The 55,769-nt window shown below is 50.5% G+C and carries 61 protein-coding genes, 1 tRNA gene and 2 pseudogenes (2 of these 64 cut by a window edge); 22 read left to right on the forward strand and 42 right to left on the reverse strand.

All coding sequences use genetic code 11. The features are described from left to right. A protein-coding gene (locus ACLJRU_RS18555) for an aspartate aminotransferase family protein (protein ID WP_001539867.1) crosses the window boundary here: on the reverse strand, positions 1-162 show its start. Its footprint begins 1,065 nt before the window's first position; only the first 162 of its 1,227 coding nucleotides appear in the window; the start codon lies at positions 160-162; the stop codon falls past the left edge of the window. A gap of 445 nt (positions 163-607) precedes the next feature. On the opposite strand from ACLJRU_RS18555, the gene xthA reads away from it, so the two are divergent. Beyond that, the gene (xthA, locus tag ACLJRU_RS18560; protein ID WP_000673955.1) at positions 608-1,414 is read left to right on the forward strand and encodes an exodeoxyribonuclease III; all 807 of its coding nucleotides are present in this window, start codon (positions 608-610) and stop codon (positions 1,412-1,414) included. A gap of 72 nt (positions 1,415-1,486) precedes the next feature. After that, positions 1,487-1,903, forward strand: coding sequence for a pyrimidine (deoxy)nucleoside triphosphate diphosphatase (locus ACLJRU_RS18565; RefSeq protein ID WP_000592136.1), 417 nt, complete (start codon positions 1,487-1,489; stop codon positions 1,901-1,903). On the opposite strand, the gene ACLJRU_RS18570 is transcribed toward ACLJRU_RS18565, so the two are convergent. Continuing rightward, complete coding sequence (locus tag ACLJRU_RS18570) at positions 1,863-2,138, reverse strand: YnjH family protein (RefSeq protein ID WP_001254680.1); 276 nt, start codon at positions 2,136-2,138, stop codon at positions 1,863-1,865. The two genes, ACLJRU_RS18565 and ACLJRU_RS18570, sit on opposite strands and share 41 nt — an antisense overlap. A 238-nt stretch (positions 2,139-2,376) precedes the next feature. Between ACLJRU_RS18570 and gdhA the strand changes: the two genes are divergently transcribed. Continuing rightward, the gene (gdhA, locus tag ACLJRU_RS18575; protein WP_000372865.1) at positions 2,377-3,720 is read left to right on the forward strand and encodes an NADP-specific glutamate dehydrogenase; all 1,344 of its coding nucleotides are present in this window, start codon (positions 2,377-2,379) and stop codon (positions 3,718-3,720) included. Positions 3,721-3,749: 29 nt separating this feature from the next. On the opposite strand, the gene topB is transcribed toward gdhA, so the two are convergent. From topB to ACLJRU_RS18590, 3 genes are all read right to left on the reverse strand, one after another. Then, positions 3,750-5,699 (reverse strand): DNA topoisomerase III, encoded by a 1,950-nt coding sequence (gene topB / locus ACLJRU_RS18580; RefSeq protein ID WP_001235868.1) that lies wholly within the window; start codon positions 5,697-5,699, stop codon positions 3,750-3,752. A gap of 4 nt (positions 5,700-5,703) precedes the next feature. Beyond that, positions 5,704-6,747 (reverse strand): selenide, water dikinase SelD, encoded by a 1,044-nt coding sequence (selD, locus tag ACLJRU_RS18585; RefSeq protein ID WP_001294900.1) that lies wholly within the window; start codon positions 6,745-6,747, stop codon positions 5,704-5,706. A gap of 117 nt (positions 6,748-6,864) precedes the next feature. Further along, the gene (locus tag ACLJRU_RS18590; RefSeq protein ID WP_000339313.1) at positions 6,865-7,416 is read right to left on the reverse strand and encodes an NAD(P)H nitroreductase; all 552 of its coding nucleotides are present in this window, start codon (positions 7,414-7,416) and stop codon (positions 6,865-6,867) included. A 173-nt stretch (positions 7,417-7,589) separates the two neighbouring features. Between ACLJRU_RS18590 and sppA the strand changes: the two genes are divergently transcribed. From sppA to pncA, 3 genes are all read left to right on the forward strand, one after another. Beyond that, entirely contained in the window at positions 7,590-9,446 is a 1,857-nt protein-coding gene (gene sppA, locus ACLJRU_RS18595; RefSeq protein ID WP_001259883.1) for a signal peptide peptidase SppA, read from the forward strand. Between the two features lie 95 nt (positions 9,447-9,541). Continuing rightward, positions 9,542-10,558 (forward strand): asparaginase, encoded by a 1,017-nt coding sequence (gene ansA, locus ACLJRU_RS18600; RefSeq protein ID WP_001170134.1) that lies wholly within the window; start codon positions 9,542-9,544, stop codon positions 10,556-10,558. Positions 10,559-10,584: 26 nt separating this feature from the next. Beyond that, complete coding sequence (gene pncA, locus ACLJRU_RS18605; RefSeq protein WP_001539860.1) at positions 10,585-11,208, forward strand: bifunctional nicotinamidase/pyrazinamidase; 624 nt, start codon at positions 10,585-10,587, stop codon at positions 11,206-11,208. Between the two features lie 135 nt (positions 11,209-11,343). On the opposite strand, the gene ACLJRU_RS18610 is transcribed toward pncA, so the two are convergent. From ACLJRU_RS18610 to ACLJRU_RS18645, 8 genes are all read right to left on the reverse strand, one after another. Continuing rightward, positions 11,344-12,702 (reverse strand): MFS transporter, encoded by a 1,359-nt coding sequence (locus ACLJRU_RS18610; RefSeq protein WP_011264273.1) that lies wholly within the window; start codon positions 12,700-12,702, stop codon positions 11,344-11,346. A gap of 137 nt (positions 12,703-12,839) precedes the next feature. Further along, complete coding sequence (locus ACLJRU_RS18615; protein ID WP_001539857.1) at positions 12,840-13,598, reverse strand: DeoR/GlpR family DNA-binding transcription regulator; 759 nt, start codon at positions 13,596-13,598, stop codon at positions 12,840-12,842. A gap of 129 nt (positions 13,599-13,727) precedes the next feature. Beyond that, complete coding sequence (locus ACLJRU_RS18620; protein WP_000782142.1) at positions 13,728-14,711, reverse strand: aldo/keto reductase; 984 nt, start codon at positions 14,709-14,711, stop codon at positions 13,728-13,730. Positions 14,712-14,720: 9 nt separating this feature from the next. Further along, positions 14,721-15,668 carry a carbohydrate kinase family protein gene (locus tag ACLJRU_RS18625; protein WP_000343333.1) on the reverse strand — a complete coding sequence of 316 codons (948 nt, stop codon included), beginning with the start codon at positions 15,666-15,668 and terminating at the stop codon, positions 14,721-14,723. A 4-nt stretch (positions 15,669-15,672) separates the two neighbouring features. Further along, the gene (locus ACLJRU_RS18630) at positions 15,673-16,509 is read right to left on the reverse strand and encodes a ketose-bisphosphate aldolase (RefSeq protein WP_000878867.1); all 837 of its coding nucleotides are present in this window, start codon (positions 16,507-16,509) and stop codon (positions 15,673-15,675) included. Positions 16,510-16,530: 21 nt separating this feature from the next. Continuing rightward, positions 16,531-17,574, reverse strand: coding sequence for an NAD(P)-dependent alcohol dehydrogenase (locus ACLJRU_RS18635; RefSeq protein ID WP_001539852.1), 1,044 nt, complete (start codon positions 17,572-17,574; stop codon positions 16,531-16,533). A gap of 10 nt (positions 17,575-17,584) precedes the next feature. Then, complete coding sequence (locus tag ACLJRU_RS18640; protein WP_011264272.1) at positions 17,585-18,964, reverse strand: MFS transporter; 1,380 nt, start codon at positions 18,962-18,964, stop codon at positions 17,585-17,587. A gap of 26 nt (positions 18,965-18,990) precedes the next feature. Continuing rightward, on the reverse strand, positions 18,991-20,067 hold the full coding sequence (locus ACLJRU_RS18645; protein WP_000645183.1) for a zinc-binding dehydrogenase: 1,077 nt from the start codon (positions 20,065-20,067) through the stop codon (positions 18,991-18,993). A 295-nt stretch (positions 20,068-20,362) separates the two neighbouring features. On the opposite strand from ACLJRU_RS18645, the pseudogene ACLJRU_RS18650 reads away from it, so the two are divergent. Continuing rightward, positions 20,363-20,784: pseudogene (locus ACLJRU_RS18650) on the forward strand (glycosyl hydrolase family 18 protein); the annotation flags it as partial. Between the two features lie 175 nt (positions 20,785-20,959). Here the strand turns inward: ACLJRU_RS18650 and ACLJRU_RS18655 are convergent. Continuing rightward, complete coding sequence (locus tag ACLJRU_RS18655; protein WP_001046859.1) at positions 20,960-21,238, reverse strand: YeaC family protein; 279 nt, start codon at positions 21,236-21,238, stop codon at positions 20,960-20,962. A 41-nt stretch (positions 21,239-21,279) separates the two neighbouring features. Next, positions 21,280-21,693 carry a peptide-methionine (R)-S-oxide reductase MsrB gene (gene msrB / locus ACLJRU_RS18660; RefSeq protein WP_001519539.1) on the reverse strand — a complete coding sequence of 138 codons (414 nt, stop codon included), beginning with the start codon at positions 21,691-21,693 and terminating at the stop codon, positions 21,280-21,282. A 341-nt stretch (positions 21,694-22,034) separates the two neighbouring features. Here msrB and gapA point away from each other — a divergent pair, with 341 nt between their 5' ends. Together gapA and ACLJRU_RS18670 are read left to right on the forward strand one after the other, a co-directional pair. After that, positions 22,035-23,030 (forward strand): glyceraldehyde-3-phosphate dehydrogenase, encoded by a 996-nt coding sequence (gapA, locus tag ACLJRU_RS18665; RefSeq protein WP_000153509.1) that lies wholly within the window; start codon positions 22,035-22,037, stop codon positions 23,028-23,030. Between the two features lie 332 nt (positions 23,031-23,362). Further along, positions 23,363-24,247 carry a D-hexose-6-phosphate mutarotase gene (locus tag ACLJRU_RS18670; RefSeq protein ID WP_000608662.1) on the forward strand — a complete coding sequence of 295 codons (885 nt, stop codon included), beginning with the start codon at positions 23,363-23,365 and terminating at the stop codon, positions 24,245-24,247. A gap of 98 nt (positions 24,248-24,345) precedes the next feature. Here ACLJRU_RS18670 and ACLJRU_RS18675 read toward each other — a convergent pair whose 3' ends face one another. From ACLJRU_RS18675 to ACLJRU_RS18685, 3 genes are all read right to left on the reverse strand, one after another. Continuing rightward, complete coding sequence (locus tag ACLJRU_RS18675) at positions 24,346-25,203, reverse strand: aldo/keto reductase (RefSeq protein ID WP_000843740.1); 858 nt, start codon at positions 25,201-25,203, stop codon at positions 24,346-24,348. A 96-nt stretch (positions 25,204-25,299) separates the two neighbouring features. Then, positions 25,300-26,496: an anaerobic sulfatase maturase gene (locus ACLJRU_RS18680; protein ID WP_023234899.1), complete on the reverse strand. Its 1,197-nt coding sequence runs from the start codon at positions 26,494-26,496 to the stop codon at positions 25,300-25,302. Positions 26,497-26,785: 289 nt separating this feature from the next. Then, positions 26,786-27,532, reverse strand: a complete 747-nt coding sequence (locus ACLJRU_RS18685) for a MipA/OmpV family protein (protein ID WP_001539843.1) — start codon at positions 27,530-27,532, stop codon at positions 26,786-26,788. A gap of 426 nt (positions 27,533-27,958) precedes the next feature. Here ACLJRU_RS18685 and yeaG point away from each other — a divergent pair, with 426 nt between their 5' ends. Continuing rightward, positions 27,959-29,893 (forward strand): protein kinase YeaG, encoded by a 1,935-nt coding sequence (gene yeaG, locus ACLJRU_RS18690; protein WP_001518010.1) that lies wholly within the window; start codon positions 27,959-27,961, stop codon positions 29,891-29,893. A gap of 122 nt (positions 29,894-30,015) precedes the next feature. Then, a complete protein-coding gene (locus tag ACLJRU_RS18695) occupies positions 30,016-31,302 on the forward strand; it encodes a YeaH/YhbH family protein (RefSeq protein WP_000219714.1) in 1,287 nt (428 codons plus the stop codon). 149 nt (positions 31,303-31,451) lie between these two features. Here ACLJRU_RS18695 and ACLJRU_RS18700 read toward each other — a convergent pair whose 3' ends face one another. Then, positions 31,452-31,649, reverse strand: coding sequence for a hypothetical protein (locus ACLJRU_RS18700; RefSeq protein ID WP_024131293.1), 198 nt, complete (start codon positions 31,647-31,649; stop codon positions 31,452-31,454). A gap of 293 nt (positions 31,650-31,942) precedes the next feature. Between ACLJRU_RS18700 and dgcJ the strand changes: the two genes are divergently transcribed. Both dgcJ and ACLJRU_RS18710 read left to right on the forward strand, forming a co-directional pair. Beyond that, positions 31,943-33,436: a diguanylate cyclase DgcJ gene (gene dgcJ / locus ACLJRU_RS18705; protein ID WP_023234898.1), complete on the forward strand. Its 1,494-nt coding sequence runs from the start codon at positions 31,943-31,945 to the stop codon at positions 33,434-33,436. Positions 33,437-33,485: 49 nt separating this feature from the next. Further along, a complete protein-coding gene (locus tag ACLJRU_RS18710) occupies positions 33,486-34,004 on the forward strand; it encodes a YbaK/prolyl-tRNA synthetase associated domain-containing protein (RefSeq protein WP_162010690.1) in 519 nt (172 codons plus the stop codon). On the opposite strand, the gene yoaI is transcribed toward ACLJRU_RS18710, so the two are convergent. After that, positions 34,001-34,102, reverse strand: coding sequence for a small membrane protein YoaI (gene yoaI, locus ACLJRU_RS18715; RefSeq protein WP_000272238.1), 102 nt, complete (start codon positions 34,100-34,102; stop codon positions 34,001-34,003). The genes ACLJRU_RS18710 and yoaI overlap by 4 nt on opposite strands. Before the next feature lie 205 nt (positions 34,103-34,307). Here yoaI and ACLJRU_RS18720 point away from each other — a divergent pair, with 205 nt between their 5' ends. Beyond that, entirely contained in the window at positions 34,308-34,754 is a 447-nt protein-coding gene (locus tag ACLJRU_RS18720; RefSeq protein ID WP_000460698.1) for a DUF441 domain-containing protein, read from the forward strand. Here ACLJRU_RS18720 and ACLJRU_RS18725 read toward each other — a convergent pair. Beyond that, a complete protein-coding gene (locus ACLJRU_RS18725; RefSeq protein WP_001539835.1) occupies positions 34,734-35,528 on the reverse strand; it encodes an AraC family transcriptional regulator in 795 nt (264 codons plus the stop codon). The genes ACLJRU_RS18720 and ACLJRU_RS18725 overlap by 21 nt on opposite strands. 100 nt (positions 35,529-35,628) lie before the next feature. On the opposite strand from ACLJRU_RS18725, the gene ACLJRU_RS18730 reads away from it, so the two are divergent. Together ACLJRU_RS18730 and ACLJRU_RS18735 are read left to right on the forward strand one after the other, a co-directional pair. After that, positions 35,629-36,813 (forward strand): CynX/NimT family MFS transporter, encoded by a 1,185-nt coding sequence (locus tag ACLJRU_RS18730; protein ID WP_023234897.1) that lies wholly within the window; start codon positions 35,629-35,631, stop codon positions 36,811-36,813. A 118-nt stretch (positions 36,814-36,931) separates the two neighbouring features. Beyond that, positions 36,932-37,279 carry a DUF488 domain-containing protein gene (locus ACLJRU_RS18735; RefSeq protein WP_001222527.1) on the forward strand — a complete coding sequence of 116 codons (348 nt, stop codon included), beginning with the start codon at positions 36,932-36,934 and terminating at the stop codon, positions 37,277-37,279. Here the strand turns inward: ACLJRU_RS18735 and ACLJRU_RS18740 are convergent. After that, positions 37,265-37,576 (reverse strand): hypothetical protein, encoded by a 312-nt coding sequence (locus tag ACLJRU_RS18740; RefSeq protein ID WP_000487126.1) that lies wholly within the window; start codon positions 37,574-37,576, stop codon positions 37,265-37,267. The genes ACLJRU_RS18735 and ACLJRU_RS18740 overlap by 15 nt on opposite strands. A 68-nt stretch (positions 37,577-37,644) precedes the next feature. Continuing rightward, entirely contained in the window at positions 37,645-37,896 is a 252-nt protein-coding gene (locus tag ACLJRU_RS18745) for a DUF333 domain-containing protein (RefSeq protein ID WP_000673492.1), read from the reverse strand. A 195-nt stretch (positions 37,897-38,091) separates the two neighbouring features. On the opposite strand from ACLJRU_RS18745, the gene ACLJRU_RS18750 reads away from it, so the two are divergent. After that, complete coding sequence (locus ACLJRU_RS18750) at positions 38,092-38,190, forward strand: YoaK family small membrane protein (RefSeq protein ID WP_001589065.1); 99 nt, start codon at positions 38,092-38,094, stop codon at positions 38,188-38,190. Between the two features lie 138 nt (positions 38,191-38,328). On the opposite strand, the gene ACLJRU_RS18755 is transcribed toward ACLJRU_RS18750, so the two are convergent. The 6 genes from ACLJRU_RS18755 to ACLJRU_RS18780 all read right to left on the reverse strand — a co-directional run bounded on the left by ACLJRU_RS18755 (position 38,329) and on the right by ACLJRU_RS18780 (position 41,862). Further along, on the reverse strand, positions 38,329-38,577 hold the full coding sequence (locus tag ACLJRU_RS18755) for a GlsB/YeaQ/YmgE family stress response membrane protein (protein ID WP_023234896.1): 249 nt from the start codon (positions 38,575-38,577) through the stop codon (positions 38,329-38,331). A gap of 313 nt (positions 38,578-38,890) precedes the next feature. Further along, positions 38,891-39,532, reverse strand: coding sequence for a hypothetical protein (locus ACLJRU_RS18760; protein ID WP_001539829.1), 642 nt, complete (start codon positions 39,530-39,532; stop codon positions 38,891-38,893). Between the two features lie 229 nt (positions 39,533-39,761). After that, positions 39,762-39,944 carry a DUF1869 domain-containing protein gene (locus ACLJRU_RS18765; RefSeq protein ID WP_000513733.1) on the reverse strand — a complete coding sequence of 61 codons (183 nt, stop codon included), beginning with the start codon at positions 39,942-39,944 and terminating at the stop codon, positions 39,762-39,764. Positions 39,945-39,946: 2 nt separating this feature from the next. Further along, positions 39,947-40,309 carry a DUF1971 domain-containing protein YeaR gene (gene yeaR / locus ACLJRU_RS18770; RefSeq protein ID WP_001248993.1) on the reverse strand — a complete coding sequence of 121 codons (363 nt, stop codon included), beginning with the start codon at positions 40,307-40,309 and terminating at the stop codon, positions 39,947-39,949. A gap of 172 nt (positions 40,310-40,481) precedes the next feature. Then, the gene (gene leuE / locus ACLJRU_RS18775) at positions 40,482-41,120 is read right to left on the reverse strand and encodes a leucine efflux protein LeuE (protein WP_000457190.1); all 639 of its coding nucleotides are present in this window, start codon (positions 41,118-41,120) and stop codon (positions 40,482-40,484) included. A 196-nt stretch (positions 41,121-41,316) separates the two neighbouring features. Beyond that, positions 41,317-41,862 carry a chorismate mutase gene (locus tag ACLJRU_RS18780; RefSeq protein ID WP_000617984.1) on the reverse strand — a complete coding sequence of 182 codons (546 nt, stop codon included), beginning with the start codon at positions 41,860-41,862 and terminating at the stop codon, positions 41,317-41,319. 82 nt (positions 41,863-41,944) lie between these two features. On the opposite strand from ACLJRU_RS18780, the pseudogene ACLJRU_RS18785 reads away from it, so the two are divergent. Beyond that, positions 41,945-42,099 (forward strand): annotated as a pseudogene (locus tag ACLJRU_RS18785) (hypothetical protein). A gap of 78 nt (positions 42,100-42,177) precedes the next feature. Further along, complete coding sequence (locus ACLJRU_RS18790) at positions 42,178-42,426, forward strand: biofilm/acid-resistance regulator YmgB/AriR (protein WP_000208086.1); 249 nt, start codon at positions 42,178-42,180, stop codon at positions 42,424-42,426. A gap of 254 nt (positions 42,427-42,680) precedes the next feature. On the opposite strand, the gene ACLJRU_RS18795 is transcribed toward ACLJRU_RS18790, so the two are convergent. From ACLJRU_RS18795 to ACLJRU_RS18820, 6 genes are all read right to left on the reverse strand, one after another. Beyond that, positions 42,681-43,529 (reverse strand): MerR family transcriptional regulator, encoded by an 849-nt coding sequence (locus tag ACLJRU_RS18795; protein ID WP_000190267.1) that lies wholly within the window; start codon positions 43,527-43,529, stop codon positions 42,681-42,683. Positions 43,530-43,597: 68 nt separating this feature from the next. After that, positions 43,598-44,191 (reverse strand): helix-turn-helix domain-containing protein, encoded by a 594-nt coding sequence (locus ACLJRU_RS18800; protein WP_023236556.1) that lies wholly within the window; start codon positions 44,189-44,191, stop codon positions 43,598-43,600. A 144-nt stretch (positions 44,192-44,335) separates the two neighbouring features. Continuing rightward, a complete protein-coding gene (gene aadA, locus ACLJRU_RS18805; protein ID WP_011264269.1) occupies positions 44,336-45,124 on the reverse strand; it encodes a cryptic aminoglycoside nucleotidyltransferase ANT(3'')/ANT(9) in 789 nt (262 codons plus the stop codon). 108 nt (positions 45,125-45,232) lie between these two features. Continuing rightward, complete coding sequence (gene zinT, locus ACLJRU_RS18810; protein ID WP_023234894.1) at positions 45,233-45,880, reverse strand: metal-binding protein ZinT; 648 nt, start codon at positions 45,878-45,880, stop codon at positions 45,233-45,235. A gap of 111 nt (positions 45,881-45,991) precedes the next feature. Beyond that, positions 45,992-46,068: transfer RNA gene (locus tag ACLJRU_RS18815), tRNA-Arg, on the reverse strand. A gap of 8 nt (positions 46,069-46,076) precedes the next feature. Beyond that, positions 46,077-46,403: a four-helix bundle copper-binding protein gene (locus ACLJRU_RS18820; protein ID WP_187790666.1), complete on the reverse strand. Its 327-nt coding sequence runs from the start codon at positions 46,401-46,403 to the stop codon at positions 46,077-46,079. Between the two features lie 193 nt (positions 46,404-46,596). Here ACLJRU_RS18820 and ACLJRU_RS18825 point away from each other — a divergent pair, with 193 nt between their 5' ends. Beyond that, entirely contained in the window at positions 46,597-47,730 is a 1,134-nt protein-coding gene (locus tag ACLJRU_RS18825) for a mechanosensitive ion channel family protein (protein WP_000456065.1), read from the forward strand. 81 nt (positions 47,731-47,811) lie between these two features. Here the strand turns inward: ACLJRU_RS18825 and ACLJRU_RS18830 are convergent, their stop codons facing one another. From ACLJRU_RS18830 to ACLJRU_RS18850, 5 genes are read right to left on the reverse strand one after another with little or no spacing between them, the layout of a single operon-like run. Then, complete coding sequence (locus ACLJRU_RS18830) at positions 47,812-48,402, reverse strand: ATP-binding cassette domain-containing protein (RefSeq protein WP_000947462.1); 591 nt, start codon at positions 48,400-48,402, stop codon at positions 47,812-47,814. Then, a complete protein-coding gene (locus tag ACLJRU_RS18835; protein ID WP_000950205.1) occupies positions 48,396-49,193 on the reverse strand; it encodes an ATP-binding cassette domain-containing protein in 798 nt (265 codons plus the stop codon). Before ACLJRU_RS18835 ends, ACLJRU_RS18830 begins: the two co-directional genes overlap by 7 nt. Further along, on the reverse strand, positions 49,187-49,999 hold the full coding sequence (locus ACLJRU_RS18840; RefSeq protein ID WP_001539824.1) for an ABC transporter permease: 813 nt from the start codon (positions 49,997-49,999) through the stop codon (positions 49,187-49,189). The genes ACLJRU_RS18835 and ACLJRU_RS18840 overlap by 7 nt, the downstream gene beginning before the upstream one ends. After that, complete coding sequence (locus tag ACLJRU_RS18845) at positions 49,989-50,963, reverse strand: ABC transporter permease (protein WP_001748353.1); 975 nt, start codon at positions 50,961-50,963, stop codon at positions 49,989-49,991. The genes ACLJRU_RS18840 and ACLJRU_RS18845 overlap by 11 nt, the downstream gene beginning before the upstream one ends. After that, positions 50,963-52,597 carry an ABC transporter substrate-binding protein gene (locus ACLJRU_RS18850; RefSeq protein ID WP_023234893.1) on the reverse strand — a complete coding sequence of 545 codons (1,635 nt, stop codon included), beginning with the start codon at positions 52,595-52,597 and terminating at the stop codon, positions 50,963-50,965. Before ACLJRU_RS18850 ends, ACLJRU_RS18845 begins: the two co-directional genes overlap by 1 nt. A 681-nt stretch (positions 52,598-53,278) precedes the next feature. Between ACLJRU_RS18850 and ACLJRU_RS18855 the strand changes: the two genes are divergently transcribed. Together ACLJRU_RS18855 and ACLJRU_RS18860 are read left to right on the forward strand one after the other, a co-directional pair. Further along, complete coding sequence (locus ACLJRU_RS18855; RefSeq protein ID WP_000182479.1) at positions 53,279-53,593, forward strand: TRL-like family protein; 315 nt, start codon at positions 53,279-53,281, stop codon at positions 53,591-53,593. A 148-nt stretch (positions 53,594-53,741) separates the two neighbouring features. Beyond that, complete coding sequence (locus tag ACLJRU_RS18860; RefSeq protein ID WP_038393981.1) at positions 53,742-54,269, forward strand: cytochrome b; 528 nt, start codon at positions 53,742-53,744, stop codon at positions 54,267-54,269. Positions 54,270-54,353: 84 nt separating this feature from the next. Here ACLJRU_RS18860 and ACLJRU_RS18865 read toward each other — a convergent pair whose 3' ends face one another. Next, entirely contained in the window at positions 54,354-55,397 is a 1,044-nt protein-coding gene (locus ACLJRU_RS18865; protein ID WP_000780157.1) for a sialidase family protein, read from the reverse strand. 338 nt (positions 55,398-55,735) lie between these two features. Beyond that, positions 55,736-55,769 carry the 3' portion of an Hsp20 family protein gene (locus ACLJRU_RS18870; RefSeq protein ID WP_023234892.1) on the reverse strand. It continues 434 nt past the right edge of the window, so only the last 34 of its 468 coding nucleotides appear in the window; its start codon lies off the right edge, out of view — the gene reads right to left on this strand; the stop codon is at positions 55,736-55,738.

Raw genomic sequence — 55,769 nt, forward strand, 5'->3', positions numbered from 1 at the left:
TCCCAAGGCGTTGACCGCGATCCCGCCAGCAAAATCAATGTACTCTTTCCCCTGCTGCTCCCACAGGCGTGAGCCTTCTCCGCGTACAGGAATAAAAGGCGCGGGAACATATACCGGCACCATCCATTCATCAAAATTTTCGCGCGTAACTGACAGAGACATAGCGACCTCTTTTGGTAAAAATAAAGTTATTTATATGTTAATTAATCTGAGTGTTTGCGCTGTAAATGTAGATTGCAGCATTCGTGCCAGCCAGCGTTAACATTGCATAAACAGAAGTGATAAACGGTAAATCAATGGGTTACAGCGTAGCGATATTCACTTTTACTGCATGAAAAGTGAATATTTCCGCATAATCGGTGGCTAAAAAGAGGAAAAAGCGAAATATTATTCAGTTGCCAAATATAATTCTGGTATTGTGATCTTATACGAAATTTACTGGAAATTACCGCCCCGTTCTGGCGCATCTGCACGCAAACCGTGCCATTTTCGCGCTATAGAAAACACCATATGCTTCCATTGGCCGAATCTGACGATGAGTGGCAGTCACCCGATAAAATTTCTGCTACCATCCCAACACGATTCACCTTGCAAAGTGGCAGTGACTATGAAATTTGTCTCTTTTAATATCAACGGCCTGCGCGCCCGTCCCCATCAACTTGAAGCGATTGTCGAAAAACACCAGCCCGATGTGATCGGTCTACAGGAGACAAAAGTCCACGACGAAATGTTCCCGCTCGAAGAGGTCGCGAAGCTGGGCTATAACGTTTTCTATCATGGACAAAAGGGCCATTACGGCGTCGCGCTGCTAACAAAAGCCACGCCCATTTCCGTCAGACGCGGTTTCCCGGATGATGGCGAAGAGGCGCAACGCCGCATTATCATGGCGGAAATCCCCTCGCCGCTGGGTAATATTACCGTCATTAACGGCTATTTCCCGCAGGGGGAAAGCCGGGATCATCCGTTGAAGTTCCCCGCGAAAGCGCAGTTCTATCAGAACTTGCAAAACTATCTTGAAACGGAACTCAAGTGCAATAATCCGGTATTAATTATGGGCGACATGAATATCAGCCCGACCGATCTGGATATTGGCATCGGCGAAGAGAACCGCAAACGCTGGCTGCGTACCGGTAAATGCTCCTTCCTGCCGGAGGAGCGTGAATGGATGTCGCGGTTACTGAAGTGGGGATTAGTGGACACGTTCCGTCAGGCGAATCCGCAAACGATGGATAAATTTTCGTGGTTTGATTACCGCTCAAAAGGTTTCGTGGATAATCGCGGGCTGCGTATCGACCTCTTGCTGGCAAGCGCTCCGCTGGCGGAACGTTGCGCAGAAACCGGTATAGACTACGACATTCGCAGTATGGAAAAACCCTCCGACCATGCGCCGGTCTGGGCGACGTTTCGTGTTTGATTCCGCTTTCTGATTAACCGTAAGGCCGGGATAGCGCGACGCTTCCCGGCAGGAATAACGACCTTAACGACAATGATAAAAAAACTCGATGTTGTTGCCGCCATCATTGAACGCGACGGCAAAATTCTGCTGGCCCAGCGCCCAGCTCATGCGGATCAAGCCGGTTTATGGGAGTTTGCCGGCGGTAAAGTCGAACCCGGCGAAACCCAGCCGCAGGCGCTTATCCGCGAGCTACGCGAAGAGTTAGGGATTGACGCCACGCCCGGCGTCTATATCGCCAGCCATCAACGCGACGTGTCTGGCCGACGAATTCATTTGCACGCCTGGCATGTGCCTGCGTTTAACGGTCTGATACGTGCGCTGGAACATCAGGCATTAGCCTGGTGTACGCCGGAAGAGGCGCTGGAGTACCCCCTCGCCCCGGCGGATATTCCGCTATTGCAGGCGTTTATGGCTTTACGCGACGCCAGACTAACGGATTCGTGCTGATGGTTTTTTCGTCACGCTGGCACTGGAGCAAGACGCCTTCCACTTTTATTACCGCGCCTTCGGAGTAATTCTGATCCTGGTAAACGCAGCACTGAATGCAGGGCTGGGACGACTGACCGCGCATGCTGAAAACTTCCGGCGGGACATTCACCTGAATATCAGGACGACTGTTCTGGTTTGCCAGCCCGACCATTGGCATTATCGCCATCACGGCGACCACGAGGCTTCGGCGCATAGGATTTCCTTATTTTTCTAAGTATATTCTCAGTATAACGGTAAGCCGCCGTGAAAACTTTAATCCTCTTTTGTCATCGCTTTTAGTTATGACCCTCGCCCCGTTATGAATTTACTTAGCAGCGTCATTTTTTTCTTGCTTACCGTCACATTGCTGATGGTATAGTCGAAAACTGCAAATACATATTCTGATAAAACGCAAATACAACCACATTAATATATAAGAGGTTTTTATATCTATGGATCAGACATGTTCTCTGGAATCGTTCCTCAACCATGTACAAAAGCGCGACCCGCATCAAACCGAGTTCGCGCAAGCCGTCCGTGAAGTCATGACCACCCTGTGGCCGTTTCTTGAACAAAACCCCCGTTACCGCCACATGTCTTTACTGGAACGTTTGGTTGAACCAGAGCGCGTAATCCAGTTTCGCGTAGTGTGGCTGGACGACAAAAACCAGGTGCAGGTAAATCGCGCCTGGCGCGTGCAGTTCAACTCTGCTATCGGCCCCTATAAAGGCGGTATGCGCTTCCATCCTTCGGTAAACCTTTCCATCCTTAAGTTCCTCGGCTTTGAGCAAACCTTTAAAAATGCCCTCACCACGTTGCCGATGGGCGGCGGTAAAGGCGGCAGCGATTTCGATCCGAAAGGAAAAAGCGAAGGCGAAGTGATGCGTTTCTGCCAGGCGCTAATGACTGAACTGTATCGCCATTTAGGGCCGGATACCGACGTGCCTGCCGGGGATATCGGCGTGGGCGGGCGCGAAGTGGGCTTTATGGCGGGAATGATGCGCAAGCTTTCCAATAACAGCGCCTGCGTCTTCACCGGCAAAGGACTTTCCTTCGGCGGCAGCCTGATTCGTCCGGAGGCGACGGGCTATGGCCTGGTCTACTTCACCGAAGCGATGCTTAAACGTCATGGTCTCGGTTTTGAAGGGATGCGCGTCGCCGTGTCCGGCTCCGGCAACGTAGCGCAATACGCCATTGAGAAAGCGATGGCCTTTGGCGCGCGCGTGGTTACCGCGTCGGATTCGAGCGGGACGGTGGTCGATGAAAGTGGCTTCACGCCAGAGAAGCTGGCGCGTCTGTGTGAAATTAAAGCCAGCCGTGACGGTCGCGTCGCTGACTACGCCCGTGAGTTTGGCTTAACCTATCTGGAAGGCCAGCAGCCCTGGAGCGTACCGGTGGATATCGCCCTGCCATGCGCGACGCAGAACGAACTGGACGTTGACGCCGCGCGCGTACTGATTGCCAATGGCGTAAAAGCCGTGGCGGAAGGGGCAAATATGCCAACCACGATTGAAGCGACCGATCTCTTCCTTGAGGCGGGCGTACTGTTTGCGCCGGGTAAAGCCGCCAACGCGGGCGGCGTGGCGACATCGGGGCTGGAAATGGCGCAGAACGCCGCGCGGTTGAGCTGGAAAGCCGAGAAAGTGGACGCCCGTCTGCATCACATTATGCTGGACATCCACCACGCCTGTGTCGAGTACGGCGGCGACAATAAGCATACCAACTACGTTCAGGGCGCCAACATCGCCGGTTTCGTGAAAGTCGCCGACGCCATGCTGGCGCAGGGCGTCATTTAATCCCGTCGTCAGGCCAGATAGCTTTACGCTTATTCGGTCTGACGGCCTGTCTCCTTAGCAGGCGGGCTTTTTTTGCCCGCTCGCTTACGCGGCGCGCTCTTTTTCTTGTCTCCACCGCCTGGCGCGACTATCCCTCTGAAGCGCTTCACCGGCGTGCGCTTAGCCTGCTCGATCAGCTGATATAACGTGCCGACCAGCGGTTGCATGAAATCCTGGTAACGGCACTGCTTTTCGCTGATTTGCGTCAAAACAGATTCCCAGTGCGCGGTCATATCTGGACGGGCCGCCATTTCCGGCAGCGAATGTATTAACGCTTTGCCAGCATCGGTAGAATGAATGTAGCGCCCTTTTTTGGTCAGAAAGCTACGTTTGAACAGCAGCTCGATAATCCCGGCGCGCGTGGCTTCCGTCCCCAGCCCATCGGTCGCGCGCAGGATCTTTTTCAGATCTTTATCCTGCACGAAGCGGGCAATTCCGGTCATCGCGGAAAGCAATGTCGCATCAGTGAAATGACGCGGCGGCTGGGTTTGGCGCTCGACCACTTCCCCCTTTTCACACAGCAACTCATCACCTTTGGCGACAACCGGCAGCGGCGTACCGTCGTTTTCCTCGTCGCGCTCTTTACTGCCCAGTAACGTCCGCCAACCGGCCTCCGCCAGAAAACGCGCTTTGGCGACAAATTTCCCTTTGGCGATTTCCAGTTCAATAACGCATTTACGAAACACCGCGTCCGGGCAGAACTGCATCAGATACTGACGCGCAATCAGGGTGTACACTTTCGCTTCGTTTTCCGTCAGATGGACAGAAGAACTGCGCGCCGTCGGGATAATCGCGTGGTGCGCATCCACTTTTTTGTCATCCCAGCAGCGATTGCGCGTATCAGGATTAACCACAGGCTGCGGCAGTAAATCCGGGGCGTGGACGCTAATCGCGTTCATGACCGCCTGCCGTCCGGCAAAGTGTTCTTCCGGCAGATAACGGCAGTCGGAACGCGGATAGGTAATCAGTTTGTGGGTTTCATATAGCTTCTGACAAATATCAAGCACGTTTTGCGCGCTCAGGCCAAAGCGTTTAGCGGCTTCAATCTGTAGCGTCGAGAGCGAAAACGGCAGCGGCGCGGATTCTGATTCCCGTTTATCATTATAACTGGTTACCAGCGCGGGCTGACCGTTGATTCGGTTCACCACATGCTCCGCCAGCGGACGATGCAGCAAGCGCCCTTCTTCATCCTGATAAGGTTCGCACGCCTCGCTCGGCTGCCAGATAGCGGTAAAACGCTCGTCGGCAGGCGTAACGATGTGCGCCTTCACTTCAAAGAAGTCTTTGGCGACGAAGTTCTCAATCTCTTCGTCTCGCCGCACCACCAGCCCCAGTACCGGCGTCTGTACGCGTCCCACGGATAACACGCCCTGATAGCCAGCATTACGGCCCAGGATCGTGTAAGCGCGGGTCATATTAATGCCATACAGCCAGTCCGCTCGCGCTCGCGCCAGCGCGGAGACGCACAGCGGCACGAAGTCGCTGTTCGCTCGCAGCCTGTCGATAGCACGCTCGACCGCCTGCGGGTTAAGGTCGTTTATCAGACAACGCCGCACCTGTTGGCGCTTTTCGGCAGGAAGCTGGAGATAATCCAGCACTTCATCAACCAGAAGCTGCCCTTCGCGATCCGGGTCGCCAGCGTGAATAATTTCACCGGCTTGATGCAAAAAGCGCTTAATCACATTGAGCTGTTTGGTGACGGAAGGACGAGGCTGAAGCTGCCATTTTTCCGGCACGATAGGCAGGTCAGCCAGATTCCAGCGCGCATAACGGCTGTCATACGCATCCGGCTGCGCCTGTTCCAGCAAATGACCAATACACCAGGTGACGACCTGCCCGTTTCCGCACTCAATAAAACCATCGCCTTTACGGTGCGGTTTTGGCAGCACATCCGCAATGGCGCGCCCCAGACTCGGTTTTTCGGCAATAAACAACCGCATCAGGTTAACGAATCTCAACCATAGCGCGACCGCCGCGGGCCTCGACCAGTTCGCCAATCGCGGTCAGATCGATACCAAATTCCGCCGCGGTGGCTTTAACATCGTCTTCGGCGTCCGGCGTTACCGCCAACAGCAGACCGCCTGACGTTTGCGGATCGCACAGCAGGCTACGAACTTCACGCGACATGTCGCCCATCAGATGACCATAGCTGGCGAAGTTGCGCTCTGTGCCGCCCGGTACGGCGCCCAGAGCAATATACTCTTCCACGCCCGGCAGTTTAGGGATGTCCTGATAGCAAAGCAGCGCCTGCACGCCTGCGCCCTGGCACATCTCGCTCAGGTGCCCCAGCAGGCCAAAACCGGTAACGTCAGTCATAGCTTTTACGCCGTCGATATTGGCAAACGCCGCGCCAGCAACGTTCATCCGACACATGACTTCCGTCGCCAGCCCCTGATGTTCAGGTTTAAGCAGCGATTTTTTCTCGGCGGTGGTCAACACGCCAATCCCCAACGGTTTGGTCAGAAAGAGTTTGCATCCCGCCTGCGCGGTACTGTTTTTCTTCACCCGTTCGGTCGGCACTACGCCTGTGACCGCGAGACCAAAGATCGGCTCCGGGGCGTCAATAGAGTGTCCGCCCGCCAGCGCGATACCGGCCTGACGGCAGGCAAAGCGCCCCCCCTCGGTCACTTCACGCGCAATATCGGGCGACAGGGTATTAATCGGCCAGCCAAGGATCGCGATCGCCATAATCGGTTTGCCGCCCATCGCAAAAATATCGCTGATAGCGTTTGTTGCCGCAATGCGGCCAAAATCGAACGGGTTGTCGACTATCGGCATAAAGAAGTCGGTGGTGCTGATGATACTGGTGCCATTACCCAGATCGTAAACCGCCGCATCATCGCGGGTTTCATTACCCACCAGCAGATTCGGGTCGACGAACTTCGCCTGCTCGCTATGCAGGATAGTCTCCAGCACTTTAGGGGAAATTTTACAACCGCAACCAGCGCCGTGGCTGTATTGCGTTAAACGAATGGCTTGCTCGCTCATGGACATCTCCTGTCATTGCATTCGCGCTATGGTAGCGCTCATTCCCTGATGTGGTAAGTATCACTGTCTGAATTACCGCGCCTTTGCTCAGAATCCAGACAGTTTTATCCCTCAGCGTCAGAAATAACGCACAAACGGCGTGGGGTCGGGGGTACTGATCGTCGTTGACGCTTTGAGCTGCGGCGTGCCGAGATAGAGAAAACCAACAATTTTATCCTGCGGGCGGCACTCAAAGGCTTCCCGCACGATAGCGCTCTCCGTTAATGCGCCGCTACGCCAGATACCATTAAACCCTTGCGCAATCGCCGCCATTTGCATCGCCATCACCGCGCATCCGGCAGACATCTCCTGCTCCCACACTGGAACCTTATGGTTTTCTTCGCATTTCGCCACCACGGTAATGATCAGCGGTGCGCGAAACGGCGCATTACGCGCTTTTTCGATCGCTTTCTCATCGCCCCCGGCAGCGACAGCGCCTTGTTCAAGCACGGCGCTGAAGCGGTCGCGCCCCTCTCCTTCAATCACAAAAAAACGCCACGGCTGTAGAGATTTATGATCGGGAACACGCATTCCCGCCCGCAGAATGTTCTGTAATTGCTCTCCGACAGGCGCCGGTTCTGCGAGACGAGAGGCGCTACGACGGTTGACCAGCAGTTCTAGTGCATCCATTTGATTAACTCCAGCAATGATATTTATTCACAAAATTAACACGGGAGCGGATTTTGTTACAGCGCAGGCAGTGATTCCTGCTGACAACTGCCTGATGGGTCATTACGATAGCCACATCTTAATGCTTTATCCTCACCAAGGTACAAGCGTTGTTACTCAGATAGGGAGAATACATGCGAACCCTGTGGCGATTTATTGCCGGATTTTTTAAATGGACGTGGCGAGTGTTGAACCTCGTCCGTGAAATGGTACTCAACCTGTTCTTTATTTTTTTGGTTCTGGTGGGCGTTGGGATCTGGATGCAGATCGGTAACGGCAGCAACAGTGAGCAAACGGCGCGCGGCGCTTTGCTGCTGGATATTTCCGGCGTCATTGTGGATAAACCGTCCACCAATCACCGTCTGGGCGCGCTGGGTCGCCAGTTATTTGGCGCCAGCTCCGACCGTCTGCAGGAAAACTCCCTGTTTGACATCGTCAACGCTATTCGTCAGGCGAAAGATGACCGTAACATCACGGGTATCGTTCTGGATCTGAAAAACTTCACCGGCGCCGATCAACCGTCAATGCGCTATATCGGTAAAGCGCTGCGCGAATTCCGCGACAGCGGCAAACCGGTTTTCGCCGTGGGTGAAAACTACAGCCAGGGTCAGTATTACCTCGCCAGTTTCGCCAATAAAATTTGGCTTTCCCCACAGGGCCAGGTAGATCTTCACGGCTTCGCTACGAATGGCCTGTACTACAAAACGCTGCTGGATAAACTGAAAGTCTCTACCCACGTTTTCCGGGTCGGCACCTATAAATCCGCCGTCGAGCCGTTTATCCGCGACGATATGTCGCCCGCCGCCCGCGAGGCCGACAGCCGCTGGATAGGCGAACTGTGGCAAAACTACCTGCATACCGTTTCCGCCAATCGCCAGATTTCGCCGCAACAACTCTTCCCCGGCGCGCAGGCTATTATCGACGGGTTAACCAGCGTGGGCGGCGACACCGCCAAATATGCGTTCGACCATAAACTGGTGGACGCCCTCGCCTCCAGCGCAGATGTTGAAAAAGCGCTGACGAAGCAGTTTGGCTGGAGCAAAACCGAAAATAACTATCGCGCGATCAGCTATTACGATTATTCGCTGAAAACGCCTGCGGATACCGGCGGTACTATTGCGGTTATTTTCGCCAATGGCGCGATTATGGATGGCGAAGAAACGCCAGGGAATGTCGGCGGCGACACTACGGCATCGCAGATCCGCGACGCACGCCTTGATCCTAAAGTGAAAGCGATTGTGCTGCGCGTCAATAGCCCAGGCGGTAGCGTCAACGCCTCCGAAGTTATCCGCGCCGAACTGGCGGCAGCAAGAGCGGCTGGCAAACCGGTGGTGGTCTCAATGGGCGGTATGGCGGCCTCCGGCGGTTACTGGATCTCTACGCCGGCAAACTATATCGTGGCCAGCCCCAGCACGCTGACGGGTTCAATTGGCATCTTCGGCGTCATCAATACGGTAGAAAACAGCCTGTCGTCGATTGGCGTACACAGCGACGGCGTTTCCACCTCGCCGCTGGCGGATATTTCGATGACCAAAGCGCTGTCACCGGAAGTGCAGCAGATGATGCAACTCAGTATTGAGTACGGCTACAAACGCTTTATCACACTGGTGGCAGACGCGCGTAAGCGTACGCCGGAGCAGATTGATAAAATCGCGCAAGGCCATGTCTGGACCGGAGAAGACGCGAAAGCCAATGGTCTGGTGGACAGTCTCGGCGACTTTGACGACGCCGTCGCCAAAGCGGCGGAGCTGGCGAAACTGAAACAGTGGCATCTTGATTACTATCAGGACGAACCGACGGTCCTTGATATGGTCATGGACAGTATGACCGGATCAGTACGCGCCATGCTGCCGGAGGCCATTCAGGCGATGCTCCCAGCGCCGCTCGTTTCCGCCGCCAACACGGTGAAGGCCGAGGGGGATAAACTGGCGGCATTTAACGATCCCCAAAACCGTTATGCGTTCTGTTTGACTTGCGCGAACGTTCGCTAATGCTTCATCAATAGGCATACCGGATGGCGGCGTCTGCTCATAGCCGCCATCCGATAATCATTAATACGTCCTTCGCGACACGACTGAACATTATCATGCAAAAGAAATCAATTTACGTTGCCTATACCGGCGGTACTATCGGTATGCAGCGCTCAGATAAAGGGTATATCCCGGTGTCCGGGCACCTTCAGCGCCAGCTGGCGCTGATGCCGGAATTCCACCGCCCGGAGATGCCGGATTTTACCATCCATGAATATGCCCCGCTGATGGATTCATCAGATATGACGCCGGAAGACTGGCAGCATATCGCTGCAGATATCAAAGCGCACTACGATGAGTATGACGGTTTTGTTATTCTGCACGGCACCGACACGATGGCGTTTACCGCATCGGCGCTCTCTTTCATGCTGGAAAATCTGGGCAAACCGGTCATTGTGACAGGGTCACAAATTCCGCTGGCTGAGCTGCGCTCCGACGGGCAAATTAATTTGCTGAATGCGCTTTATGTCGCCGCCAACTACCCTATTAATGAAGTAACGCTGTTTTTTAATAATCGTCTGTTCCGCGGCAATCGCACGACCAAAGCCCATGCGGATGGTTTTGACGCTTTTGCCTCTCCTAATCTGCCGCCCTTGCTGGAAGCAGGAATTCACATTCGCCGTTTAAATACGCCTCCCGCGCCCTACGGTTCTGGTGAATTAATCGTTCACCCTATTACGCCGCAGCCGATAGGCGTAGTGACGATTTATCCGGGGATTTCCGCCGAGGTAGTACGTAACTTTCTGCGTCAGCCGGTAAAAGCGCTGATTCTGCGCTCTTATGGCGTAGGCAACGCGCCGCAAAATAAAGCGTTTTTACAGGAGCTGAAAGAGGCCAGTTCGCGCGGCATCGTGGTGGTTAACCTGACGCAATGCATGTCAGGGCGAGTCAATATGGGCGGGTACGCTACCGGTAATGCGCTGGCGCACGCTGGCGTGATTGGCGGTGCCGATATGACCGTCGAAGCTACCTTAACCAAACTGCATTATTTGTTAAGCCAGGGTCTGGACACTCAGGCGATTCGTAGCGCGATGGCGCAAAACTTGCGTGGTGAATTGACGCCGGATGATTAAAAAATCCCGACGACAAGGAGAAGATAATGACAAACCGGGCCTTATTACTGGTCGACTTGCAAAATGACTTTTGCGCCGGCGGCGCGCTGGCTGTAGCGGAAGGCGACAGCACCATCGACATCGCCAACGCTCTTATTGACTGGTGCCAGCCCCGGCAGATTCCGGTGCTGGCCAGCCAGGACTGGCATCCCGCGCAGCATGGCAGCTTCGCCAGCCAGCATCAGGCGGAACCCTATAGTCAGGGAGAGCTGGACGGGCTGCCGCAAACGCTCTGGCCGGATCACTGCGTTCAACATACCGACGTCGCGGCGTTACATCCCCTGCTTAACCAACATGCGATTGACGCCTGCATCTATAAGGGTGAGAACCCGCTGATTGATAGCTACAGCGCGTTTTTTGACAACGAACATCGGCAGAAAACTACTCTTGATACCTGGCTTCGCGAGCATGACGTTACCGAGCTTATCGTGATGGGGTTGGCGACCGATTACTGCGTAAAATTTACGGTGCTGGATGCGCTAGAGTTGGGCTATGCCGTTAACGTTATCACCGATGGCTGTCGCGGCGTGAATATTCACCCGCAGGATAGCGCACACGCGTTTATGGAAATGGCGGCGGCAGGCGCGACGCTGTATACGCTGGCAGACTGAGAAGAGACGCAGGGCCAGGCTGTCGCCAGGTAGCGGAGCAGGTATCGTATCCGGTCAATACATCACGCAACGGTGAGACCATTGCATAGATCTTTGGGCCGGATACGTCACGTCAGCATCGCTACCAGGCAAAGCTCAACGCAGGCTGGAGAGCGCTTCTAACGAAACTCTTCTCGTTTCAATGCCAAAACAAAATAATATCAGCGCGCACGCCGCCAGCAGCATACCCAGCACAACAAAAACGGTGACAGATCCATACCGGGTCAGTAAAACCGCCACGCCGTAGGGGGTAAAGACAGCGACGATCCGCCCTACCGCATTCACAAAACCCGATCCACGTAGTCTAAGGTGCGTAGGCCATAATTCGGGAACGTAAACCGCCGAGGCGAAGCAGACGTACATATACAGAAAGGAAATCATTACTAGTCCATAAAGCAGAATGGCCCATTCCTCAGTCTGTATTGAGTAAAAATATCCTACTACCGCAATAACGATAAGCAACAGCGAACCAAATAACCGTCTGGGGAAATGGTCAATAATGAGCGCGGCGATAAATATGCCCACCGGCGCGCCAATCATAATGATGGCGGTCATGAAAATAGATTTTGTAACATCAATTCCTGAATTAACAAAAATTGTCGGGATCCATACCGTAATGGTATAAAGCGAAATGTTCATCGCAATCAATACAGTGATCGCCACTAACGTGCGCCGCAGCATTTGTCCTTTGAATAAGAGCCAGAATGTACCGTTTTCAAAGCGCGATTCCATGGATTTATTGCTTTCCTGATGCGTCGGCAAAATAATACTTTTTTCTTTTTCTATTTGCGATTCAATCATGAGAAGCTGTTGTTCAGCCTCGCGTTGCCGCCCTTTACCTGCTAACCACCTGGGCGATTCGATAAAGTACTTCCCCGAGAGAGACCACGCCAGCAGCATCCCTATCCCGCCAAGAAGAAACATCATCCGCCAGCTTAAAAACGCAATGACCACTACACCAATTCCCGCAGACAGCATCGGTGACCAGTTTCCTACAAAAGAGAGACGCGCGGACCATTTTCCTCGTACAACGGGAGGGATAAACTCGGTAAAAGAAGCATATCCAACCATAATCAATGCCCCCATGCCTGTCCCCATCAGACAACGAAAGAAAATCAGCCAGTACATATTGGGAACAAATGCGGCAGCCGTTGCGGAGATGCCCACAAGCAACAAATTAATGCGAAACGCTTTTCGACGCCCCAGGTAATCCCCAATAAAACCGCCGGTAAGCGAACCAATAAAGTAGCCAAGCATCAGTGCCGATGTGAACGCGGCATTAAGATAATTATTCGACCAGCCATTGTTTATCAATTTGGCCAGAACCACATTTCCTGAGTAACTCAAAAACCCCGTTAATAGCAGGCCAAAACTAATTATTCCAAAAATACGAAAATGAAACCGGGATAACGGTAAGCGGTCTAGTCTGGCGCCGATATGATCATTGTCTTCCATCTGGATGGCCTCTAACGCAGCAAAATAATAAATTATTGTCTCGCGGCAAAGGGGTATTTGCCGCACTTGCTATCATCTGCCGTTTTTTTTTTGGCATAGTCCAGGCGAAAACAATCCAGTCAAGGATAATCTATCGATTAATAGACAAGCTGGATATTATTTTTATCGCAAAATGCGATCCATTCATCACCTGGCATTTTATTCGTTATCAGGTAATGGATATGACTAAAATCGACCAACCGCACGAACGCTTTGCGATTAAATTTTGAGTGGTCCACCAATAACGCCACCTCTGTGGCCTGGCGAATCATCGTTTTTTTGATTTCAGCTTCCGCCTCGTTAGAATCAAGCGCCCCGCTCGCCATATCCAGCCCTTTACAACTCATTACCATAATATCAACATGATAACGGCTGATTATTTCTTTAGTGATACGCCCCTGCAGCGATAGCGTATTTTTATTTAACTCACCGCCCGTAGAAACAAGATTAATGTCCGATTGCGCCAGTTCATGGAAAGCTTCCGCTGAGTTAGTTAACAAAGTAAGATCGTTTCGGTCTTTCAGGAGTTTTAGCAATTCCATTACCGTACTGCTGGAGTCGGCGGCCATCGTTGTTTTGTTTTTAATAAACGGAAGCGTATTACGGGCTATAATTTGCTTCTCTTCATAGAACGATTTTGCACGCTTATAAAAATGGATATTGTCAGCCAGCACCGCCGAATTTAATACCGCACCGCCATAAGTTCGAGTCAAAAAGCCTTCATCTTCGAGTTTTTCCAGATCGCGTCGAATTGTCTCTTCGGTTACCTGAAAAATTGAACTCAAGTTAGAGACTGTTACTTTTTTATCATTAGCGACCATTTGTTTGATCGCCTGAATCCTGTCTTTCGCCGCCACGATTACACCTCTGTTTTCGACGTCATGATAAACGTTGAGTATCTCACAGACTATGTTTACTTTCAAAATAAGCCGTTTGAATAACAGATTTTATCTGCATTTCGCCAAAAAAGAGGTGTAATGTATTGCTTATGGATTGTCCAGCGCTTCCGCCATTTGTCTCATCAATAACGCATCGTCATCCGTTAAGGTGATGGACAGCGCAGCGATATTCTCTCGTACCTGCTCCGGCGACGTGGCACCGCTCAGTATCGAAATCAATTCGCTTTGTCGCAATATCCACGCCAGCGCCAGCGTCGGGACGGCGCAATGGTATTTGTCGCACAATGGCTGCCACTGCTCCAGCATATCAATAACCCGCAACATATTCTCACGCTGGAACCAGAGTTTATTCGCTCGCGCCCCGCCGGGAACATAGTCACGGGTAATGGTGCCGGTTAACAATCCCTGCTCCAGTGGCGAATAAACCTGTACCACGATGCCGTGCTCGCGGCATAGAGGCAGCAGCTCCGTTTCCAGCGCCCGGTCAAGAATGCTGTATTTCGCCTGTATGATGTCCAGCTCGCCATGTTTAAGGTATTCGCGGATATGGCTGACATCTACATTCGCCGCCCCGATAGAACGGATTTTCCCCTCTGCTTTCAGCTCATTGAGCACGCCAACGGTTTCCGCAATCGGCGTAAAAAACGGCGGTACTGACTGCCAGTGGGTCATATAGATATCGATATAATCAATCCCTAGTCGCTGGAGACTGGCATCAACTTCTTTACGAATAGAGTCCGGAGAAAGATTTTTATAAAGCTGGCGATCGCCGACTTTATTGAACAGACTCCCTTCCCGCTCCCAGACGATCCCGCATTTGGTCTCTACCACCATCTCGTTACGCGGTAATTTTTTCAGCGCCTGACCGACAATCACTTCGCTATTGCCAAAGTTGTAGCCCGGCGCCGTATCAATCAGGTTAATACCGCAACGGTGCGCCTCAACGATAGTATCGATGCAGACCTGCATATCGAGGTTGCCATTCCATGCCGGACCGCCGCCGATAGCCCAGGTGCCGAGTCCCATACGGGAAAGCGCTATATCTGTATTACCTAAAGGTATCATTTTCATCTGCCGCTATTACCCTTCGTATTCATTCAGGAGTTGTTCCACTAGCATTCTGTTTTTCACGCCCGTTGTGGCGCCCACGTTGAGTACCGATATCGCGGCCGTCGCATTGGCGAACCGTGCGCATTCACGCAGCGTTTTTCCCTCCAGCAGCGCGGCGATAAATCCCGATGCAAAATTATCGCCGGCGCCAATAGTGTCGATGGCGGTAATGCCTGACACCGCAGGCACTTCCATTTTTATATCGGCGCTTTTGATAAAGCAGCCTTTCTTGCCAGTTTTAATCACCACCGTTTTTACGCCACATTGCAAAAAACAATCGGCAATATCATCCAGCGTCTCTTTCCCGGTCAGCTTTTTGGCTTCATCAATATTAGGAAACAGATAATCGACAAAACTTAGCGCTTCGCGAATATCGTCCAGAGTTTCATTCAGCCGCGGTTTGATCATGTCAGCGCAGATAACCAGTTGATGCGCTTTCGCCTGCGTAAAAATAGCCGTTAATGCTTTGCCATCCAGCAGCGGGCTGTTAAAGATACTTGCTAGTGATAACAGCCTGACCTGAGAAAAACGGTCAAAATCGACATCGTTAATATTTAGCTTCCACAGACTGCCGTTACGGTTAGTGACAAAGGTGCGCTCACCATCATCAGTCACCAGCCCAACATTAATTGAGGTATCAATATCAGCATCCTGCTTCAGGCTCTGAATATCGATATTCTCCTTCCGACAGTGGTCGAGAATAAAATATCCTGCCGCATCGTCGCCAACGCGACTCATTAGCGCAGTGCGATGCCCGAGACGCGAAATAATCGTGGCTTCATTAATCGCATCTCCCCCTGTGGTCATGGCAATTCGTTCTAATGGATACGAATCGACATCAAAGATATTTTTACTAACCGGTTGCAAAGGAATGTCGACAATGGCCGCCCCTATGCAAAGAACTTCGATTTCGTCCATATCATCATTCCGCTTTACCATCTGAACCAAACAGTTTGATTTTTTCCAGCGCACGGGCTTTTACCGCTTTGCGTACTTCGCGTTCCAGATGCAGGAACGGCTGATCCTGATTCTCTTTTACCGCTACCATCGCGGCCTGACACAGTTCGGTGTGGATATTGATTTTCGAGATGCCCAGCGAAATGGCTTTTTTGATATCCGCGTCGCTAATACCGGAAGCGCCGTGTAACACTAGCGGTACGGAAACGGCCTGGCGCACGCGCTCCACGACCTCAAAATTCAGTTTTGGTTCAGAGGTGTACACGCCATGCTGGTTGCCGATGGCGACCGCCAGCGAGTCACAACCGGTGCGCGCTACAAATTCCGCCGCCTGATCCGGGTCGGTATAGTGATACCCCGCCAACGCCTCTTCATACACCGTTTCGTTCCCTACGTGCCCTAACTCCGCCTCTACCGGAATACCCAGCGGATGAAAGAAATCAACGGCTTCTTTGGTCAGGCGAATATTTTCTTCAAAATCAAAGGATGAAGCGTCACGCATCAGCGAGTTCATGCCGTGCGCCCAGGCATTATGGATAATGTCCATGCTACGTCCATGATCCCAGTGGGTAATTACCGGCACAGAGGCTTTTTTAGCCATGGAAACCATCATATGAGAGAAGTCTTCAAATGAAGTATTGCCCACAAATCCGGTACCAAAGGAGATAATAACCGGCGAATTTGCCTCTTCCGCCGCATCAATCACTCCCATCAACATTTCCGCATTCCACACGTTAAAGTGCGCAATCGCGTAATGTTTATTTTGTGCATCATTTTCCCAATATTTTATATCTGCCAACATCGCTGTTTCTCCCGTTTTTTATTAATCGCAAACTTTAATAACGCCTTTAATAATGTCGCGTTTGTTATTCACCGACTCTTCAAATGCACGTTGTACGTCTTTGTAATCGTAAATATGCGTCACCATTGATTTCACATCGAAACGCCCGGAGGAGATGGCATCAATAGTCACCGGATAGCGGTTGGCATAGCGGAATACCGTCTGGATGGAGACTTCACGGTTAATTTTGAGGAAATTAATCGCTGAATCTCCCGCGACAGTGCCGACAATCATGATCTTCCCGCCGCGCATGACCAGATACGGCGCTTGCTGAGTTGTGACGGCGGAACCGGCGGTTTCAAACACAATATCGGCGCCCATATCGTCGGTGAACTGCTGGCAGCGCGCGACAGTATCTTCTTTCGCCCCATTGATAACGGTTGTCGCTCCCAGTCGTTCAGCCATTGCCAGCCGTTTTTCCAGCACATCCACTACCGCGATATTGGTCGCCCCCAGACACTTACACGCTTGCAGGGTCATTAAACCAATGCAGCCCGCGCCGAGAATGACGATTTTCTTACCCGGTTTAACATCCGCCAGCATTGCCGCGTGCATTCCAACAGCAGCAGGTTCCACCAGCGCACCTTCCATAGTGTCCATATTGTCCGGAAGCTTGTACGTAAAACTTTCCGGATGGCACAGATAGTGCGTTAAGGCCCCGCGATAATTCGGCTGCGTCTCCATAAAATCAACATCCGGACAAATATTGTATTTTCCTTCCAGACAATAGCGGCAGTGGCCGCACGGCACGCCCGGCTCGATATTAACCCGATCGACTGGCTTAAATTTGCTTACCCGATTGCCGACCGCAATGACCGTTCCGGCACACTCATGCCCCAGGCCAATTTCCTGATTTGGATCCTTCGGCGGAATGAATGGCCCGGATTCAAAACCGTGAACATCTGAACCGCAAATACCGACATATTCCACTTTGATCAGCACTTCGTTATCTTTTGGCACCGGAATATCCGCTGCGATAATTTTCATGGTGCCCGGCGTTTTTAATATCGCTTTTGAATTTTTCATTTTTATTCCTTTATTTACTCGTGACCTTATCAATGCCCAGACTTTTGACCGAAACACCCTTGGTCTCGATTCCGATAGTCGCTATTGCGACGGCGACGATAATCGAGACAGCGCCCAGCAGGACGAAAACGCCCGTCACGCCATAACCGTTGAGTAATACCGCCACCGCATAGGGGGCAGCGATACCGCTGATTCTGCCGACAGCGTTCGCCAGGCCGGAACCGCGAAGTTTCGCTTCTGTTGGCCAGATCTCCGGCACATAGACCGCCGAGGCATAACAGACATACATATAGACAAAGGTAATCAGGAAAAAGCCAATTAAGGTGATGAGCAACATGCTGGTTTGCAGCGAATAAATATATCCCAGCACGGCAATCAGAATTAATAAACCGACACCCATGGTTTTGCGCGGAATTTTATCCATTACCAGCATAGCGATAAATATGCCAAACGGTGCGCCGAACATACTCATGGTATTTAAAACGATCGAATCTTTGAGGTTGATGCCCTGTGTCATAAAGATGGTGGGCAGCCAGTTAATTAACGTGTATTGCACAACGTTCATGGCAATCAGCACGCAGGAACCCAAAATAACGCGTTTCAGTAATACGCCAGTGAGCAACGCTGAATACGGTACGGAACGCGGCGGCTTGCCACTGCTTTCAATAACAACCGGCGGCAGCGGTTTTCCTGTCTGACGTTCGATGCCTGCTTCAATGGCCTGCATAACCTTTTCGGCTTCCTGATAACGCCCGCGCGATTCCAGCCAGCGGGGAGATTCAGGGAAGTATCGCCAGGCAAGCGCGGTAGCAATCAGCGACAGCACAGCCGGGCTCAGTAACTGCACGCGCCAGTTCCATTCCGCGCTAATTAGCGGCGTCAGCCCCATTGCAATCAGGGAACACAATGGATATGACCAGTTGCCAATAAACGAAACACGACTCGACCAGGTGCCGCGATTTCTGCCGGGCATGTACTCGGTAAATCCGGCGAACAGCGTGACCAGTAGTGCCCCTAATCCCACGCCCATCACAAAACGACAGGCAATCAGGAACATCATATTCGGTGAAAATGCGCCCACGACCATCGAGGCAATGTGAATCGCTTCATAAAGAATAAAGGCGTTCCTGCGTCCGGTTTTATCGCCGATAATGCCGCCCACCAGCGCGCCGAGAAACATCCCCGCCGTGGTAATGGCGGAGAAGGTGGCTGTCGTGGAATTATCGGTCCAGCCTAACTCCTTGAGCTGGGCAAGAATTAATCCGCCGACGGCATTACTCCAGCAAACAAGCAGACCAAAGGCGACGACGGCAAACATTGATGAATGCCAGCGGCAATCCGGCAGGCGATCCAGCCGGGCGCCGCAGTGCGGTTTTGTTATCTGTTCCATGCGATAACGTTCCTTTAGCAGAAGGGTTATTCATCAAAGTCGTAGGTCATGATCACTTTAATGGCTGTCTTATCGACCATTGCGTCAAAGCCTTCGCGCCACTGAGAAAGACCGATACGATGGGTGATCATTGGTTTTACTTTGATAGCGCCGCTGGCAAGCAGGCGAATCGCATTGCGCCAGGATGTGGAGTCATAGGCCATATGCCCAATGATGCTTTTGTTCCAGGAAGTAATGTCGTTAATGGAGAAATCGAGCGGCTTAAATCCCATACCGACGCGAACCACTTCACCATTTGGCCGCAGCATGTCGATGGCCTGTTTAAGCGCAATGTTGGCACCGGAGCATTCGATCACCAGACCGAGGTTGTCTTTGCCGCAAATCTCCTGGCAGCGTGCGACGACATCTTCCGTGGAGCCGTTAACAAACGCCGTCGCGCCGAGTTCTTTGGCCACAGGGAAACGGACAGGAACATCCTCATCCAGGCCAACCACCACGATATTTACCGCCCCCATAATGCGGGCCATTTGGACCGAAAACAGACCTAACGGACCGGTGCCGATGACTACCACGTCCTGGCCGGGTAAAAATTTGGATTGCTGGGCGATAGATTTATAGGCGTTGCAGATAGGGTCCAGTACTGCGGCTTCCTCGTAATCCACGCCTTCCGGGATCTCCCACAGGGCATGGCGATGGATTTTCAGGATTTCTCCCGGAACCAGGCAGTATTTGGAAAATCCACCGCCCCAGGTGTTGTTATCCAGACCCAGATTCACTTTTTCTGTACAACACAGAAAATCGCCTTGTTCACAGGCAGGGCAAACGCCGCAAACGTGTCCGCTGTTGTCAGAAACCACGCGCTGGCCGACTTTCCAGTCTTTCACTTTTTCGCCCACCCGCGCGATACGTCCGGCGAATTCATGACCGCGAACGGAGTTAAATTCGTCGGACCCGCTGTCAACGTTATAGTGCTTCATATCCGCGCCGCAGATCGCCGCCGCTTTGATTTCGATAATCACGTCTTCCGGACCGCATACCGGCTCCGGGACATCAATCATTTTGTAGCCGCCAAAGGCCTTGCCAAATCTCGCCAGTGCTTTCATTGCATCTTCCTTTGTGTTTGGTGTGCATCAATGCTCATCATACTTAACCATAAAATCTTTAAGGTCAACGATAAATCTTTAAAACACAGATAATGATCTGTATTTACCAACCAAGATCACAAACTCAACGAAACAAACGGCGATAAAACCAAAAAGATGGAAGCCGTATCGCGAAAGACGGCGTGAACGCCTGCGCAGGTTTCCATGGATGAAGACGCTAATCTGCTGCGGTTATTTTTTCGTCACTCCATTCTGTGGCGTGTTTCTGTTTTAGATGTCGAAGAGGATCGTTAAAGAAGCCCGCGCGGTGTTTATTAAACCGGCGCAGAAGATTGTCGACAAATATGGTCTCGATGGGATCGATCTTGACTGGGAATATTCGTTTAACGTCGCATTTAAAAGCGCTTCGTCAGCTAATAGGCCCCAAAAACGGGTCACCCTCGCCGTCGGCGCGAATGCGGAAAGTCCGAAAAGCTGGCTGGACGTGAAAGCTATAGCCCCGTAGCTCGACTTTATCAATTTGATGACTTACGACATGGCCTACGGCACGCAGTATTTCAACGCCAATCCGTATGACTCAAACGCCTGGCCTGCTGCTGTCAGTGAAGTCTGACGGGGGAAAGCGCTGTTTGCCCTCCCTTATGAAAATCCGCGCTCGGTGGCGATCAACGCGAACCAGATTAAAAAGCGCGGGCTGGCTGGCGCAAGTTCTGGGAATAGGCCGCCGATGACAATAATCAGTTAGCGAAACAGTTGGCGGACTCGATGTACATTAAGCGTTAATGGGTAAAAATATGGCGGGCCTGTGCCTGGCAGCAATGAGCAGGCCCGGTAAGCACAACGCATTGGCAATGAAACCGCCGGATGGCGGCTACCTCTTATCCGGCTGTCGTTACTGCATTTTCAATGTCGCAATCGGCTTTGACGTAATACCGAAATCCGCTTTGAGCTGCTGCTTGCTTTTCATCACCATCTGACCGTGAGTATCGATCGTCATATGTTGCGCTTCGGTATTGTGCCGCGCCTGCCATAGCATCACCAGTTGCAGGCTGTTTTCTTTCTGTTCCGGCGTCAACGCCACGCCATCCGGCCACTTACCCAGCTCAACGGCGGTGGATAAACGTTGATACGCTTCCGGCGTCATGCTGTTAATGATCTCATCAAGATTCATGATGTGTCCGCTCCTGTGGAATAATTTGCTGAATCGTTTTTTCAGCCTTTCAGTTGATCGCCGTTTTTCTCGTCAGAAAAGGCCAGCGAGGCCGAGTTAACGCAATAGCGCTCACCGGTTGGCTGCGGCCCGTCCGGGAAAACGTGTCCGAGATGCGCATCGCAGTTACCGCAACGAATTTCGACACGCTGCATTCCATGAGAAAAATCGTCTATGTAACGAATCGCCTCTTCGCTGACAGGCTGGTAAAAGCTAGGCCAGCCGCAGCCTGAATCGTATTTGGTGTGGGAGTGAAAAAGCGGCGTATCACAGACCAGGCAGTGATAAACCCCATCGCGTTTATTATGTAGCAGGCGTCCGGTAAATGGCGGTTCTGTGCCACGATCCTGCGTCACGTAGAATTGCATTTCGGACAATTTTTTCTTGAGTTCTTCTGCTGAAGGTTGGTTAGCCATTTGCTCACATCTCACTTTAAACGTGCTCACATTGCCTGACCGATTCTAACAAAACATTAACACCTCAGTACCAACTTTTGTTCTAAACTTGATCATTGCGAAATGGCGGCTCACGAATCGTGACTGATGTCACATTATTATCTCGGTTGCCCTTTAAAATTCGGGACGGCGCCCCCATGTGGTTACAAGCCGAAAGGAAGAGTGAGGCGAATCAGCCGCGCAAAGGTTGTGCAGAGGATTGATTTGTCGCAATGATTGACACGATTCCGCTTGACGCTGCGTAAGGTTTTTGTAATTTTACAGGCAACCTTTTATTCACTAACAAATAGCTGGTGGAATATATGACTATCAAAGTAGGTATCAACGGTTTTGGCCGTATCGGTCGCATTGTTTTCCGTGCTGCTCAGAAACGTTCTGACATCGAGATCGTTGCAATCAACGACCTGTTAGACGCAGAGTACATGGCATACATGCTGAAATATGACTCCACTCACGGCCGTTTCGGCGGTACTGTTGAAGTGAAAGACGGTCATCTGATCGTTAACGGTAAAAAAATCCGTGTTACCGCTGAACGCGATCCGGCTAACCTGAAATGGGACGAAGTTGGTGTTGACGTAGTGGCTGAAGCTACCGGTATCTTCCTGACTGACGAAACCGCGCGTAAACACATCACCGCTGGCGCGAAAAAAGTGGTTCTGACGGGTCCGTCTAAAGACAACACCCCAATGTTTGTTAAAGGCGCTAACTTTGACAAATACGAAGGCCAGGACATCGTTTCCAACGCTTCCTGCACCACCAACTGCCTGGCGCCGCTGGCTAAAGTTATCAACGACAACTTCGGCATCATCGAAGGTCTGATGACTACTGTTCACGCGACTACCGCAACCCAGAAAACCGTTGACGGCCCGTCTCACAAAGACTGGCGCGGCGGCCGCGGCGCATCTCAGAACATCATCCCGTCCTCTACTGGCGCTGCTAAAGCGGTAGGTAAAGTACTGCCGGAACTGAATGGCAAACTGACTGGTATGGCGTTCCGCGTTCCTACTCCGAACGTATCCGTTGTTGACCTGACCGTTCGTCTGGAAAAAGCGGCTACCTACGAGCAGATCAAAGCTGCTGTTAAAGCTGCTGCCGAAGGCGAAATGAAAGGCGTGCTGGGTTACACCGAAGACGACGTTGTATCTACCGATTTCAACGGCGAAGTATGCACTTCCGTGTTCGATGCTAAAGCAGGCATCGCGCTGAACGACAACTTCGTGAAACTGGTCTCCTGGTACGATAACGAAACCGGTTACTCCAACAAAGTACTGGACCTGATTGCTCACATCTCCAAATAAGTTGAGATGACACAGTCATTGGTAAGAGCGACTCAGGTCGCTTTTTTTTGCTTAAAGATATACCCGTCATACTTCAAGTTGCAGGTGCGTTGGCTATGCTTTCTCACCCGAATCACTGACGGAAGTCGAACTTATCGGGATGAATCAGGGATGTCCATGTCCCTGGCCGGAGATTACCTACGGTTGTTCAAATTCGTTCCCGATGAATTTGTCGTTCACTTGCCGCGTTACTCGGCCTGCGGCCTCGCCTCTACGGGCCAGCGCAAGCACTGGTCAAGGCACAAGCGCCTTGTCATGCAACTCGAATTATTTAGGGTTAAGAGGATTGCGTAATGATTAATAAAATTTTTGCCCTCCCGGTTATCGAACAGCTTACCCCTGTCCTTTCCCGTCGTCAGCTTGATGACCTGGATCTGATCGTCGTTGACCATCCGCAGGTTAAAGCCTCTTTTGCATTACAGGGCGCGCACCTTCTCTCCTGGAAACCCGTTGGCGAGGAAGAGGTATTGTGGCTCAGTAATAATACGCCTTTCAAAACCGGCGTGGCGCTACGCGGCGGTGTACCGATCTGCTGGCCCTGGTTTGGACCTGCGGCTCAACAGGGTCTGCCGTCACACGGCTTTGCGCGTAATCTACCGTGGGCGCTAAAAGCGCATAATGAAGATGATAATGGCGTAATGCTGACATTTGAGCTGCAAAGCAGTGAGGCCACCCGGAAATACTGGCCGCACGATTTCACGCTGCTGGCACGTTTTAAAGTGGGCAAAACCTGTGAAATTGAACTGGAAGCGCATGGCGAGTTTGCAACCACATCCGCGCTCCACAGCTATTTTAATGTTGGCGACATCGCCAACGTTAAGGTCAGCGGACTCGGCGATCGGTTTATTGATAAAGTTAACGACGCTAAAGAAGGTGTCCTGACCGACGGTATACAAACCTTTCCGGACCGTACCGATCGCGTTTACCTCAATCCTGAAGCATGTAGCGTGATCCACGATGCGACATTAAACCGCACGATTGATGTGGTCCACCACCATCACCTTAACGTCGTAGGCTGGAACCCTGGCCCGGCGTTGTCCGTCAGCATGGGCGACATGCCGGATGACGGCTATAAAACGTTTGTCTGCGTTGAAACGGTTTACGCTACTGCGCCGCAACAAGCCACAGAAGAAAAACCCTCTCGTCTGGCGCAGACTATCTGCGTCGCTAAACGCTAAAAGTGAATGGATAACGGCGTTGCTATAGGATCTGAAAGGCGTCAGCCGCCATCAGGCATGACCTGCCGGATGGCGGCGCTTACACATTTTATCCGGCGTCACACCATATCCAACGCGGTTTTCCCTTTTGGCGCAGGCCAGGCGTTGTCCAGTAAGGCAAGTTCGTTTGCTGACAAGGTAATCTCAAGCGCCGCCGCATTTTGCTTCACGTGTTCTGTACTTCCGGCTTTCGGGATCGCCATCACGCCCGGATGCGCAATCACCCACGTCAGTAAGATTTGCGCCGCCGTAGCGTTATGCGCTTGCGCAATTTCATTCACCACCGGATGATTCAGTAAACCGCTACGTAATCGGCCAGCCTGCGCCAGCGGGCTGTAGGCCATCACTGGCATTCGCTGTTGTTGACACCACGGCAATAAATCATACTCAATACCGCGTGACGCCAGATGATAAAGCACCTGATTTGTCGCGCATTGCTGTCCCCCGGGGATGCGCCACAGAGCCTGCATATCGTCATAATCAAGATTAGAGACTCCCCAACGGCGAATTTTCCCCTGCGCGATTAGCCGCTCCATACCTTCAACGGTCTCTTCGAATGAAAAGCTTCCGGCCCAGTGCAATAGATAGAGATCGAGATAATCTGTTTTCAGACGACGCAGGCTTTTCTCACAGGCGGCAACTATCTTCTGGCCGCCAGCGTTCCACGGGTACACTTTTGACACCAGAAATGCCTCATCGCGTCGCCCTGCCAGCGCCTCGCCCACGACCTTTTCCGCCCCGCCGTCGGCATACATTTCCGCCGTATCAATAAGGCGTAACCCCAAATCCAGCCCCGCGCGCAGCGCCGAAACCTCGCGCTGACGTTGATCCGCGCGCTCGCCCATATACCATGTTCCCTGTCCGATGGCAGGAAGCTTCACCTGCCCGCAAAACGTTACGTTTTTCACTGATTTCATTTCCTTTTCAATGTCACTCGACGGTAAAACAATACAGGACTCTTAGACCCTACGGTAATGTCCGGCATCATACCGCGCAAGGGGGCGATTTTCTTGTCACTGACGAACGTCATCCGCAATCATGTCGACGATGCGAGTAATATGCGCGGCGGGTCGCTGATTCAGTAATAATTGACGCATCACATTCATATAGGGCGTCACATGGTGAAAGAACTCCAGATATCCTTTACAGAGATAATTTTGCCGTTCGCCGCCGTCCATACAAATTCGATGTTTCGGACAACCGCCGTGACAGGCAAAGCACCACGTACAGTTCTGGCAGCGTGAGGAAAGGTTTGCTTTAGCCGCGCCAAACTGCTGCTGAAAAGGAGAGGCCGCCATTTCTTCTAAAGAGTGTTGCTGCAGATTGCCCAGTTTATAGGCGGGAAAAACAAAATGGTCGCAGCTAAACACGTCGCCATTCTGCTCCACCAGCAAACTTTGCCCGCAGGTCGACTGCATCGTACAAAGCGTGGCGGGCTCCCCCATCCAGACGCCAAGTAAGTTATCAAAAAGCTGTACGAATATGCGTCCGACATCGTGACGTATCCATTGATCAAAAACATCGCACATAAAGGCCCCCCACCCTTCAGGCGTGACGGAAAAGGGCATCAGCGAAGGCGAATCCTCATTGTCAGATAACGTCAAAGAACGCTGCGCTTTTTGTGCGAGCGGCTCAACAATGGGAATAAATTGCAGGTGTTTACTTTCCAGTTCCTGCGTCAAAAAATGATAAATAGCGTTGCCATGACGGCATGACGCATCATTCACGACAGTGAGCGTGTTGAACTCGACATCATTTGCCTGCAGAAGGCGGATAGCATTAACGACTCGGGAAAAAGACGCCCGACCTGACGGCGTTTTCCGGTAATTATCATGAACGACTTGCGGCCCATCAATCGATATACCAATCAGGAACTGATGCTGCGCAAAGAATGCCGCCCACTCTTCATTGATTAATACGCCATTGGTTTGCAGACTGTTGTAGATAGTTTTGCCGCTGGCATAGCGTTGCTGCAAGCGCACCACTTTGTGGTAAAAAGAAAGACCGCATAGCGTCGGCTCTCCCCCCTGCCAGCAAAACGAGACCTCTGAGGATGGCGTATCATCAATTACCCGGCGGATATACGTCTCCAGCACATCGTCAGACATGACGCGCTGGCCCCGGGGTTTATCAAGATAGAAACAGTACTTGCAGGATAAGTTACACAGACTGCCGCTGGGCTTGGCTACGGTATTGAATACTATGCTCATTCGTCTTACTCGCTGTGAAGAATGGGTATAGCATAAGCGGGACGTGACAGGGCGATATCAGCCAGCATTGCAACAATTATTACGCTAATTGTTAGCGCGGTTGTAATCACCTGGATTTTTCATATAAAAGGCTAGTTTTTTAAATTGATGTAACAAAGTATAAATCACGTAAGGCTGCGCCATCCCCGGTCAACAGCGCATTTATGCAAGCCGCCATGTTCGCGTTTCAGTTAGCACAAAGCCTGCATAACGCAGGCTTTGTCATGGTTTTTCCGGCAAATTCAATCAATCAGAATCTATAGGTCACGCCAGTAGAAAGGATACCGGTCCAGGATTTATCCACCATCGGGCTGTCGGTAATTTCATCCGACAGGCGGGTGTAGCGCGCAGTACCATATACGCTCCAGTTACCGGCGAAATTATAGTTAGCGCTAAATTCAAGATACGGGTTCCAGCTATCGTTCGGGTTATAGCCGCGCAGGCCGCTACGCGAAGATTCTTTACGTGATACGCCGTAATAGTAATCGTTCTGGTTCTCGCTATTCCATTCAACCCCGATACCTGGCGTTAAGGTCAGCCCGCCATTGGTATACCGATACAGCCAGGCCAGATCCCAGACAATACCGTTACTGTTATCCAACGTATCCCCTGCCAGTGAGGTACGCAGGAATCCATACTGGGTGTGATGCGCGTAAGAAACGCCCGCCATCATAGTACTTTTACGCCTGTCCAGACGACGCAACTGATGGTCATCGCTGTCGCCCGGTTTGAAGTACATCGGGGACCAGTATGCCATGATTGACAACTTATCGGCATTGTCATTCCACAAGTAATACCCGCCTCCCAGACCACGGAACCAGAAGTTTTCGCTTTCATAAGCGATGACCGGTATCGGATAAACATCGCTATCGTAATCTTTATAAGGGTGTTCAACCACACCAACGCCTGCGCCCAACGTCAGGTTGCTTTCAGCGTGCGCGACGCTGGCGGATGTTGCAATAAACACGCCAAGAGCCAGAAGTTTAAGTTTGGTCACAATCCATAATTCCTTATTCAAATGTTCTGCGGCAAAAGTGTAACCGCCAATACCTGTAAGCCCAACTATTTTACACAATGTAACCGTTTAATATCACCACCACCGATTATTTTCAGATGATCGGCTGATGATCGTTATGTGACCGGGAACGCTTTTTCTGATATCCACCAGCCTTTTCTACCTGATGAGTTATTGATATGTCATCGAAATCCACTGACGCGTACAGGCAAGTTTTGCAAATGCCATCTACGCTTAATGTTAAGAAGGTGTATCACCGGACACGTTGATCTTCTGACCAATAAAATGGCATGAGAGTTGCTTTTTTTTCCTTAGCAGAGACGGCGTTCAGTCTACCTCTTCCGGGAGCCTCTACTATTCATATGAACGGCTCTTAACATGTGCGAAAAAACGAAAGGATGGCATATCATGAATATATTCGATCACTATCGCCAGCGTTACGAAGCTGCCAAGGACGAAGAGTTCACACTGCAGGATTTTCTTACCATTTGTCGGCAAGATCGCAGTGCTTATGCCAACGCGGCAGAGCGGCTATTAATGGCTATCGGCGAGCCTAATATGGTCGACACTGCCCAGGAACCCCGACTTTCCCGACTCTTCTCCAACCGGGTTATTGCTCGCTATCCTGCGTTTGAAGAGTTTTACGGCATGGAAGACGCGATTGAACAGATTGTCTCTTATCTGAAACATGCGGCGCAAGGGCTGGAAGAGAAGAAGCAAATTCTCTATTTGCTGGGACCTGTGGGGGGTGGCAAATCATCGCTCGCTGAACGGCTGAAATCGCTAATGCAGCGCGTGCCAATTTATGTTTTAAGCGCCAACGGCGAGCGTAGTCCGGTCAACGATCATCCGTTATGCCTGTTTAATCCGCAGGAAGACGCGCAGATTCTGGAAAAAGAGTACGGTATTCCGCGCCGCTATCTAGGGACGATTATGTCCCCGTGGGCGGCCAAACGCCTGCATGAATTTGGCGGCGATATTACTAAATTCCGCGTGGTGAAAGTCTGGCCCTCCATTCTGGAGCAGATTGCCATCGCCAAAACGGAACCCGGCGATGAAAACAACCAGGATATTTCGGCGCTGGTCGGCAAGGTGGATATTCGTAAACTCGAACATCACGCCCAGAACGATCCGGATGCGTATGGTTACTCTGGCGCGCTGTGCCGCGCTAACCAGGGGATCATGGAGTTCGTCGAGATGTTTAAAGCGCCTATTAAGGTGCTGCACCCCTTGCTGACCGCAACTCAGGAAGGTAACTACAATGGCACGGAAGGTATTTCCGCCCTGCCCTTTAATGGCATCATACTTGCCCACTCAAACGAATCTGAATGGGTGACTTTCCGTAACAATAAAAATAACGAAGCGTTCCTCGACCGTGTCTATATTGTGAAGGTGCCTTATTGCCTGCGAATCTCCGAAGAGATCAAAATCTACGAGAAACTACTTAATCATAGCGAGCTGGCTCATGCGCCCTGCGCGCCGGGCACGTTGGAAACGCTTTCGCGCTTCTCGATTCTTTCCCGCCTGAAAGAGCCGGAAAATTCCAGTATTTACTCGAAAATGCGCGTTTATGACGGTGAAAGCCTGAAAGATACCGACCCCAAAGCTAAATCGTACCAGGAGTATCGCGACTATGCGGGTGTGGACGAAGGGATGAACGGTCTCTCCACCCGATTCGCCTTTAAGATCCTCTCCCGCGTATTCAACTTCGACCATGCGGAAGTGGCGGCAAACCCGGTACATCTGTTCTACGTTCTGGAACAACAAATCGAGCGCGAGCAGTTCCCGCAGGAGCAAGCTGAGCGTTATCTGGAGTTCCTGAAAGGCTACCTGATCCCGAAATACGCCGAATTTATCGGCAAGGAGATCCAGACGGCCTATCTCGAATCTTATTCTGAGTACGGGCAGAACATTTTTGATCGTTACGTGACTTATGCGGATTTCTGGATTCAGGATCAGGAGTATCGCGACCCGGATACCGGTCAACTGTTCGATCGCGAGTCGCTGAACGCCGAACTGGAAAAAATTGAAAAACCAGCGGGTATCAGTAACCCGAAAGATTTCCGTAATGAGATAGTAAACTTTGTCCTGCGCGCCAGAGCCAACAATAGCGGCCGTAATCCAAACTGGACCAGTTACGAGAAGCTGCGCACGGTGATTGAGAAAAAAATGTTCTCTAATACTGAAGAGCTGTTGCCGGTCATTTCTTTTAACGCCAAAACGTCGACTGACGAGCAGAAAAAGCATGACGACTTTGTCGATCGGATGATGGAAAAAGGGTATACCCGTAAGCAGGTTCGTTTGCTGTGCGAGTGGTACCTGCGCGTGCGTAAATCGTCGTGATGTTAATGCCCGGTGGCGCTTGCGCTTACCGGGCCTACAAAGTAATGTTCTGTAGACTGGCTAAGCATTAGCGCTATCCGGCACTGACAGAACAGGCGCTCAGTTGGCAGTACGGGGGGCATATGACCTGGTTCATAGACCGACGTCTTAACGGCAAAAATAAAAGCACGGTGAATCGCCAGCGCTTTTTGCGCCGTTATAAAGCACAAATTAAGCAGTCGATTTCCGAAGCGATTAATAAACGCTCTGTGACCGATGTCGACAGCGGAGAGTCCGTCTCTATTCCAACCGATGATATTAGCGAACCGATGTTTCATCAGGGGCGCGGCGGTCTGCGCCATCGCGTCCATCCGGGTAACGATCACTTTATCCAGAATGATCGCATTGAGCGTCCGCAAGGCGGTGGCGGCGGCGGTTCCGGCAGCGGTCAAGGTCAGGCCAGCCAGGACGGCGAAGGCCAGGATGAGTTTGTTTTTCAGATTTCAAAAGATGAGTATCTGGATCTGCTTTTTGAAGATTTAGCGCTGCCTAATCTGAAAAAAAACCAGCATCGCCAGCTTAACGAGTATAAAACTCACCGCGCCGGTTTCACCTCAAACGGCGTGCCGGCCAATATCAGCGTGGTACGTTCGCTACAAAACTCTCTGGCGCGCCGTACAGCAATGACGGCAGGAAAACGCCGCGAACTGCACGCGCTGGAAACGGAACTGGAGACCATCAGCCACAGCGAACCAGCGCAACTGCTTGAAGAGGAGCGGTTACGTCGGGAGATTGCCGAACTACGGGCTAAAATCGAGCGAGTGCCGTTTATCGACACCTTTGATTTACGCTATAAAAATTATGAAAAACGGCCTGAGCCCTCCAGCCAGGCGGTGATGTTCTGTCTGATGGACGTCTCGGGTTCGATGGACCAGGCAACCAAAGATATGGCCAAGCGTTTTTACATTCTGCTCTATCTGTTTTTGAGCCGAACGTATAAGAACGTCGAAGTGGTTTATATCCGCCACCATACCCAGGCGAAGGAAGTGGACGAACATGAGTTCTTTTATTCGCAAGAGACCGGCGGGACGATTGTCTCCAGTGCGCTTAAACTCATGGATGAAGTGGTTAAAGAGCGCTACGACCCCGGTCAGTGGAACATCTATGCGGCGCAAGCGTCAGACGGTGATAACTGGGCCGACGACTCACCGCTGTGCCATGAGATTCTGGCGAAAAAGCTGCTGCCGGTAGTGCGCTATTACAGCTATATCGAGATTACCCGCCGCGCCCACCAGACCTTATGGCGCGAGTATGAACATCTGCAGGCGACGTTCGATAACTTCGCCATGCAGCATATTCGCGATCAGGAGGATATTTATCCGGTATTCCGCGAATTGTTTCAGAAACAGAGCGCCAATCAAAGTGCATAAACCTAAATCAGCCCGTAATGCGTCACGGGCTGATTTATCACTAACAAGGCGATTATACATATTGCCATTACAATAGCCGTAAACCTGTATATCTCCTGACTGGATTAACCTTACATGCGCCGACTTATCACTGGAATAGTATGGATTTATTAATGCCAGCAATACTCACCAGGAGGTGGCGGTAATTGCAGAGAATCAGGGGATTGTAGTTTGCAAAAAAGCCATGGACCCGAAAAATCAAAATCCCACGGACTATCACTACCCGACGCTGCCATAGCAGACGACGTGAACCCCGCAGCCAGCAATGCAAAAAGAAAAATTGTTGCCATTTCTTTAAATCGTTTCATAGTGCCTCCGAACGGAAGTACATTATTATCCTTACCACTTCACACTCCTTTCGCGTAATAATAAAGGCTATTTTATTTTCGTTAGTGTTAAATCGATGCTGTTAATTAACAATTTACTTTTTGCGACAATAGTCACGACTGAAAATATCAACATCATATATTATTGAATTTATTAAATCGAGAATGATTTTTATTCCATAACATCAACACGTTTTATTTTTAAACAGTCTATTAGAGGAATTCTCATCGCTATGGTAAACTAACGCATCCGACTTTCAGGGCTGTAGTTCATCATGAATTTGCATCATAAAGCGCTCAGGCACTTTATCTCGGCAAGCGTCATCGTTTTGACATCGTCCTTCCTGATTTACGAACTTATTGCCAGCGACAGGGCAATGAATGCCTATATGCATTATATCATGGAGAGAGCCGATTCGTCGTTTTTGTACGATAAGTACCAGAATCAGAGCATCGCCGCACATTTGATGCGAACTTTTGAAGCGCCGGGAGACCCCGTCACCGCAGAAAAACGCCGCGCGTTTTGCGACGCCTTTGAGGCTATTAACGGTACGCACGGTGTCAACCTGACCCGGCATAATTATCCGGCGCTACATGGTACCCTGCAAACCGCCGCTACACAGTGTACCGATAATCTTGATGACGCCCTTTTACTGCCTGCATTTGATCAGGCGGTAAGCATCAACCGTTCGCAGGACGACCACAGTCACGGGCTGGGCACACTGGAGCTTAAATTCCGTTATTACGTTGATTTAAATAAACATTATGTCTATTTCTATGATTTAATCAACTCACGGCGCTTCGCCATGCATCGTTGGACTTTTTTACAAAAAGGTACAATGGGTATTAACAGAAAAGATATAGATAAACTTTTTACCGGCCGTACGGTTATTTCAAGTATTTACATGGATGATATTACCCAGGAAAACGTCATGAGCTTTTTAACGCCAGTCTATCTGGCGGGAACGTTAAAAGGTATCGTGATGGTGGATGTTAACCAGGATAATTTAAAAAATATTTTTTATACCCAGGACCGTCCGCTGGTTTGGCGTTATCTTAACGTAACACTAAAGGATATGGACTCCGGAAAAGAAATTATTATTAATCAAAGCAAAAATAATCTGTTTCAATATGTGAATTATAGCCATGATATCCCTGGTGGGCTGAGCGTTTCGTTGTCCCTTGATTTAACCTATTTCCTTGTCTCGTCCTGGAAAGCGCTGGCCTTTTACTTACTGGCAACGGCGCTCCTGCTTAATATGGTACGGATGCACTTTCGGCTTTATCGCAACGTCACACGCGAAAATATTAGCGATGCCATGACCGGGCTTTACAACCGTAAAATATTAACACCGGTGCTGGAACAGCGACTGCAACGCCTGGTCAATACCGGGACGCCGGTGACATTTGTCGCTATTGATTGCGACAGGTTAAAACTGATCAACGATACCCAGGGGCACCAGGAAGGCGACCGAATTATTACCCTGTTGGCGAAAGCGATTAAAACATCGATTCGTAAAAGCGATTACGCCATTCGCCTCGGCGGCGATGAGTTCTGTATTATTCTTGTTGATTACGCGGCGGATTTGGCTATCCATCTGCCGGAGCGTATTATTCGTAACCTGCAAATTATCGCACCGGATAAGACAGTCCATTTTTCCGCCGGGATTTATAATATGCAGCCCAATGATACGATTAATGATGCCTACCAGGCTTCCGATGCGCAGCTCTATCTGAACAAACAACAAAAACAACATCGTTCATCATAGTGCTTCGCAGTAAATGTTCATATTGCACCAGGAGTAAGAAATGGCCGAAATGACTGAAGTCGCGAAGGGTGCCGCTACACACCAACGTTTAGTGGCTTTATTAACCCAGGAGAACGCGCGCTATCGTGTGGTGAGCCATGAAGCGGTAGGAAAATGCGAAGCGGTATCTGAAATACGCGGTACTGCGCTGGGCCAGGGCGCAAAAGCGCTGGTCTGTAAAGTCAAAGGCAACGGCGTCAACCAGCACGTTCTTGCTATTCTGGCGGCCGATCAGCAAGCCGACCTCTCTCAGCTTGCTTCACATCTGGGCGGCTTACGCGCTTCCCTTGCCAGCCCGGCGGAAATCGATATGCTGACCGGCTGCGTTTTTGGCGCGATCCCGCCTTTCAGTTTTCACCCTAATCTGAAACTGGTCGCCGATCCGCTCCTGTTTGAGCGTTTCGATGAAATTGCCTTTAATGCCGGTCTGCTGGAAAAGTCAGTCATTATGAATACACAGGACTATCTGCGCATCGCCCGACCAGAACTGGCAGTCTTCCGCCGCTTTCAGTCATCGCCAACGGCTTAGTCCCCTTCAAGGAGCAATACAGACACAACAATAATGATAAAAATGGCGAAAAACGACGCCGTAATCATCAGCGCTTCAAGAAACGGTGGATCGTACATAATTGTATCCTCAGGAAGACAACAATGACGGTTCACCTGTTAGCAATACGCGGCGTTGATGACAATTTAATGATAACGCCGTTTTTCACGTAGAGATTGTCTTTCAGGCAGTTGCCTGAAATCCGCATCAATCGTTAAAAAGGCCTGTGCGCTTTCCCGTTTGGGCGTAAAGTAGTCAGGCTTACTTTTTGGCAAGGAAACCATAATGTTTGATGTCACTCTGCTGATCCTGCTCGGACTGGCAGCTCTGGGATTTATCAGCCACAACACCACTGTCGCCGTCTCAATTCTGGTGCTGATTATTGTCCGCGTAACCCCGTTGAATACCTTTTTTCCCTGGATTGAAAAACAGGGACTCACCGTCGGGATTATCATTCTGACCATCGGCGTAATGGCTCCCATCGCCAGCGGAACCCTACCGCCCTCCACATTGATCCACTCTTTTGTGAACTGGAAATCGCTGGTCGCGATTGCCGTCGGCGTTTTCGTCTCCTGGCTGGGCGGTCGCGGCATTACGCTGATGGGAAACCAACCGCAGCTCGTCGCCGGGCTGCTGGTCGGTACGGTACTTGGCGTCGCGCTGTTTCGCGGCGTGCCGGTCGGCCCACTGATTGCGGCGGGGCTGGTCTCTTTAATTGTGGGGAAGCAGTAATTCGCCCGTCAGATACTGGCCTGGCGTCTGCCCCAGGCCTTTTTTAAACATGGTAATGAATGCCGTGGTGGAATCATAACCCAGCATTTGCGCCGTCTGTTGTACATTACGTCCCGCGATCAGCGCTTGTAGCGCCAGGATTAATTGCAACTGATGACGCCAGCGACGAAAGCTTAGTCCCGTCTCTTTGACGACCAGCCGGGCAAGGTTACGCTCGCTCATCGCGAATACGCTGGCCCACTGCCCTAATGTATTCCATCGCGCGGGCTCCTGCGCCATTGTCTCAACCATTTGGCGGATTTTCGGATGCCCCGATATCGGTAATTGCAATTGTTCCTGCGGCTGCTGCGGCAGTTCATCAAACAACACCTGAATAAGGCGCTGCGTCGGCATTTGCGCTCTTTCGGAATCGGTTCTGCGCGCCAGCGACAAAATCAACTCCCGGCATAACGGCGAAATTTTCAGCGTGCAGCAACGCTCCGGCATGACGACCGCTGCAGGTTCAATAAATAAAAAGCACAGTTCCGCCTCTGCGGTCACATGATTACTGTGCGGCAGCGAGCCGGGGAGCCAGACGGCATACTGGGGCGGAACCATCCACATCGCATTCTCCACCTCGCAGGTAATCGCGCCGTGCAGAGCGAGAATCAACTGTCCCTTGCGATGCTGATGGCTAGGGCTAAACAGTTCATCATCCCTGGCGCGAATACAAAAGGCCACAGCGGCATCGTGGTGAAGGTCGGGATCGTAACCGTCCAGTCTCAGGCCAATCATTATATTGTCCGATTTTAGCGATAAATTGTCATTTTAGCTTGATTCATCCAAACAGTAAAAACTGTTAAGGTATCGCCTCGCCTGACGAGATGAGAAAACGATGACGACAGCCCTTTCACCACGCGGCAAACAGGGCGCTTTACTGATTGCCGGTATTTTGATGATAGCCACTACGCTGCGCGTAACATTTACCGGCGCTGCGCCGTTGCTGGAGACAATCCGTTCGGATTACGGTCTTTCCACCGCCCAGACGGGCCTGCTAACAACCTTGCCGCTTCTGGCGTTTGCACTGGTTTCGCCGCTGGCGGCCGGTATTGCCCGCCGGTTTGGGATGGAACGCAGTCTGTTTGCCGCAATGCTGCTGATTTGCGCGGGTATTGCTCTCCGCTCCCTGCCCTCCGCTGCATTGTTGTTTGCCGGAACTGCCATTATTGGGTGCGGGATAGCGCTGGGTAATGTGCTGCTACCAGGATTGATTAAGCACGATTTTTCACAACATGTCGCCAGGCTGACGGGCGCGTATTCATTGACGATGGGCGCCGCCGCCGCGTTGGGGTCCGCGCTGGTGGTTCCGCTGGCGTTGCACGGTTTTGGCTGGCGCGGCGCGCTGTTAATGCTAATGCTGTTTCCGCTGTTGGCGTTTCTTATCTGGTTGCCGCAGTGGCGCACTACCCGCTCAGCTAACCTGAGTAGCTCCCGGGCATTACATGAACGCGGTATCTGGCGTTCGCCTTTAGCCTGGCAAGTTACGTTGTTTCTGGGACTTAACTCACTGATTTATTATGTGATTATCGGCTGGTTACCAACAATACTCATCAGCCACGGTTACAGCGAAGCACAGGCAGGATCGCTACATGGCCTGCTGCAACTGGCGACCGCGGCGCCTGGGTTAGCCATTCCGCTTATTTTGCATCGCTTTAACGATCAACTCTGGATTGCCGCGCTGGTCTCACTCTTGTGCGCGGTGGGCGCGGCGGGGCTTTGGTTTGTGCCGGGCCAGGCTGTCATCTGGACGCTACTGTTCGGCTTCGGTTCAGGCGCGACGATGATCCTCGGCCTGACGTTTATCGGCCTGCGCGCCAGTTCGGCGCATCAGGCGGCGGCGCTTTCCGGCATGGCGCGGTCGGTCGGGTATTTACTGGCGGCATGTGGGCCGCCCGTCATGGGAAAACTTCATGATGCCAGCGGTAGCTGGTATCTGCCGCTATCGGGCGTAACGGTTCTGGCTATCATCATGGCGATTTTCGGCCTCTACGCCGGACGCGATCGAGAGATAGCGTCATAAATAAACCTGATACCCACTTGAATGCCTGATGGCGCTTCGTTTATCAGGCCTGATCCATTAAAATCATTACCGCTATCCGACAAAAGTACCGTAAGCGACACCAACACAGGAGGGAAAAATGCGAATCCAGTGTAAGCGCGTCTATTTCCCGGCGGAAAAAGACGATGGTTATCGGGTATTGGTTGACAGGCTATGGCCGCGCGGCATTAAAAAAGCAGCGCTGGTCTATGATGAATGGAATAAGGCCATTACGCCCTCCACCGAATTGCGCAAAGCCTTTCATAGCGAACTGATTGATTTTAACCACTTCGCGCAGCAATACCGGGCAGAACTTGCGCAACAGCATCAAGAAGGCAAACGGCTGGCGGATATTGCCCGACACCAACCGCTAACGTTGCTATACGCCGCTAAAGATACTCGCCAGAACCATGCCATTGTGCTGGCAGAGTGGCTACGAGAGCTGTGATTGTCGTGCCGCCGCCTGGCCTGGTTGTCTGTCCGGGGACAACGGCATCAAATGTTCTGCCCGCACCCAGGCAAAACCGTGCTGACCATCGGCGGAGGCTACATCGCCCGTGACCAGCCACAGCGCCCGAGGCGCTTCTTTCGGCAGTAAGGTGACGTGTCCATTTACCGGGTTAATGAATTCATCTCCGGGTTGACACAGGCAAAATAGCTCAACCGATTTACCAATATTCTGCCGTCCGGCGGGTGTTTTAGCGCCAATAACTATTGCCAACGCGCCCGGCTTTAACTGAAACATATTTTCTTGCGCCGCATGAAACTCATTATCAGATTGTTCTTAATCATATCCCGTCGGACCGCAGGTTGTCACTTTTTCGTATCAGGGTGCTCTCTGCGCCATAATGTCCACTCATCAATGATTTCGCCATTGGGCAATTTGCAATCGGAACGCACGCCTTGTGGGGTCTGCACCGGCATCAGCGTACCGCCCTGTTGCTCACAGTAGACGGCTGCCGGATTAGGCATCCCAATACGCGGCGGCCTGGGGGCGTTGGGTTGCGACGATGAACAAGCGCTCAGCAGCAATACGCCTGGCAACGCAATCCACGTAAATTTCATAACGACTCCTTAAAGCGATATTTTGTCCAGGATAACCTGGCGGGTACGCTATTTCCATACTTTCTGTCAGCGCTTTAGTGGGTGTTTATCCCGGGTTAAGTCAGTAATAACCACGCCCTGTCACAAAGCAACCGACCTTTTGTCGCTGAGAAAACCCTGCTATTCTGGCGCCCCCTGAACAGTGAAGGTAATAGCATGAGAGTGGGTATCCTCTTCCCTGTCGTCATTTTCATTACGGCAATATTATTTTTGGCATGGTTTTTTATTGGCGGTTACGCCGCGCCGGGAGCATAACCATGAGGAAAACAACGATGGTGTTGATGGGCATCGCGCTAACTGCGGTGGCGGGTACCGAACTGGGCTGGTGGTAAATTCATTTTGAATAATAAAGGCTACCTGTCGTAGCCTTTATTATCTCTGAAAGTTCTGCGTTTAGCTTTTGATTTTTCTGTAGATTAACAGCACGACAATCGCGCCGATCACCGCGACTGCAAAGCTGCCGAAGTTGAAACCATCCACTTTGCCAAAGCCAAAGAACGTACTGATCCATCCTCCGACTACCGCACCAACGATCCCCAGAATGATCGTCATAAAGAATCCGCCGCCATCTTTACCTGGCATGATCCACTTAGCCAAAATACCCACAATAAGTCCAAAAATAATCCCTGAAAGAATGCCCATTTTTTCCTCACTTATGTCTTAACGTTAGCGGTTTATTTGCCGTTAAAAAGAATAGCACATCGTCAGGAAAGTGAAGTTTGTGATATCCATCACCTTTTAGCGCCGTGGATAAAAGCGCATAAATATCAGGGTTGCAATCATTAATGATAACGATTATCTTTATCAACACCGAGTAGTTGAGTTTATAACCCACCTGTTCGGTACGACATTGCTCACATTGCTTCCAGTATTATTTGCCCGCCTCACCGAGTGCGGGCTTTTTTTGCTAACCGCTATCTATACCATGTCGAATTCATGGTCTTTTTCAGCCGCGCTATTTTGCGTGATACGGGGTCATCTCCAGCGCCGTACATTCATCCTGCTTGTCCTGCTGCATAAACACCACGGTCACCATAAACAAACCGATCATAAATGGCACTTCATAAAGCTCTTCAATCAAATCTGTGTAACGAGCGTTATGCAGGAATATCGACGACAACCACCGATGATGCTCGACAGTGTCGGAAATCAGATATGAACATGCCGTCACGGTAAACAGCCACAATGGCAGAGGAGCGTCCCATAGGCGACGAACAATCTCCTTACGTAGCCCGGCAGAAAACAGGACTGGCAAGACTAACGCAGCAATTAATATCACTGAAATCGTTCTGAATAGAATACGCGGCTCGTCAGGGAAATAGTCACGCCCCCAACTGGTGCTTCTACCCAATAGCACCACCCACCAGACAACAGCCCATAGACAAAACTGCTTTGCCCCTTCGGGACGGGAAAGTGGCCGTATATACCAGGCGGTAAATAGCGCCCCAAACAGTAACCATAACGCTTGTCCGTTTTCAATCCATCGGACCACCACGCCGTTAAGCAAAGGCAATTGCCAGTCCGCCGTAAACGGGATGACCACAGCGGCAAGCGCAAGAGTAAGTGCTGACGAAGTTAATCGGGTATCGAGTTTCATGATTATAAGACTCTTCTGGTTTTTAATACCCAATCATAAGTTTTATGAATACGCTCTCATTAGCAAACAATGCGATATTCTTAATGTTTTCTTAATGTTTCTTTTCACCCCATGTCTGATGTAAATAAACAGCGCTTTTCAATACGCAAAAACCGCATCACGCTGGCGACGCGCGATGCGGCTTCTGATTTAAAAAATCACTTTATATCAAATAGATACTACAATATCCTTACCAACCGCAAACGTCGTGTTCGTTTTCGGTATCGTAGGAACGCACGGTATTGACCAAATCCTTCACAACTTCTGCTGCAACTTCAGGTACCAGCAACGTCATCGGTGCTTCCGTTTCATAGTCCACAGAGACGCCGTTGCTATTATTCGTGACCGTGACGGTATAAGTAGCTTTTCCCATTATTATTCTCTCCCGGCATGAATGACTTTTCGTGAGGTCGCCCCTTCCATCAGTACTTCCGGCGCGACAAAAAAGTCGATGTTAAAATAGGTATCATCCGTCATGACCTCAATATTGTGCCACTTTTCCGGAGGAAACACGCCAAACTCGCCGGCATTGATCACCATGATCTCTTCCGGCTCAGAGCAATGTTCATCAGCGTATCCGAGATATTTGACCGCCCCCTGCATCACCGAGAGGCGAGGATAAACGCCGGGTCGCGTTCCCTTATCAAGGTGGCGTTCGAAAATTCCGGCAGGCGCCGTCTCTTTGTTCCAGAAGGGCGTGGAACGTGTATGGATATGATTTTGTGGAATTTGCCGCATTTGCTTCCCTCTTCCCGCAGGTTACTAAGCGATAATCTCATCGCTGTCGTAAAAAGGTTACGCTCCAAAAACAGCATTTTAAATACCATTTATTGGTTACTATTTTGCTATTTTCCACGCAATAAAACCGAAAGGAGAGCAATGACCCGCCGTTGACGACGGGTCCAGGTGGTTAAGACTGGAGCGTTGCCAGCCGGGCGGCAAATCCGACGAAAAGAAGGCCAATCAAAGAATTGCCCACTTTTGCCAGTTTCTTTTTGGTACCAATATAGTGGGTTACAAAAGCGCCAGAAAGAATTAAAAAGCTCAGATAGCAAAAACTGACGATTTCAAGGGTGGTGGCCAAAATAAAAAATGACACGCCAGTATGCGGCGCAGTAACGTCAATAAATTGCACAAAAAAGGAAACATAAAAAAGTATGGCTTTAGGATTCGTCAGGCTAAGAATTAAAGCACGCTTAAAAATAGCGCCAAAAGGAACTACCGTTTCCGTCGCCGCACGCCCTTTTGAGGTCAGCGTGGCGTAAAGGATTTTTGCGCCAAGGTAGAGCAGATAAAACGCGCCGAGATAGCGAACAATGTTAAACAGAACCGGCGTTGTTTTGATCAGCGTCGCCACGCCCGCATACGCCAGAAACATTAATATCGCATCGCCGATAAACACGCCGCATGCGGCAAGATATCCTCCTTTAACCCCGCGTCCCACGCTGTTTTTAAGCACAAAAAGCGTATTCGGCCCCGGCACCAGAACGATAAAAATCGCCCCAACCAGGTACGTCCAATAATTCAGAACACCATACTCCGCGAACACATTAACCTCTTCCTGAAAACATTTACGCTTAGCTGCGAAACAGTATGCTAACGAATGCACCGGAAGATGGGAAGCGAAACCACGTCTCTCCAGCCGCTATTCCGCCACGCTTATATCCACATCACCCAAAAACGTTCTTGTATCGCGCCCCCCGCAGGCAATCACCAGGTAGTGGCCCACGTTTCCTCATGGGGAATTAACGCGCGCGTCGCACCAAAGACAGAGATGCCAACACATCACTGATATCGCTCTCATTCAGATTCGGCGCATTAAAGTGCGTTCTCAGCCACACCATATCCTCATGGCTGAAAGCGCCGACCATCAGACGCTGGCTGATAATGATCAACATTTGATTATCAAGTTGTCGAATACGTTGCCGGGTGACCGACAAGGTTTGTATCGGAAAGGAGGGTTCTGGGCCGGTTCGCCACTGCGCTAAATAGCGGTACTGTATCGCTTTACTGGCATCCATTAGCGAACGAATAAAAGGGGTTATCGAATGCGGGTCCAGACCGTTATTTTTCGCTTCTTCTTCAGCCTCGGCAAAAACATTTTGTTCACGCGTGAAATCCTCTATCGGCAGATGGTGCTTCATTTTATAAGCAGCCACATCTTTCATTAATAACATGCGTTCATTGAGCGCGGTTAAGAGTGCGCCAAGCGATACCGACGTTACCGAATCGGCAAAAGTGGTGCTGCACATCAATAAAGAACAAAGAAAAATGGCGATATGACGAATCATTAATCAACCTCCTTTTACGGAGGCCTGACAGTAATTTACCTTTATTAAGATAACATTAAGTAATTATTACAGATTGGTATTAATGCTTATTCGTTTAAACTGGAGTGATAAAAAGAACAGGCCGTTGATTCTGCGGAATCTTCACCTTCACTTAAAGTGTATAAAATATACAACAAATCACAGAAATGTGATGCGCATCACGTTTATATGATTTTTTATTACAGTTTTATGATATAGGTCTAACTTTAATAGGTCACTAATTTCTCTCCCCCGCTCAGGGAGATCGGCTTCAATTTACATCGAATATGGTGAAATATGACTACCATTACACTAGTCAACGAACAAAATAGTACTGGCAATCCTTTTTCTGCACATATGTTATGTGAACAGCGAGCTATTCAGGAAATTACTTACGAACTATTGCAATCGCAGCAGCATGTCTCAAATAAGGATATCATCGCCAAACTTATTGAAAAACTGGAAACAGAAAAAGACGTAGTGCAGCTTGATATTTACCGTAATGCCTTAGAAGCCGTTTTGTTTCAGACACCTGACGACATCTAATATATACCCAAAATAATTCGAGTTGCTTAAAGGCGGCAAGGGAGTGAGTCCCCAGGAGCATAGATAACTATGTGACTGGGGTGAACGACAAATCTGCCGGGAGCAGATTTGAACGTCGCTTGCGACGGCCCGTCAGGGCGAGGCCCATGGATGGGCCGAGTAATCCGTAGCCAACACATAAGCAACTTGAAGTATGAAGGGTATAAACAAGGGAGGGGGTTACTCCTCCCCTGTTCGTTAATAATGCAGATGCCTCAACGTGCGGTGCCTGATTTTTCGTAGCCGTTTGCATGGATTTGCGGTGCAACATGCTGCATGCTTTCCGGCATCTCATGCTGCCGATATACGGCTGGCAGTAATGTTAAGCATGAGCCATTTTTCACATGAAGACTAAATTTACCCGATTCTTTTAAAGCCTGAATAAGATTTTCCTGCGCGGGAGTTAATGTCTCATCATGCCACAGAACAATATGCTCGAAAGACGTTGATAAAAGATCGGGCATCGGCGCCTGCCAGGGGATGACTTCAACTCGCATACCTTCACTACAATATTTAATCGTTTCCAGCCATAGCTCAATGGGGTCGTTCAGCGAAAACGCAGCAATAAGCATTGTGCCTGCTGGCGCCTTTCGTACGCTACTTAGCTGGAACGTGGCGTATTCAATAATCGCAGTATTCAGTAATGCCTTTTCAAATCGGCGTGCATCATCATCGCCTGCGGACAACCACAGCCGTAAAGGACGCAGTATTGACTCAATGACGATACACGGCGGAATTTCCCGACCATAACGCCAGAGTAATTTTCGCAATTTGGCGGGTTCGAATTTTCTACACTGCGCTAAAATCTCTTCCTGGTAGAATAACCATCCCGAGCGGCAATGCGTTTCTTCACCATAGAGGGCAGGTTTAATCTCTTTTAATGAAAAGCCTTTGCTTAACGCGTCGATAATATGCTGTATTCTGATAGCATCTTCTATGCAATAAAAACGATTGCCAGCTTCATCTTTGGTAGGTTGAAGCAGGCCATAGCGTTCCCAGGACCTGATATTTGCTGTTGTGACACCACACTGCGCCGCCATTGCGCTAATACTAAAAGTAGCCATGCCTGTCTGGCCTCATGATGATGTAAGAAAGCATAGTGAACCTAAACGCCATCAGAAGCAAATCATTATTAAGCAATGACCTTACTATTTACACGGAAAATTACATTATCAACATTATTTATTGTAAGCCAGTGCATAAAAGCTTTAGAGACGGACAGTATTTGATAATCCAGAACTGTTCTACAACCTAATTTAGTCAGAACATGGTAGCGTACTGAGTAAATAGTTTTTAAATGTACATTTAGCTCACAGCTTATTTGTCGGATATCCATTCCTTTAACAAGCATCGCCAAAACATTTCTTTCATTCGCCGTTAATCTGACTTTCTCTGACCTGGGAAAAAATTGACCAGCAGCGGCCAAAATCAGTAACTCACGCCACTCAGCAATAGAGGCATCGACCTTTATTCGATATATAGCATGATGTTCATCAATAAAGTTATATTCATTATGGGTAACAATTCCAATGAGTACCGTTTTAAATGTGGAAGTAATATACTGCTGTACGGTGTAGTAATCGTCGATATCAAAAATAATATAATTTACGTTGCCAGCTATTATTGCGACGTCCTTAAATAAGGACTCCAGACCATAATTAAGAAACAGGTTTTCGCTCAATAGTCTTGTATCTGTCTTTAAAACAGATGATGCGGAACCAGTCATATCCACCTCAACAAAACGAGAGCCATGTGGGAATATCCATTCGATGGCCCGCATAAGATCATCTGCTTACTTCAGCGATGAGAACCTATTAAGTAGTAGTTGAGGAACGCCGTTTGCGCAACCTGACAGACGTCCTGGGGCATCTTATGTGAACTGCGTGGGGATGTGCGCTTTCGCAAAATCCACAAAGCGTACGACCGCAGGCAGCAAAATATGCCAGTCCTGTTGCTCCAGACCTAAATATTCACGCTGCGCCGCACGCAACGTAGCAGCATACTCTTCTGGCAACTGAGGTAACAGCCAGTCAGCCGCCGCATCCTTAGAGGTAAATCTCCCGGTAGAAAGGGTATACCAGATACGCGCCAGGGTTAAAACGATATGATACTCATCTCCCTGCACATCTGCCGTGGATTGCCAAAGGTCGAGGGGATAACGCAAGGCCTTCAGCAACTGCGCCACAGGGGCTGGCGTGAACAGCCGTTCCGCGCGTTCGCCCTTTAGCGGTATACTGGTTTCCAGAATTTGGGTTATCAGTAACACAATGTCCCAGTCCTGCTGCGCTGGTTCATAAATCCCCTGACAAATGTCCTCTCTTAGCCACTCGCCAAATTGCATTTCCCTGGAAGGTGGAAAACACCAGGGAACCAGCTGCGAATAAAGCACGACAGTGACCTCCAGAGCGCGTTTTTCTGCCGACGCCCCCGGCGGCGATGAAAGCGCCAGCAATTCCTGCATCAGCGTTGCGCGTTGGGCCTCCGTCAGCGGCTGGCATATTGTCACCAGCAGATCAATGTCGCTGTTTGGCTTCAGACCGCCCGCGACAGCGGAACCATATAAATGAATAGCACGCAACGTATCGCCTGTGACACGAGTAATCAGGCGACACGCCGCTTCCGTTTGGCATTGAATCGAGGGCGGTATGGACAGCGTCATCGTTGCTCCGGGGGCGCAGGTATTTTTTATATTGATTGCCAGAAATATGGCATAACGGCAGAAAAAAAGCCCGCTATTCATAGCGAGCTTTTAACATTGCAATCAGACTTAATGATGTAGCATTTCGTCAACGACCTCATTCGCCTTTAACTGATAAGGATAATAGGTAGGCCAGTTTTCCATCTCTTGCAACAATGCCTGCTGCGAGGTATTTCCCATAAAGATATGGAAGTGCGCCGATTTGCGCGGGGCAATGATATGATCGCTAAACTGAACATATTTAGGCGCTTTGCTATTCGCATCTTTACATTCGAACAGGTAGCGCACCCCTTTTTTACCCGATGCGTAAGTCAGAATTTTATAGCCGGCATAATTGTATTTACAGAATGCAACGTTATTGTCGCGATGGAATTCTATAACGCCATTTTCAATGCCGATCGTCTCAACATTCGTCGCGTATCCTTTGCGATAATACGCTTTAATATCCTCAAACGTTTTCTCCGGGTCTTTCTTCGCCTTTTGCCTGAAGACAGGGTCCAGCTCGCCGCTGACCAGATAAGGATAGACGGATTGCCACATACCATCCCAGTCGGTGAGCGCGCGATCGCGTACATTAGCGTCATCAAACACGCCCGCTGCCGCTTTTTGCTCAACCTCCGTCATCGGCGCGCCATGAGCATGATGACCATGCGCGAAGGCAGGACTATTTACCAACAGCATTCCCAGAAGCATTGTCAGTTTTTTTAAATGAATCACCAAAACGTTACCCTCATCTTTCTTAGAAAGATGATTGTTATATTATAACATTGCATTTATTTCAACAGAAACTCAGCGGCCACCGCGCAGGTGGCCTTTTTTGATATCAACTGGTCCGCCATCGAGGAATTGAACCCCGAACCTTAGAGGTAGAAGCTCTATGCTCTATCCGGTTGAGCTAATGGCGGAAGAAAAATTACGCGGCCATTTTAAGGCAGGCGTCTGCGCATTGGCTGCATGCCCGCGCGCAATTCTGGCAATGGTCGTGATCGTGCCTTGCACACTCTTCGGCGGAGGCTTTGCAGATATCCGCGCACAGGCGGCATAATTTTTGTGAGTACTCGCTTTCCAATGCCATAAATTGCGCCGCCAGGCGACAAATGGCCGCACATTGCATATCTAACTGGATGCAGTGCTTCATCATTTCGACGTTATCTTCACGCAGACAAGAAGAGGCGCAGATATCACACGCCGCCGCGCATTCATAACACTGCTCAATACACTCACGATGTTCTTGTTGCATAAATGACTCCTTATTTTATTAAGAGGAGTAGATAAGTCTGCACAGAAACGCCGGGATAGCCAAACGGCTACCCCTCTTTTTCATACTTTTTGAACAAAAGTGCTGAATAAAACAGCAATAGTAAAGCCGGAAATCGGCCTCCGTGATGTGACGTCTATACTGTAATGTTCATCTGCTTTTCATCGGAGGTAAAATGGAGTATTTAGCACGACTAAATATCGTTGCGATGCTGATGTCAACGACGTTCTGGATCAATCTGGCGGTCGTTTTTTTCGTCACCCTCATTACTTACTGGCTCATCAACTGGCTACTCAATGTGGTCTATAAAGCGCTACAACGCCCGGATAAAAAGGATGATGCTCATGGGCGGCTGCGGCCTATTGTTTTCGAGATGCTGAAAAAGACCAGTAAGATGCTCATCTTTTTTGCCGCATTTCTCTTTAGCCTGCGCTTTGTCGCCCTGCCCGACCGGTTATTCTCCACCCTCTCTCACGCCTGGTTTTTAGTGGTTGCGATTCAAATGGCGATTTGGCTTGATCAGGGCGTGCAGTCATGGATGCGTCATTTACTGTATGCCCCAGGCTCCAATAAAAACCCGGTGACGTTAGTCATTCTTGGTATGATTTTGCGCGTGCTCGTCTGGTCTATGATGCTGCTCTCCATCCTGGCGAACGTCGGCGTGGATATTACCGCACTGGTAGCAAGCCTCGGCGTGGGCGGTATTGCTATTGCCCTGGCGGTACAAACCGTTCTGAGCGATGTCTTCGCTTCGCTGTCGATTGGTTTCGATAAGCCCTTCGAGATCGGCGATTTCGTCGTCTTTAATGATGTAGCCGGTACGATTGAACATATCGGTTTGAAAACCACTCGCATCCGTAGCCTCAGCGGCGAACAGATCGTTTGTGCGAACGCGCAGTTGTTGCAGCAAACCATACACAACTATAAGCGGATGCAAACGCGTCGTATCGTGTTTACTTTTGGCGTCGCCACTGCGACACCGCCGGAAAAGTTACGCCTCATCGGCGATATGGTGAAAAAGATTATTACCGATGTCGGCGAAACACAATTCGACCGCGCCCATCTACTGGCCTTTGGTCAGGATCGGCTGACCTATGAGGTGGTACATATCGTCAATACCGCGGATTACAATAAATACATGGATATTCAGCAAGAGATAAATATCCGTATTATTGAAAAACTCATTGAGAATGATATCGAACTGGCGCTGCCAAGTCTGGTCGTCAGAGCCCCTGTACAGGTTGAAGAGACCAGGGACTACAGTAATACCGCTGATGCAAAAAACGCAGATAAACGCGTCATGCAGTAAAATCTCTGCCGACAATACCGGGAACCCATGGGTTCCCGGTGCGTTAACGGCGACACGGCAATGCGGAGAAACGACTTGCGGCTATTCCACCTGTAAATGGCGGGTACAGACTTGATCAAGTAGCGCAGACTGATGACTAATCACCAACATCCCTAATGAACGGCTGCGGCACACCTCAAGCACGTATCCCCATATCGCTTTTTGAATAGACGGATCGAGTTGCGCCGTCATTTCGTCGGCAATCAGAAAACGCGTTCGTGGGTCAAGCGCGCGCAGTATCGAAATACGCGCCAACTCCCCGCCTGAGAGCTGCATTGGCCGACGCGTCAGCCACTCGGGCTGCACATGCAAACGCCTCATCGTTTCCGGATCAGGCTGCCAGGCATCACGCACAGCGTCTCCGGCGCTTCGCCAGGGATTAAACGTCAGTTCAGGATGCTGGGGAACAAGCTGTACCGGACAATACTGATGCAGGGGTAACGGGCTGCCGTCCAGCAGAACGTCGCCCGCCGTCGGCTTTTGCCATCCGGCCAGGACGCGCCCCAACGTTGTTTTCCCCGTTCCGCTTGGCGCATGAATTCCTACCCGTTCACCGGCAGAAATCGTAAACGTCAGGTTCTGCCATAAGACTTTCCCGCCCTGACGAATAACGAGGTCGCGGCAGCTTAGCATTCTATTCCCTCTCCGGTCGGCATAAATAACGGGTTTAGTTCAGGCAATGCTTGCCATTGCCGTTTTAACGGCTCACTCATCTCTTCCGGCTGTAACTGCTCGCAGCGGATATTGTCCGTGATATAACCCTGATGCAGCGCCACAATGCGATCGGCATACCGCGCCGCCAGCAGCAGGTCATGAGTCACCCACAGCACGCCGCATCCCCGCTCGCAGAGACCTCGCAAGTGCTCAAGCAACTGGTTTGCCAGTGCCGTATCAAGCCAGGCGGTGATCTCATCCGCGAGAATATAACGTGCCTGGCTAAGCGAGGCATGGCACGCCAGAATTCGTTTAGCCATCCCACCGGAGAGCTGGCGGGGAAAGCGCTCCAGGACTGTCGGTGCAAGATCGCTTTGCTGTAATAGCTGTACCATTTGCGTCTCATCCCAGGCGCGTCCGGTCAGATGACATGCTCTGTTCAAATGTTTTCTGATATTCAGCATGGGATTAAGCGCCTGTACCCCCTGCGGCACGTAGCTAAACGTATTGCCTCTAAGCTGCCTGATGGTATGTCTGTCCAGCCGGTTGCCATCAAGCGTAATCTCCCCCCGAAAGCGTAAATTTTCCGGCAGCAGATCGAGCAGACATTGCAGCAGCAGACTTTTGCCCTCCCCGCTGCCGCCAACCAATGCCACCATTTCGCCGGGCGCGATATCAAAAGAGACATTCTGTAATAACGGCGACCAGCGTCTCGCGCCATACCAGCGATAACGCGCACTTTCCAGCGTAACCTGTTGTAAACTCAGCATACGTCACTCCTTAGCCACAGCCGCTGAATGGCGCGCGCAAACTGATCGAAGAGCATCACCAGCGTGAATAACATTAGGCCGGGAAACAGCACCAGCCACCAGTTTCCATGGCTAATAAACCGTAACGCATCCGCCAGCAACAGCCCCAGCGAAGGCTCATGCGGCGCCAGCCCAAACCCCAGAAAACTTAACGCCGCGCTGTGCAATACCGCATGAGGAAACATCAATAACGTTCCCGTCAACCATTGCGGCAATAGCGCCGGAAAATAGTGATATCGCCAGCAATAAAGGTGTCCATGCCCCAGACGATAGGTCAATGTCAGGTAGTCACTCTGCGCTACCCGCTCCGCGTCGGCGCGCAGAATCAGCGCCAGACGGGGCCAGTGCGTTAACGCCACGGCCGCAATGACGCCGCTTTTACCGCCGCCGAGCGTAAAACAGATAAGGATCAGCAAAAGTAAATGCGGCATGGCAAGCATAGCATCGGTTATCAGCCGCATCAGGAGGTCCAGCCGGGGATGAATGCGCGCCACTGCCGCCATCACTAGCGCGATAACGCCGCTGCACAGCGCGGCGCCAACGCCAATTTGTAAACTGGTGAAGGCCCCCTGAAAGCAACGAAGCCATACATCACGCCCCAGATTATCGGTGCCAAACCAGTGCTGGATATCAGGCGACAGATGCCGGGCAAGCAGATTAACCTCTGGCGGCTGGCTCAACGTGGCATAACCGTATCCGGCAATAAACAGCAGACAGGTAACGGAGAGGATCAGACGAAACAACGTCGGGGCAGAATTATAGAGCATCGGGACGCTCCAGCGATCGATTAAGCACCACCACAAGCCAGGCTGAAATCGTATTTCCGGCAAACACTAATAGCGTACAGAATAAAACGATCCCCATGAGTAGCGGGACATCGCCACGCAGGCCGGCATCGATAGTGGCCTGTCCCAGCCCCGGATACGCAAAGACTTTTTCTGCCAGTAACGCTCCCCCCATCAGTTCTCCCAGAGAAGCAAACTGTAAACAGAGTGCTGGGGTAATCGCATGACGTAACACCTGGTGACGTAACAGCGACCATCCTTTATCCCCCTGAGCGCGCGCAAAACGAATAAATTCGCTCTTCATTACGCTGGCTATTTTTTCTCGCGTATGCAGCGCAATTTGCCCCATGCCCAACAGACTTAACGCACATACCGGCAACACAAGATGGCGTAAGCGTTCCGATAAAAGAGCTGTTCCTGCATTATTTCCGGGGTCCCAGGCGCAACAAACAGGTAATACCGGCCAGCGGACGGCAAACAGCGCCAGCAACAGCATTGCTATCCAGAAAGTGGGCAACGATGACAATAAGTAGCTGATACGGCAAATCATCTTATCCGGCCAGCGGTAGAGAAAACGTCCGGCCAGAAAACCCAATGTCACGCCCAACACACCAGACAATAGCCAGGCGCCTGCCAGCAGCGCGAATGACGTTGCAAAACGTTCCCGGATCACGTTGGCGACAGGCATGTTGAACAGCATGGAATACCCCATGTCACCCTGGAGCAAACGCCAAAACCAGTGACCGAAACGCTCCCACAGCGGCTGGTCGAGCCCCCAGCGCGCCGCAATCCGCGCATATTGTTCTGGCGGAACATGGAGCAGATCGTTGCCAATATAAGCACGGATAGGATCAACGGGCGAAAAGCTAAGCAAAATGAAGGTGCCGGCAGCCACCAGCACCAACAGAATAATCAGCCGCAAAAAATGACTGAAGAACAATTTCATCACCGACAGGTCCAGGTCCAGTCATCAAGATTGTTTAACACCGACCAGCTACCGTGGATTTCTGGCGCGCCTTTTCCCAGATCAATACAGGGGTTGGCCAGATAGGTATGCTGAATATTAAGCAGCCATGCCCATGCCGCATCGCCCTGGACGCCCGCGCCCTGCTTTCCATCCCACTCAACCTGCTGCCAGAAAGGAATCGCCTTTTGCCAGTCAGGCGCATCTATAGCCTGTTTCAGATGTGCTTCTACCGCAGGGTTGCTGTAATAGCCCGGGTTATAATATTCCACACCAGCGGCTTTCCCACTGTAGTGATGGAAGAGTTCCATCGGGTCCAGACTTCCCCAGCCAAACAGCGTAGGGTTAGCGTGCATATGGCGCTCTACAGTTTCCCAGCTTCCCGATTGCAACGAGACGACAATGCCTAAAGGCTGCAACATGGCGCGCACCGCCTCGGCCAGATCCCGTCGGGTGCTGTCGCCACTGGCATACCATAAGGTCGGACGAGCTTCTTTACCTGCTTTTTCACGCACGCCCGCACGGTTTATCTTCCAGCCAGCCTCTTCCAGGATGGCGCGCGCTTTTGCAATATCGCCATCGCTGAATATCACTGAAGGATTTTGCCACGGCAATCCCTGCACCGCGCTATAGGCGGGTATCGCATGGCCTTCCATCACCTGTTCCGCCAGTTGCTTACGATTAATGGCATAGTTAATTGCGCGTCTGATAGCGACATCAGCGGTCACATCGTTGCCGACAGGATAACCGTTAGCATCCTTTTTACCGGCAGGCACCATCGGGAAGACAATGCCCCGGTTTTCAACGCTATCGCGTACCCAGAGTTTAAGATTATCCTGCTGCGGGGCCACCGCCATAGAAGGGGCAATGCGCACCAGACCTAACTGTCCGCTGCGCGCGGCGGCATAAGCATTATCTTCATCCAGAAAGACAAAAACCAGCCGGTTAAAGTCATTCTTTTTACCCGCATACCAGGGATTAGCTTCAACGATCAGTTGCTGACCCGGCTGAAAGCTGACCAGTCGGTACGGACCGGCGCCTATCGGTTCGCGGGCGAACGTTTTTTCATCATAACGGCTGGCCGGAACAATCCCTAACGACCCGAGTACATTCACAAAGGTGCTCTGCGGATGGCTCAGCGTCATCTCAATTCGGCGTGCGTCCAGCGCTCGCGCATGGCTAAAATTGCCCATGTCAATTTTACCGCCGCTCTTCGCCGCTTTATTGTATGTAAAAACGACATCTTCGGCAGTTAATGGCGAGCCATCGGAGAATTTCAGCCCGGGCTTTAAGGTTAGCGTCCAGATTTTACCGTCGGGGCTGGTATCCACTTTTTCCGTCAGTAAATTACCCCAACTCATGTCGGCGTTTTGCTTAAGCAACGGCGCATGAAGCAATAAGTAGCTGCCGTGGCTCCAGCCCAGCATAGGATCAAAGCCTTCCGTTGGCTCAGGGCCAATGGCCAGCTTCAGGGTACGACCGTCTGCCGTGTCCGACGCGGCGAAAAGCGACGAAGTGAATACCAGAGTCAGCGCGCACGTCACGAGCGCCAGTTTGCCTTTAATCATCAATTTGTCCCAGATTATGCGTTGTTTTTGTTTCTCCCGGCGCAGCATAAACGTCGGGAGACCTCCTGAGGACGGCATTATGGCGAGCATTTGTAATGAAAAAATTGACGCAGAACAGAAAGTATGACGATCTTTTAAAAACATCATACGCACAAACGTCGGGAGCGCCAACGTGAGCTAAAGGCCGCTTTTGACGGGGATAAAACGCAAGGGAAATGACGCCAGGAATACCGGGTTAATTAACGCCATCTTATTCTCTTATTTCCTTTCTATTCTGTATTGCGTCTTCCCACCCGACGCTGTTCATTTTCTCAACATTATTAGTCAGTACTGAAACGTAAGAAGGTATCGTAATTAGCGCCTCCTGGCTTTAAACCTAAACCAATATTAAACGAACCGGGCGTTAATGAAACTTACCAGCAGAACGCCAGTCATATGGCAACCCGATGAAATGACATGCTATGGAGTCCAACCGAAAAATGTTAACGCCGCCAGGGCTCGTGATGATTTTTTTAGCCGTACTGTTCTCATTGCTGACAGGATGCACAAGTTATAAAAACACGGCATGGGGAATATATCCGGCTTCAACGGATATTTGTCCGTCAGGTACGACATCAACAGGAGGGTGCAAAGAGTAATATCGCATATTTAATATACACCACTTTTTAAATGACTGTCCGGACATTTTCGGACGGTAAGTTTTCTATTAATTTATAATGGACTAATCCCATGACAAATAAAAAACACATTTTTTCAATTATCTTTATTGGTTCTCTTTTAACGGGGTGTGCTACAGGACCATCACCGACAGGGATTGGCTTATATACGGATGTTAAAGGGCCAATTACTGCCACGAGTCTCCCGGCAACCAAAACCGGTAAAGCGTGTGCGCAAACGGTATTGGGTATTGTAAATACCGGCGACGCATCTATTGATTCAGCGAAAAAAGCGGGCGATATTTCTTTAGTGTCGAGTGTTGATTATGAAACTACAGGTTCATATCCGTTTTATGGTAAAACCTGTGTTGTCGTAAGAGGACAATAACAACAGTAAGCCGGCGATGCCGCCGGCTTTTTATCCCATTTTACGTGCCGCTATCTCTGTCTGTTCCTTGCGACTCAGCCCCCGCTTTAAGGTTCTGTTAAGATTTTACGCATACTCTACAAGCAGTTGTTAATAAAGGATAATAATAATGGCACATTTCTCAAGACTGCAAATAACGCTTCACTGGTTAACACTGCTCCTGACAGGCATCGCATATGCTGCTATTGAGTTACGGGGGTGGGCGCCAAAAGGCTCCAGCGTTTACCTGTTTATGAAAGACACGCACTATGATATGGGCGTTCTGGTCTGGGCGCTGATGTTTTTACGGTTATATCTTAAACACAAATACCCGGATCCGGTCATTACGCCTCCCCCTCCTCACTGGCAGCACGTAGCCGCTAAATTAATGCATATCGCGCTTTATCTCACTTTTCTCGCCTTACCGCTGCTGGGCGTCGCGATGATGGCATCAGGCGGGAAAAGCTGGAGCTTTTTTGGTTTTACTGTACCGGTATTTTTGACGCCAGATAGCACCCTAAAATCGGATATAAAGCGTATTCATGAAATGCTGGCCAATATCGGCTATTTCCTGATTGCTATGCATGCAGCAGCGGCGTTGTTTCACCATTACATACAAAAAGACGATACATTTTCAAGGATGTTACCCGGTACATAATGACTATTCGGCCATCCCGGCGTGACAGAGCACGCCGGGCAAGGCATTATTATTCCAGCGCTATCGGTTTCGACTGATAGCGCCTTACACCGTTTGTAATCGACAATATACGATATTTTTCCGGTTCCACGTGTAAGTGATATGTACGACGCCCCCCGCGCTAATAATAGCGGGATAAGAATACTCACCGTGGTCACTTTCCAGGTCCAGTAGCGGTAGCCATGATTCGCCATTATCCTGGGAAGCAATCAGTGAAAGCGGATAGCGCTTTCCCCAGTTGCCGTTGACCGGATTTAACGCAAGAATCAGCGTACCGTCCTGCATACTAACCAGATCGATACCACTATTATTATTCGGTAAAGATGTCGCGCGGGCAACAGACCAGGTAGCGCCATAGTCGATTGAATCACTGCGAAAAATTGCCCCGCGTGTGCTTCGTAACAACATATGGATATGCCCCGGAGAAGACTCCCACAGCGTAGGCTGAATAACGCCATCCCAGCGCAGGAGGTTTTCCAGACAACATTCCCACAACATCCCCTTTTTTACACCATCCCACAACGCTACGTTTGTCCCGGAAATAGCGTTATCAGGCTCCAGCGGAACAAAAGAGATATTCCAGTGTTTTCCTTCGTCAGAGGATCGATCCACAAATGCCCTCCACCGTTCAGGACTTTCAATCGACCCTGGCGCAATCCAGGCGCCATTTGATGCCAGCAGGAGTTTATTTTTTACGGGACCGCGCGGCAAAATATCATCGTTAACCAACGGAGCTGGCGTACTCCAGGTAAATCCTCGATCGCTGGAGGTGATAAACCAGGTTTTCCACACGTGTACGTCGCTGCCTACTTTATAAAATAACCACAATTTATCCGACGGGTAAAATAACACCGGATTCCAGTGCGCTTCCCCCTCGCGTGCCGCCACTCGCTGCGGTGTTGTCCAGATATTATGTTCATAGCGAGATAGCCAGATGGCTGTATCTTCGCTTCCTTCTCGCAACCCCGCGAACCATGCGGCCACGAGCGTACCGCACGGTAAGCGAACAAGCGTAGAGGCATGGCACTGGAAGGACTCGGTTCCGCTTTCCGGTAAAATGACCTGCCGATTGACGAGCACTAATTTCATACCTGCCTCTATTAAATAAGGTAAAAAGCATCAGCTTTTTTACGTATGAAAGTAGTGTTAGCAGAAATGGCATCAACGCGGTGAAAACGATCAACCGCTATACGAATTTATATTCAGGTATCGCGCCCATAACAGGCAGAATGTCGAGAGTGGACAAAAATTGGACTGACCTCGCGGATAATTCCAACTTACCGCCGTCCAATGGCGACGAGGTCAGTGGCACGGGATAATATAGAGGTCAGGGCTATAATATTTAGCGATCTGTGCCTACAAGCATGACGGGATACTTTTCGCTACAGGCAATGAAGGCCCGTCTAAACGGGCCTTCATTAACGCGATTATAATTTGTGTTCAATCGCCTTTGGTTTGCTT

Source organism: Salmonella sp. SAL00653 (genome assembly GCF_046552515.1).
In the GTDB taxonomy this organism is placed as follows: domain Bacteria; phylum Pseudomonadota; class Gammaproteobacteria; order Enterobacterales; family Enterobacteriaceae; genus Salmonella; species Salmonella enterica.

Coding starts and splice junctions, on each gene's coding strand:
- xthA (WP_000673955.1), top strand. CDS start 608: ATGAAATTTGTCTCTTTTAATATCAACGGCCTGCGCGCCCGTCCCCAT.
- ACLJRU_RS18565 (WP_000592136.1), top strand. CDS start 1,487: ATGATAAAAAAACTCGATGTTGTTGCCGCCATCATTGAACGCGACGGC.
- ACLJRU_RS18570 (WP_001254680.1), bottom strand. CDS start 2,138: ATGCGCCGAAGCCTCGTGGTCGCCGTGATGGCGATAATGCCAATGGTC.
- gdhA (WP_000372865.1), top strand. CDS start 2,377: ATGGATCAGACATGTTCTCTGGAATCGTTCCTCAACCATGTACAAAAG.
- topB (WP_001235868.1), bottom strand. CDS start 5,699: ATGCGGTTGTTTATTGCCGAAAAACCGAGTCTGGGGCGCGCCATTGCG.
- selD (WP_001294900.1), bottom strand. CDS start 6,747: ATGAGCGAGCAAGCCATTCGTTTAACGCAATACAGCCACGGCGCTGGT.
- ACLJRU_RS18590 (WP_000339313.1), bottom strand. CDS start 7,416: ATGGATGCACTAGAACTGCTGGTCAACCGTCGTAGCGCCTCTCGTCTC.
- sppA (WP_001259883.1), top strand. CDS start 7,590: ATGCGAACCCTGTGGCGATTTATTGCCGGATTTTTTAAATGGACGTGG.
- ansA (WP_001170134.1), top strand. CDS start 9,542: ATGCAAAAGAAATCAATTTACGTTGCCTATACCGGCGGTACTATCGGT.
- pncA (WP_001539860.1), top strand. CDS start 10,585: ATGACAAACCGGGCCTTATTACTGGTCGACTTGCAAAATGACTTTTGC.
- ACLJRU_RS18610 (WP_011264273.1), bottom strand. CDS start 12,702: ATGGAAGACAATGATCATATCGGCGCCAGACTAGACCGCTTACCGTTA.
- ACLJRU_RS18620 (WP_000782142.1), bottom strand. CDS start 14,711: ATGAAAATGATACCTTTAGGTAATACAGATATAGCGCTTTCCCGTATG.
- ACLJRU_RS18625 (WP_000343333.1), bottom strand. CDS start 15,668: ATGGACGAAATCGAAGTTCTTTGCATAGGGGCGGCCATTGTCGACATT.
- ACLJRU_RS18630 (WP_000878867.1), bottom strand. CDS start 16,509: ATGTTGGCAGATATAAAATATTGGGAAAATGATGCACAAAATAAACAT.
- ACLJRU_RS18635 (WP_001539852.1), bottom strand. CDS start 17,574: ATGAAAAATTCAAAAGCGATATTAAAAACGCCGGGCACCATGAAAATT.
- ACLJRU_RS18640 (WP_011264272.1), bottom strand. CDS start 18,964: ATGGAACAGATAACAAAACCGCACTGCGGCGCCCGGCTGGATCGCCTG.
- ACLJRU_RS18645 (WP_000645183.1), bottom strand. CDS start 20,067: ATGAAAGCACTGGCGAGATTTGGCAAGGCCTTTGGCGGCTACAAAATG.
- ACLJRU_RS18655 (WP_001046859.1), bottom strand. CDS start 21,238: ATGAATCTTGATGAGATCATTAACAGCATGACGCCGGAAGCGTATCAA.
- msrB (WP_001519539.1), bottom strand. CDS start 21,693: ATGGCTAACCAACCTTCAGCAGAAGAACTCAAGAAAAAATTGTCCGAA.
- gapA (WP_000153509.1), top strand. CDS start 22,035: ATGACTATCAAAGTAGGTATCAACGGTTTTGGCCGTATCGGTCGCATT.
- ACLJRU_RS18670 (WP_000608662.1), top strand. CDS start 23,363: ATGATTAATAAAATTTTTGCCCTCCCGGTTATCGAACAGCTTACCCCT.
- ACLJRU_RS18675 (WP_000843740.1), bottom strand. CDS start 25,203: ATGAAATCAGTGAAAAACGTAACGTTTTGCGGGCAGGTGAAGCTTCCT.
- ACLJRU_RS18680 (WP_023234899.1), bottom strand. CDS start 26,496: ATGAGCATAGTATTCAATACCGTAGCCAAGCCCAGCGGCAGTCTGTGT.
- yeaG (WP_001518010.1), top strand. CDS start 27,959: ATGAATATATTCGATCACTATCGCCAGCGTTACGAAGCTGCCAAGGAC.
- ACLJRU_RS18695 (WP_000219714.1), top strand. CDS start 30,016: ATGACCTGGTTCATAGACCGACGTCTTAACGGCAAAAATAAAAGCACG.
- ACLJRU_RS18700 (WP_024131293.1), bottom strand. CDS start 31,649: ATGAAACGATTTAAAGAAATGGCAACAATTTTTCTTTTTGCATTGCTG.
- dgcJ (WP_023234898.1), top strand. CDS start 31,943: ATGAATTTGCATCATAAAGCGCTCAGGCACTTTATCTCGGCAAGCGTC.
- ACLJRU_RS18710 (WP_162010690.1), top strand. CDS start 33,486: ATGACTGAAGTCGCGAAGGGTGCCGCTACACACCAACGTTTAGTGGCT.
- yoaI (WP_000272238.1), bottom strand. CDS start 34,102: ATGTACGATCCACCGTTTCTTGAAGCGCTGATGATTACGGCGTCGTTT.
- ACLJRU_RS18720 (WP_000460698.1), top strand. CDS start 34,308: ATGTTTGATGTCACTCTGCTGATCCTGCTCGGACTGGCAGCTCTGGGA.
- ACLJRU_RS18725 (WP_001539835.1), bottom strand. CDS start 35,528: ATGATTGGCCTGAGACTGGACGGTTACGATCCCGACCTTCACCACGAT.
- ACLJRU_RS18730 (WP_023234897.1), top strand. CDS start 35,629: ATGACGACAGCCCTTTCACCACGCGGCAAACAGGGCGCTTTACTGATT.
- ACLJRU_RS18735 (WP_001222527.1), top strand. CDS start 36,932: ATGCGAATCCAGTGTAAGCGCGTCTATTTCCCGGCGGAAAAAGACGAT.
- ACLJRU_RS18740 (WP_000487126.1), bottom strand. CDS start 37,576: ATGTTTCAGTTAAAGCCGGGCGCGTTGGCAATAGTTATTGGCGCTAAA.
- ACLJRU_RS18745 (WP_000673492.1), bottom strand. CDS start 37,896: ATGAAATTTACGTGGATTGCGTTGCCAGGCGTATTGCTGCTGAGCGCT.
- ACLJRU_RS18750 (WP_001589065.1), top strand. CDS start 38,092: ATGAGAGTGGGTATCCTCTTCCCTGTCGTCATTTTCATTACGGCAATA.
- ACLJRU_RS18755 (WP_023234896.1), bottom strand. CDS start 38,577: ATGGGCATTCTTTCAGGGATTATTTTTGGACTTATTGTGGGTATTTTG.
- ACLJRU_RS18760 (WP_001539829.1), bottom strand. CDS start 39,532: ATGAAACTCGATACCCGATTAACTTCGTCAGCACTTACTCTTGCGCTT.
- ACLJRU_RS18765 (WP_000513733.1), bottom strand. CDS start 39,944: ATGGGAAAAGCTACTTATACCGTCACGGTCACGAATAATAGCAACGGC.
- yeaR (WP_001248993.1), bottom strand. CDS start 40,309: ATGCGGCAAATTCCACAAAATCATATCCATACACGTTCCACGCCCTTC.
- ACLJRU_RS18780 (WP_000617984.1), bottom strand. CDS start 41,862: ATGATTCGTCATATCGCCATTTTTCTTTGTTCTTTATTGATGTGCAGC.
- ACLJRU_RS18790 (WP_000208086.1), top strand. CDS start 42,178: ATGACTACCATTACACTAGTCAACGAACAAAATAGTACTGGCAATCCT.
- ACLJRU_RS18795 (WP_000190267.1), bottom strand. CDS start 43,529: ATGGCTACTTTTAGTATTAGCGCAATGGCGGCGCAGTGTGGTGTCACA.
- ACLJRU_RS18800 (WP_023236556.1), bottom strand. CDS start 44,191: ATGACTGGTTCCGCATCATCTGTTTTAAAGACAGATACAAGACTATTG.
- aadA (WP_011264269.1), bottom strand. CDS start 45,124: ATGACGCTGTCCATACCGCCCTCGATTCAATGCCAAACGGAAGCGGCG.
- ACLJRU_RS18820 (WP_187790666.1), bottom strand. CDS start 46,403: ATGCAACAAGAACATCGTGAGTGTATTGAGCAGTGTTATGAATGCGCG.
- ACLJRU_RS18825 (WP_000456065.1), top strand. CDS start 46,597: ATGGAGTATTTAGCACGACTAAATATCGTTGCGATGCTGATGTCAACG.
- ACLJRU_RS18830 (WP_000947462.1), bottom strand. CDS start 48,402: ATGCTAAGCTGCCGCGACCTCGTTATTCGTCAGGGCGGGAAAGTCTTA.
- ACLJRU_RS18835 (WP_000950205.1), bottom strand. CDS start 49,193: ATGCTGAGTTTACAACAGGTTACGCTGGAAAGTGCGCGTTATCGCTGG.
- ACLJRU_RS18840 (WP_001539824.1), bottom strand. CDS start 49,999: ATGCTCTATAATTCTGCCCCGACGTTGTTTCGTCTGATCCTCTCCGTT.
- ACLJRU_RS18845 (WP_001748353.1), bottom strand. CDS start 50,963: ATGAAATTGTTCTTCAGTCATTTTTTGCGGCTGATTATTCTGTTGGTG.
- ACLJRU_RS18850 (WP_023234893.1), bottom strand. CDS start 52,597: ATGCTGCGCCGGGAGAAACAAAAACAACGCATAATCTGGGACAAATTG.
- ACLJRU_RS18855 (WP_000182479.1), top strand. CDS start 53,279: ATGACAAATAAAAAACACATTTTTTCAATTATCTTTATTGGTTCTCTT.
- ACLJRU_RS18860 (WP_038393981.1), top strand. CDS start 53,742: ATGGCACATTTCTCAAGACTGCAAATAACGCTTCACTGGTTAACACTG.
- ACLJRU_RS18865 (WP_000780157.1), bottom strand. CDS start 55,397: ATGAAATTAGTGCTCGTCAATCGGCAGGTCATTTTACCGGAAAGCGGA.